Origin of the sequence: Streptomyces sparsogenes subsp. cuspidosporus, assembly GCF_039532705.1 — a bacterium.
GTDB lineage: Bacteria > Actinomycetota > Actinomycetes > Streptomycetales > Streptomycetaceae > Streptomyces > Streptomyces sparsogenes.
In genome coordinates this window covers 1-54,635 of record NZ_BAAASD010000029.1, presented here as the reverse complement: position 1 = coordinate 54,635, position 54,635 = coordinate 1, and the positions used below count along the sequence as shown (strand labels likewise).

Below are 54,635 nucleotides of genomic sequence, written 5' to 3'. Positions count from 1 at the left end.
CCCAGGCCCTGGCCATGCCCGATGAGCAGGAACAGGCAGCTCAGGAGCGCGAGGAAGAGGCCGAGCGCCGCCGCCTGGACGCGGAGACCCGCAGCGAGGTCGCCAAGGCGGAGTCCGAGGCCGCGCGGCTGCGCGCCAAGGGCAAGGTGGAACTGGTCCAGGCGGAGGTCGACGGCCAGACCGGCCAGGCCCGCGCCCACGCCCGAGCCCAGGTCAGCGCCGCAGAGCGGGCCGCCGCACTGGAGCAGGAGGCCCTGGACAACGCCGTGATCGCCGAAGCCCGAGCCCGTGAGGCGGAGGCGGAGCACAAGGAGGCCACGGAGCGCGAGGCGAAGGCGGAGGCGGACCTGCGTGCAGCCGAGCTGGAGCGTCAGGCAGCCGAGAAGCGGAAGGAAGCGGCGGAGGCCGACCGGGTTGCTGCGGCGGAGGCACAGGCGATCGAGACTCAGACGATCGCCGAAGCCCGCAAGGCCGCTGCCGAAGCGGACAAAGCCGCCGCCGAAACGGAGCAGGCCGCCGCCGAAACGCGACGCGCCACTGCCGAAACCGACCGCAAGAAGGCGGAGGAGGAGCGCCGCAAGGCGATCGCTCTCGCCGACATCGCGCGCGCTCAGAAGGAAGCCATCGAAGCCGAGAAGGCCGCTGCCGAAACGCGGCGTGCTGTTGCCGAAATCGAGCGGGCCGCGGTCGAAGCTGAGGACGCCGCACGGCTCAAGCCGCGCGAGCGCGCGGTCCGCAAGGTCGCCCGCATGGCGCTGGCGGCCGGCCTCGTTCCCGACGGCAAGGACCTCGCCGACGTCCAGCGCGAACTGTCGGAGCTGGTGTCCCTCGCCGACGTCCAGGGCGGCCTGAGCATCTCGTCCCCTGGCACTGCTTCCGAGTACCGCCAGGAGGCAGCCGAGCTGCTCGTCGGCGGCTACCGCCCGGGGCAGTGACCTGCACAAACGAGCCGTTCGACGGTTCCACCGGCCCCCGAGACGAAGACAGCGCCTCGGGAGCGCGGTGAAGGCGCCGAAACGCCGAAACCCACCCTTCCACGAACTGGTCTGCCCGTACAGCACGGGCCTGACCTGCCCATTTCCGATTGAGGAGTCCACTTTGAGCACAGTCGCTTACCTGATCGGAACACTCGTGGTGGTCGTTGCCCTGACGGCCTGCCTGCTGACGCCGATCGTCATCGTGCACGCCCGCACCGAGCACGACCACGGCCCGGACTGCTGGTGGTGCCACCCGCGCCTCCCGCGCCGTCGCACCCACCGCTGACCTGCACGAACCCCTGCTTCGACGGTTCCCCCGGTCCCCGAGCTGCTGCTGACAACTCGGGGACGCGGTGAAGGCGCCGAAACGCCACGACAAAGCCTCCCAGATCACCCCCGCCTCGAGAAGGAGAACCCCACTGATGGATATCAACGCCCTGTTCACGGATGAGGGCCTGCGGGCCTTCACCGCCACCGTCCGCGACCAGCACGTTCGTGACGCCCAGCAGTACGGGCAGATCGCGGACATCGTGCGCCGTCGCCTGGAGCAGACGCCGATCGAGGGCGACCGCTGGATGTCCAAGAAGCTCCGCGCCTGGAAGGTGTCGCGGCAGCTCAAGGCCATGCAGAAGGCGTCCGGCGAGGCCGCGAGCAAGGCGGAGGCCCTGTACGCGACCTACGTCAACGAGGTCCTGGAACTCCCGCAGCGCAGGGCCGCGGCGGAGGCCCGGAAGTTGGAGCGCAAGAACGGTCGCCAGGCCGCCGTCGGCGCGGCCGTCGCCAAGTCCCTGGACAAGACGGTGACCGCGCTGGGCGCCCCCCAGGAGCAGGCGCCGGGTGCGGTCCCGCAGGCGAGGCCGGCGGAGTTCGTGACCCCGGACAACCCTTGGAGCCAGTGGCCGATGGCGGCCGGTGAGCAGGCCCCGACCCGCACGATCAACGACTACTTCGCGAAGGGAGAGCAGGGGTGACTACGCCTCGGCAGACGCAAAACCGCGCGAAGTTCTGGAACGCGCGGATCTCTGAAGCCAAGACTGATCAGGAGCGCGCGACCGTCTGGCAGAACGCTTGCCGGACGGTCGCTGCTCAGGCTGAGAAGGATGGCCGGCCGGAAGTGTGGGCGGAGCTGGTGAAGCATCTGCACGCCTTCTACCGGCACCACGCAGGGTGACGAAGTTCTTCTTCTTCACTGCCTCGTCATCGCCGCCCGGAGGGCTCCAATGCGCATGCGCGTTGCGCACGCGCGAGGGTGCCCCGGGCGGTGACCTTCTGTCAACTCCGAGAGGGAGACGTCATGGCCGACGACGACGGCCCGAACAACCTGATCCACTTCCCCCGCGTGGGCTACACCGCCCCTGCTGAACCCCCTGCGGAGACCCCCGCCCCGGCCCCCGCTGACGTGCCGTTCGCCGCACCCGCAGACGCCTCCCCGGCCACGCCCGAAGCGTTTGCACCCGCGACGCGAACCGACCCGATGGGCGTCATCGCGGCCCTGCCCGAGCCCGGTCTCGGGACTCCGTTCACCGCTGACTCGGAGCCCGCCGCAGCCCCCGCCGCAGCCCCCGCCGCAGCCCCCGCCGCGGCCCCCGCGACGGCGGGCGCGATGGTCCCGGCGACCTTCCGTTCGGAGGCCGCGCAGCCCGCCGTGCCGCGCCTGGGATCGCTGTCCCTGGCGGCGATCCTCGCGGTGTCCCTGGCGGCCATGCGCGGCATCCACTCCGCCGTCACGGCGGGCCGGGCGAGCCGGAAGCAGCGCGAGGCGGTCGCGAAGACCGCGAGCACCGCCAAGTACGGCTCTCCCGGGGGCGGTTCGAACAAGCAGGTGCAGCCCAGCCACGAGTACGGCCGCAAGATGCTCCAGCGCGGTTCTGGCGGCCTGGGAGGCCGCTCCAGCGGCTCAGGTCCAGGCAGGTCCGGGCGGGGCGGCAGCGGGCCGCACAGCGGCTCGGGAGGCCGGGGGCGCGGCGGGTCGACGACCAGGTCGCCCAGCGGTTCCGGCGCCGGTTCCGGCGGTGGGCGCGGACGCGGTCCGGGCTCCGGCTCGGGCGGCGGAGGTCGCACCACCTCGCCCAACAAGAACATCTCCGGGATCACCCCGCTCAAGCGGAACTCGCAGGGCGGCGGCCACAGCCTCAAGAAGAACCGCGGCCCCGGATCGTCCGGCGGATCGGGCGGTTCGGGAGGCTCCGGGGGCAGCAAGGGCCCGAGCAACGGCGGCGGGGGCGGTAAGAAGAACCGCGGCCCCGGCAGCGGCGGCGGGCTCGGGCCGGCCGGGGGCGGCACGAGTACGAACCGCAAGCGCGGGCCCGGCAGCATCGGGTCCGGGGCCAGCGGTTCGTCCGGTGGTCCGGGCAAGAAGCGCGGACCGGGCTCCGGAACGGGGACCGGCAAGACTACGGGCCCCGGCACCAAGAGCCCCGGCACGGGCACCGGTTCGGGCGGGAAGACCCCGCCCGGCACGACCAGCTCGAAGGGGCCCGGCACCGGGAAGGGAACGGGGACCGGCCCCAAGAGCGGCACGAAGAAGTCGCCGCGCGGTACGACCGGCCCGTCCGGGATCCTGCGCAAGAAGCCCGGCACCACCACCTCCGGCACCGGCCCGAAGACCAAGCCGAAGGGGAAGGGCAGCACCGGCGCGGGCACCACGGCGCCCGGCAGCAAGCGCGGCGGGAAGAAGGGCAAGACCCGCTCCGGCAAGGGCGGCACCGGCCCGGCCTCGGAACCCAAGGCGCCGGGCGGGAAGTCCCGCAAGGGCAAGAAGCTCAAGCTCACGCCCGGCATCGCGCACGGCACCATGGCGGCGTCGGACACGTATGGCTGCCGCTGCCGCAAGTGCCGGCGCTTCGACCGCGAGTACGGCAAGAAGATGGACGCGGCGAGGAAGTCCGCCGCGCGCGGCCGGACCACCTTCGGCGAGGCCGTGTACGAGACCGCTGAGAAGCGGCTCAAGCGCCGCCGCAAGAAGATGGGCCCGCCACTCGTCACGAAGGTCAAGGTCAAGAAGCCGAAGAAGAAGACCGGCCCGAAGACCAAGACCACCAAGTCCGGCAGCACCAAGCCCGACAGTCCCGCCGCGAAGACGCCGACCGGTCCGGCCGCGAAGACCCCGGCCCGCCGCACGCCCTGGTCCACAGCCAAGGAACGGGCCCGCAAGCGCGCCCGGATGCGCACCACCACGGTCCCCGGGCCCCGCCCGGCACCGACGACCGGCGGCACGAGCACACCGCCCCCGCCCTCGGGCCCGCCCGGTCCTCGGGCAGCTGCACCGGCCCCGGCCGCCGCTGCCGCCGGGGCCGTCACCGCCCCGGCCCCGCCGGGCGGCGGCACGGTGCCCGGCACCGGCACGCCGCGCCTGTCGCCGTTCGAAGCGATGGGCATGGCGACGGCGGTGTCCGCTCCGGCTGGTCCGATCACGGTCGAGCGGGCCGACTCCCCCGGGCCCGGCCCGGCGACGTCCGGCACAGGCCTTCCCGCCGGCACCTCGAGCACGAGCACGAAGGAGAACAGCGTGAGTGACGCCTGGCTGACGAAGTGGGGCAGCGGCAGCGTCGCGGACATGGACGCCCAGCACCAGACCGAGGTCACCCTCGACGACACGCTCGACGTCCTGGAGGAGCTCACCGAGCAGTCGTTCAAGGCGCACGAGACCTGCCGCAAGCTCTCCGAGAAGGCGCGGCAGGTCCGGCACGAGCTGGATGAACTCGCCGCCGACCTGCGCTCCACGCACAACGTCATCGGCCGCATGACCGGTGCCGCGATGGCGAAGCTCGCGGAGTCCATGGAGCTGCTGGCCCGCAAGGCCGACGAGATGTCCACCAAGTCCCTGACGGCGGCGGAACTCTCCGAGAGCGCGGAGAACGCGATGTTCGACGCCTACCGGCCCCTCCAGCAGGCCACCGAGGACGCGGGCCTGGCCGTGCCCGCCGCCCGCATCCACAACGAGAACTGAGAGGAGATCACGTGAGCGACAACCTCCCCGCCATCCCGGGCATGAACAACGGCGTCGCCAGCAGCACCGGCAGCGCCAGCAGCGGCAACGGCTTCCTCGCCCTGGCCGGCCGGACCGCCAAGCTCGCGGCCTCCGCCCTCTTCCTCAAGGAGGGCATGCACCTGCTCCGCTCCCACATGCAGGCCAACGCCAACGCGGCCATGCGCCTGTCGGAGATGTGCGACCAGGCCGAAGTCGAGCCCCGGTTCACCTCGATGATCGAGGACACCTCCGCCGCCCTCACCGCGGTCGCGGAGGCGTCCGGGGAGATGGTGAACGCCGCCGACGCCGTCGACACCGACGCCCGCGGCTTCAACAACGCGCACGACCGGGAGTACCGCCCCGGCTACGAAGCCTCCAACGGCTCCGGCGTGAGGCAGGCCAAGCCCGGCTTCTACCGGCGCACCGGCCGCCGCAGCTAGCGCCCCCCCCCCCCCCCCCCACCAGGGGCCGGGCCCGCACGCCGGGCCCGGCCCCTGCTGCCCCCTGCCCTCGAACGGAGGCTGTGTTGAGCACCATCGACCAGGCGGCGCCGGCCGCCGACACCACCAAGCGCGTCCCGGGCCACGTCATCTACCGGCGTGTCCTGGCCGAACGCACCTCCTACGCCCTCGCGGCCGCGGGCATGGCCGTCGGCCCGCAGCTGGACGACAGCGCCTGGTCCTACCTCGCCTCCGGCGGGATCGGCCTGGGCACGCTCGCCTGGCTGTACGCCAAGACCAAGGACCCCGACCAAGGCCTGAGCGTCCTCACGCGGGCGCAGCGGGCGATCCCGTTCCTGACGGCCGCCGGCACCTACGTGGCGAACCTGATCACCCCCGGCTTCAACTGGTGGGAGGTCGTCGCCCCGGCCGCGTGGGCGTCCCTGATGGGCTGGATGGCGCCGCTCACCCGCAGCGCCGGCCTGGTCCTGGAGTTCACCGAGCACCAGGCGCAGCACGGCGCCGGTCCCGGTGAGCCGCTGACCTACACCGAGTTCCTCGCCGTGAAGTGGCAGCAGGCCACCGGCGACGGCACCCGGCTGGTGTCCATCACCCCGTTCCGCGCCGACCGGCCCGACTTCGAGGCCGTCGTCGTCGCCCAGGCCGGGAAGGCGGTGCCCACCTTCACCGAGGTGCAGCTGGCCGCCGCGTTCGACTTCCCGGTCGGCACCGTGAAGATCCGCCCGATCCAGGGCTCCGGGCCCGGCCGGATGCGGCTGGTCGCCCGCCCCACCACCGAGGACACCGAGGCCACCGCCGAAGGTATCCGCGGCCTGTGGGAGACCGCGGTCGCCGCCCCCGGCAAGGCCGCCCCCGGCGTCGACCTCATCGACTACAGGTCCGAGCCGCACCGCATCGTGCTGCTGGTCGCCTCCCCGCCAGGCAAGGAAATCCACCTGCCCCACACGGCGATCTGCTCCGCCTTCGGCATCGACGACCCCTCCCGCCTCGTCATTGAAACGGATGGAATTCGTATGGGCGTCATCTCCGTCTACAAGACAAACCCGCTGATGAAGGTCCGCAAGGCCACCGTCGAAGACCTGACGATGGACGCCAAGGGCCGCGTCACCATCGGCGTCTGCCACGACGGCAAGCCCGCCCGGATGCGCCTGTGGGATCCCGGGCAGGGCGCCCTGCGCGGCATCACCGCCGGCGTCACCGGCGCGGGCAAGAGTGTGCTGCAGAACCTGATCCTCGCCGCCGAGAAGAGGAGCGGCGTCGTCTCCTGGGTCGGCGACGTCCAGGGCGGCATGAGCCTCCCGGAGGCGGAAGACCGGGTCGACTGGTTCGCCAAGGGCCCGGTGGAGACGCTCCTGATGCTCACGGCCGCGCACGCGGTCATGAAGTACCGCGAGCGGATCTCCAACGAGATGGGCCGCGGCGACTTCGCCCTCAACAAGCCGTGGCCGCTCATCAACATCACGCTGGACGAGATCAACCGGCTGCTCTCCCACCCGGACGAAGCGATGCGCAAGGCCACCGCCTACCTCATCGCCGACATCCAGAAGACCGGCCGCAAGGTCGGCATCGGCATCCGGCTCGCCGTGCAGTCCCTGCACCTCAAGGACCTCGGCGACGACGACGCGATCCGCCAGCAGGGCAAAGTCGGCGCGCTGTTCCTCATGCGCACCGCCTCCTCCTCCACCAAGGAGATGGGCCTGGACGGCATCGCCCCGGCCGGTTTCCAGATGGAGAACATCCCCGCCCGGATCTACGAGAACGGGCAGATCGAGGCGCTGTTCTCCGGCAAGGACGACGAGGACGGCGAGTCCACCGCGGGCATGGCGTACATGTTCCTCGACGGCCGGGCGAAGTTCATGCGCACCTTCTTCGCGGAGAAGGTCGACGGCGTCTACCCCGACCTGATCACCCTGTACGGCGACGAGCCGCCCACCGGGCTGACCGAGGGCGAGGCCAAGGCCGCGCAGGCCGGGGCCGCAATCTACGGCGTGCGGCACACCAACCCCTACGCCGACTGCGACACCCTCGCCCAGGCGTTCTCCGACGCCCCGGGCAGCACCCCGGCGGCCGGCACCCCGGCCCCGGACGCCGACGGCGGAGACGGCGATGAGGCGCCCGCCCCGTTCGAGGCGCCGTTCGGCATTCCGTTCGGCGACGGCGGCCCCGAGATCGGGGAGGAGCCCGGCCTCCAGGACCAGATCCTCGACCTGCTCGCCGACGGGCCCAAGAGCCTCAAGCAGCTGCGCGAGGCCCTGCCCAGCTTCCAGCCCTCCAGCGTCAGCAACGCCTGCACCCAGCTCAAAGCGAAGGGCCTGGCCAAGTCGCTCAAGCGCGGCCACTGGCAGCTCGCCGACAACTGACCCGCACCCACCACCCACTCACCGAAGGAACCGATACCCATGGCCCTGTCGATCTCCCTGGTCCTCCTGCTCGGCATCATCACCGTCATCCTGGTGCGCACCGGCTACCAGCGGGTCATGCCGGGCGTCGCCGTCTGCCTGTTCGGCTTCTTCCTCGCCGGCACCGGCATCGCCCCCACCATCACCAGCGCCGTGTCCTCCCTCACCGGTTGGATCAGCAGCCTCTGACCATCCCGATCACGTCCCACCGAACGAGGAGAACCCGACGATGAACCGCCCCCTGGTCCTGGTGGTCGACGACGCCACCGACGTCCTCGCGGCCAGCCCCGAGGCCCGCGCCCTGGTCGACGAGCTGCTGCGCACCGCCCGCCAGGGCGGCCTGGTGGTCCGCTCCCACAGCCGCCGGCCGCTGCAGTACCCGACGCCGCACGCCCTCGAGGCCGCCGCCGACCAGCAGTAGCCCCCCGCTCCCCCACCTCCCTGCGCCCTCCCCGCCACCACGGCGGGGAGGGCGCCCGCGTCTGCCCCTGAAACGGAGATCACCGTGGACTTCGACCACATCACCCGCCCGCTCACCGACGACGAAGCCAAGGCCGAAGCCGAGCGGATCATCGCTCGGGCCTACCAGCCCGAGATGCCGCCCGTGCGGCACATCCCGACGTCGTTCCGCGACGACACCCCGCTACCCGCGTACGGCGACACCCCGCCCGTCCCTCAGGACGACAAGCGGATCGTCCCGGCCTGGGCGGCAGGGATCGCCGTCGCCTCCATCGGTGTCGGCGCCGGCATCACCGGCGTGGGCTGTGGGGCCTGGCTGGTCCTCCAGGGCCTGGCCTCCGTCACGCTCTACGGCGTCCTCATGGTCACCCTGCCGTTCGCCGGCGCTGCCATGGTCGCCACCGCGATCGGCGGCGCGATCAGCAAGGCCCGCAAGTCCGTGTCGAAGACGTACTACGAGGGCCCGGTCGTGCAGAACACGCAGATCACCAACACCAGCAACCAGCGCGGGATGTTCTCCCGCACCCGCAACGACGTCCGCTGAACCGGGCGCTCTGCCTCGTATCCGAACACCTCGCCCGCGGGCCGGGGCTTCGGGTGCGGGACAGGCCGTCCGGCCTCACGATCAGTCGTAGTTGATCCAGATCCGGCCGTCGCCGTCGACCTCGGCACCCCGGATCTGCCCATCGACGATCGCGCCGTTGATCGTCACCTCGACGTCATAGTCCACGTCGATCCACAGCACGCCGTCGTCGTCGGTGAACGCGGGCCAGATCTGCCCGTCCGTGTCCACGACCTCTTCGAAGACGACTTCCTCCGGCTCATCGCGGGTGAACCACCCCATCGCAGCCGCCTCCCTCTCTCCTGGGCCCGTCGCTCACAGCTTGGCCCACTCGCACGCTCCGTGAACACCACATCGACAACAAGGAGTTGCCCCGTGCAGTCCAACGACAACACTCACCAGGACCGCCAGGAGCTCGCCTACCTCCCCGTGCCTATCCCGAAGGCACCGGCCAAGCAGCGCCGCCTCGCCGCGCTGCGCGAGGGACTGCGCGACTGGTGGAACCGGGCCTGGGACGCCGACGGCGTCCTGCACGAGATGTGGGACGACGTCCTCAGCGCCCCCGAGGACGGCTTCCGGTACATGGCGCCCTGGATCCGCACCGTGCTGATGACGGCCGGACTTGCCTTCGTCGTGCTGATGGCCAAGGCCGCCGGCGAAGTCGTCCTCCAGGCCCTGCGCCAGATCCTCACCGCCGTGCCCAAGGTGCAGGTCGGCGTCGACACCTCCAGCGGCGTGGCGGCCGTCGTCGACCAGCCGGTGCGCACATACATCGCGCAGCACTCCACCGGCCTCCCGGTCGCGGCCTCCACCGTCTACACGCTGTGGCTGCTCACCGGCATCACCGGCCTGGTCCTCGGCTACCTCTTCCGGAACAACGGCGTGCGCGTGATGTGGACCGTGTGGGGCGCGGCCACCGTGGTCATGGTCTGGACGGCCACCCCGCAGGCCAGCCGCCCCGTCGCCGCCGGACTCGCTGTCCTCGCCTGGACGTTCCTGTCCGCGTTCGCGATGCGCGGCCTGACCCTGCGCCGCCGCATCGTCGCCGGGCGCCCGGCCAAGGTCACCGTCAAGCCCGAGATCCACGTTCCCGTGCAGCCCCCGGCCCCGGCCGCCGAACAGCACCCGCACAGCGGCTGCCCGTTCCGGGACTGACCTCCGGTCGCTCCGCCTGGTCCTCGCCCACCCCGCCCCCGGGGTGGGCGAGGGCTGGACAGGCCGACCGGCCGCCTCGCACCGCGCCCCCGCCGACACCAGCACGACGTCGGCGGGGCGCGGTGCCTGCTGTCCACCGACATCAGGAGGAACCGCTCGTGCTCATCCCCCGCCCGCGTCGCCGGATCGGCCGGCCCCGCCCGCAGCGCCCCGGCCCCCGTTACCCGCAGCGCCCCTACCAGTTCCCCGGCGCCTGGAGCAGGTGATGGCCGACCAGGACCAGGACCTGGTCGACGTCGACCCGTACGACCCCGGCGACGGCTCCTTACCGGTCTTCCGGTGGAAGCAGGCCGGGCGCGCCAACCTCGCCACCCGCCGCCAGCTGCGGGAGATGGGACTGCGTCCCGGCGGCCAGGAGCCCGTCGCCCGGATCGAATGCCGTGGCCGCAAGCGCTTCGCGTGGCTGTACCGGATCGACCTGGCGAAGCCGAAGCTCCCGATGACCCTCGCGAAGGAAGCCGCGCTCGACAAGGCGATGGCAGCACGCCAGACGTGCCCTGGCCCCTGCGGCCGGCGCTACTTCCACTGCCTCCCGCTCAAGACCTTGGGGTCCTGTCTGGAGTGCTTCGACGGCACGCCCGCCGACCCCGCCTCCTACATCGCTCCCCCGGCCAAGCACCTGCTGGCCGCCTGATCCGAGAGGACCACCGCCCATGAGCACCGCCCCCCTCGCCGCCTTCACCGAGCCCGACCGCCCGAAGGATCTGCTGATCCGGTTCATCACGGTCGGCGGCAGCTACGTGGACGTCACCGGCCCCGGCGAGCACTCGGACAAGAACCGCTGGAAGTGCCACGGCTGCGGGGACTCCTCCAACCGACCCGAGGAGGAGTTCCTGTTCTGCATCCGGCCGGACGCCAACACTCACGCCGCTAACTGCCGCGCCATCCCGCTGCGGTGACCGCCCGCCACCTGCGCCGTGCCCTGCTGCTCACCGTCGCCGTGCAGGCCGCCGGACGGATCGAGCCGGACCGCGACGGGGAGATGTCGTGCCCGCTGCACGAGGCCGCCACGCTCATCACCGACAACGCCGGCCTGCAGACCTACTACGCCACCCGTGCTCTTGACCCGCAGGGAGAATCCGCATGAAGCCCTTCCGCTTGGACAACGCGCTGCCCGTCGACACGACGATCCCCGACCCGTCGCTGGTGGTCCTGATCGGCGCGGCCGGATCGGGCAAGTCGACGTGGGCGCGGACCTGGGCCGCCACGCAGGTCCTGGAGCTCGACAGGTTCAGGGCCCTGGTCAGTGACGACGCCGGGTGCCAGGAGGCAACCGAGGACGCCGTGTTCGCGCTCCAGGCCGTCCTCGAGGCGCGTCTCGCCCGCCGGAAGATGACGGTGGTCGACGCAACGAATTGCGAGCAGGCCGTGCGCGCCAGCCTGATCAGCACCGCCCGCCACCACGGCGTGCCCACGGTAGCGCTGGTCGTGCCCACCCCGGCCTCCGTGTGCGTCGAACGCCAGAAAGGCCGGCCCGCGAACCGGCGCGTCCCCGAGCGCGCAGTCCTCGCGCAGCACGCCGCCATGGTCGCTGCCTGGCCCGGCCTGCCCGCCGAAGGGTTCGACCACGTTGTCATCGCGGAGAACCTGCACCGCCTTCAGGCGCTGCTCCGGCCGCTCAGCGACGCCCGGCGCGCGGAACTGGGCTGGGACGGCGGCGAGGGTCTGGGCGACCTGCTGCTGGTGCGCCGCTACTTCGGCCCGGAGATCCTGCCGATGTGGCGCTGGCGCGACGGCTCGCAGCTCGCCGGCGGCGACCGCGTCGCGGAGATCCGACTCGGAGCCGACCGCATCGTCCTCGCTCTGCGGACCGACGTCGACGGAGCGGGCGACATCGGCTTCGAGGTCCTGGTGGGCTGCGCGGCCGACGACGAATGCGAGGGCCAGGCTTGGGCGCCGGTCTACAACGTCACCGACCTCCTGCGCGCCCTGACCGGCGAGCTGATGCACGACCCGGACGTGCGCTGCACCGTCCACGGCGGCGCCGACGACATCGACCAGGAGGCCGACGACCACGACGACCTCCAGGACGACGACCCCGAGGGCCGCGCCGACCTGGAAGCGCAGTTCGCGGACGCGGTCCGCGCGTGAGCCGCGCCACCGGCGGGCCACACCCGCACCCGCTCACCCCGGCTGACCTCCCGGCCGGGGCCGAGTGGTGGCACGGGTGCCCGGACTGCCACCTGCCCATCCAGGGCGGGGGCGCCGGCCTCGCCGCCCACCGCCACACCGTCCACAACCCCCGCCGCGACTACGGCGACCGCCGCATCCCCATCACGATCCGGCTCGACTTCTGACAGGAGACCGCTCATGGCCGTCCAGACCAGGAACGACACCTTCGCCGCGCTCCGCGACTGCTTCGCCACCGACCTCGCCGCCCTCATCGGCGACCAGGCGCAGCGCGACGCCACCCCGAACGCCTTCATCGACCTGGTCGAAGAGGTCCGCGACGTCCTGGCCGCGTCGAGCAACGGCGCCTGGCAGGACGCCAGCGAGGAACTGGACCGCGCGGCCTGCTACCTCGCCGACGCGCTGACCGGCGTGGACGGCGACCAGCGCTCGCTGCTGGCCCGGGCGCGCACCCACCTGCGCGACGGCATCGAGACGGCCAGCTGATCCCCGCACCGAGTTGAGCGCACTCTGTGCCGCCCCGGACCCGCACCCGCGGGCCGGGGCGGTCGCAGTGTCCCCTCAACCCACGGAAGCGAGAGGAGATGGACGTCATGCCCCTGCCCTACTTCGAGGTCGACGTCCCGATACACCGCACCGGTCAGCCTGGCCTGAGCGGTGTGCACGTCTTCACCGGCCGCGCCGAAAGCCGCAGCGCCGCCGTACGGATCGCACACGAGGTCTACGACGCGGCACGCGCCGCGCGTGCGGCCGGACTCGAGATCCCCCACGACCGGCCGGACGGCTGGGGAGCCTGCGGCTACCGGCCCGGCTGGGAGCTCGACTGGCCCGCCGCGACCGTCGGTCGCTGGAACGACCCCTACAGCTGGACTCGCGCCGACGACGGCGACTTCGAGCTGTAGCTACGCCCCGGGACAGCCGCTCTGCTTGGCGGCTTCGTCGGCTGCCCCGGGCCCACCCAACCCGTACGAGACGAGAGGGAGATCCCCAGTATGGACTCCGTCCTGCGCGCACAGGCCCACTTCGGGCAGCGTGCACTCTTACTGACCACCGCAGCCGTCCCGCTGACCGGCTGGACCGTCCACGCCATCGCCCTGCACCGGCGCCTGGCGGCCGCGAAGAAGGACCCGCTGACCGGGCTGCTGCGCCGCGACGCGTACACCGCCCGCGCCCGGCAGATCCTGGCCCGCCACGGCGACAACGTGGCCGTGGTCCTGGTCGACGCCGACCACTTCAAGGACATCAACGACACCCTCGGGCACCCGGCCGGGGACGCCGTCCTCGCCGCGTTCGGCACCCGGCTCACCGCCTGGGCAGGCCGCAGCGCGTCCGTCGGCCGGCTGGGCGGTGACGAGTTCGCCGTCGTGCTGCCGATGTCCCCGGGCCGCCGCGAGGCCCGCCTCGCGACGCTGGTGAGGATGCTGCGCACGCCGGTCGTCCTGGACGACGGCCGCACCGTCGACGTCGCCGCCTCGGTCGGCGCCGCGACCCCGGACGTGATCGGCTCCCGCGACTTGTCCCTGCTGCAGAGGGCAGCCGATGCAGCCCTCTACGACGGCAAGCACTCCGGCCGCGCGCACCTCGCCACCAAGGAGCACACCACGGTGGCGTCTATCAACGGCCGACGCGAGGGCCGCCCGGGCACGAGCCTGTGGGGGCGAGCCGCATGAGCCTGGACACCCTGCCCGAGGGCGACTGGATCCGCGGCATCACGATCCGCCAGCCCTGGGCGACCTGCATCCTCGCCGGGAAGAACCCGGAGAACAGGCCCGTGCACTGGCCGTGGCAGGGCTGGATCCTCATCCACGCCGGAAAGAAGAAGCCGGAGCCCGCAGTGCTGCGCGACCCGCTGGTCGCCACCGCGATCCGCGGCCGCGAACTGCACCTGGGCGCGGTCATCGGCGTCGCCCGCCTCACCGGCTGCCACTTGGACCAGGGTCCCAAGAAGTGCACCAGCCCGTGGGCGGAGCGCGGCGCGCACCACCTGGTCCTCGAGGACGTCCAGGAGCTCGCCCTGCCCGTGCCCGCCACGGGCGCGCTTTCGGCCTGGAAGCCGACGCCGGATCTGCTGGCGCAGGTGTTCCAGCAGCTGCCCGACTTCCGGCCGTGACCCGCACCCGAGACAAGAAGCCGCTGTTCGAGCCGGGCTGCGTCCCGGCTCCCGGCGCTCTCCTCGAATGGCGCGACAGCCAGCACTTCGACCACTGGCATGACCGCCCCTGCATGCTGTGCGACAAGCCCACGCCCATGCGCTCCCACTACGGCGAGCCCGTGCACAAGGCGTGCGCTGAGGACTGGATCGCCGCGAACCCCGTTGAGGCCCGCCTCGGCAGGTTCGCCTCCGACATCCAGGCCAAACGCCGGCGCGACGACGACCACGCCTGAACCCTCCACCTGGAGGCCCCATGAGCAACACCCAACGCGACGTCGACCACGCCCTCGCCTACCCCGAGCCGCCCGCCTCCCCGCTGTGGCACCGCCACGGCGCGAAGGCCCGGCCGCTCACGGCGGCCCAGCAGAAGCGCAACCGCGAGCTGCTGGACGTCGCCCTGCGCAAGCCCCGCACCAGGACCGCGTAGGAGGGCCGCTCCACCACCCACATCCGCAACCACTGACTACCGGGCTTCCGCGCTTCACGCCCCCAGCAAGCCAGCTAGCCGGGGCGTGGGGTGCGGTGGCCGGACAGACCGGCGCTCCACCACCGCCATCCCGAGCAGGAGGAATCCCGACCATGACCCCGTCCCGAGCAGCCCGTACCGCTGCCGTCCTGGCCATCACCGACCACGTTCACACCTGGGCCGACTACTGGGGCCAGAAGGACACCGACGCCAAGGCGAAGGGGTTGGCGGGCGCCGAGGGCCGGGCCGCGTGCGCCCGGCACGTCGCCAACCACACCGCCCACCTGGCCGCCGCCCTGGTGGCCGCCAACGGGCTCCTGGGCCTCCGCCTCCGCCCGGCCCGGCTGGCCGCCGGGCTGGCCCTGGCGGCCGCCACCCACTACGTGGCCGACCGGTCCGCCGGCCACTGGGCGGACCCCGAGCCCTCGACCTACCTCGTCCGCCTGGCCCACAAGCGCGGCAAGCAGGGGTGGGTGCAGGCCGACCCGGGCGCCGGGCCGCACCTGGACCAGGCGTGGCACCGCGCCTGGCACCTGCTCGCCGCCGCCGTCATCGCCCGCTGACCACTCACCAACCGACCACGACAGGAGACCGTCATGGAACCCCAGATCAACGCCCGCGAAGCGGCCCGCCAGCAGGCCGAGGACGCCGTCGAGGAGGCGCGGCAGGCAGTCAGGGACACCGAGACCATGGGCGACAGGATCGCCGCCGTCTCCCGGCTGTTCACCGCCAAGCGGGCCGCCGAGCGCGCCGCGAAAGAGAGCTGACATGGGTGTGTGGCGATGGGAGACCCCGCGCGGGACTGAGATCACTGCGCCGGACCCCGGCCCGGTGAACCCGGCCGGTAGCGCCCCCGGGGTGTGGGGACGGCTCGGAAAGCGTCCCCCGGACAACCCGGCCGGAGGTAACAGCCCCCGCCGTATGCGTAAGCCCAAGGCGTCCTGACCTCTCCCGGCCGACCACCCCGCCGACCGCGTCAACGGTGGTGATGGGTGGTGGCTACGCCCACCGCTCCGTCCCGCATCGTCCTGGAGCGGTTCCCTGCCGGAGGCCCCCGCGGCTCTTGGCCGGCGGAAGGGTACGCCCCCGCCCAGCGCACCCAAGGGCGGCCGGACGCCCGGGTCGTGATGGACCTCGGCAGCGACCAGCTCCTCATAACCACCGACCCCACCACTCACTGAGAGGTACAGATGACCGACACCGACATGTCCGAGACCATCCACTACACCGCCGACGTGGTGGCCCTCACGCCCGGCGGCGACGTCCTGCTGATCGAACGCGATTGGCCGCCGTACAAGGGCGCCTGGGCATTGCCCGGTGGGCGTGTCAACCACGGCGAGACGAGCCGCGTCGCGGCTGCCCGCGAGCTGAAGGAGGAGACCGGCGTCCATGTGGCCGCCGCCGACCTGCGCCAGATCGGCGTCTGGGACTCCCCCGAGCGCGACCCGCGTGGCCGGTACGTCACCGTCGCGTACGCGGCTGTCGTCCCCGCAGGCACCCGGGTCATCGCCGGAGACGACGCCCGCACCGCCCGCTGGTGGCCCCTGGACGACCTGCCGGAACACCTGGCGTTTGACCACGCCGACATCCTCAGCGCGGCCACGGCCTCCTGAGACACCACCACGCAACGCCGAAGCGCCGCGCGCCGACCGGAAGGCCGGCGCGCGGCGCTTCGGCGTTCCCTCTCGGCACAGGAGGTCCCCTTCGTGTTAACCACCCTGGTCACCGCCGCCCTCACCATCGTCGCCACCCTGCTGGGCGCGATCGTGTCCGGCCGATTCCAGGAGCGCGCCGCCGAACGGCAGGTGCGCGTCACCCATGGCGAGACGATCCGCCGCGACCGCCTGGAGGCCGTCACCGCGCTGGCGTGCGCCGCCAGCGACCACCGCCGGGCCCTCTGGATGCGCGGCGACGCCGTCCTCAAGGGCGCCAGCGCCGACCGGATTGAGACGCTGCGCGGCGAGAGTCACACGACCCGCAGCGCGGTCACCCGCCCGCTGGTCGCCCTGCACGTCCTCATCGAGGACCCGAACGTCCGCGACGCCGCCGACCGCATGATCACGCTGACCTACGCGATCCGGCAGGCGGTCCCCACCGCCGCGGCCGGCACGGATCGTGAGACGGCCAAGCAGCGGCTCACCGAGGCCCGGGAGGCCGCGAAGGTCGCCCACGACGACTTCGTGAACACCGCCGCCCGCTATCTGAGCCTGGCCATGCCGACGTCCACCCCGCACCCCGCCCCCGAGGAGCCGACCCGATGAAGCTTCCCTTCTTCCGCCGCTGCGGTCACGCCCCCGGCGCCCTCACCCCCGAGGACCAGGCCGTCGTCGACCAGTTCCGCGCGACGCTCACCGCCGTACGCGACCCGCAGCCCTGGACGCCTGGCCACTCCCAGGACATCGCCGTGCGCATCGGCCCGTTCATCGAGCGCGCCCACCCCCGGCCCGGGGACGACCACGGCCCCGAGATGATCGCCGTGGCCCTGGTCCATCCCGACACCCCACACGCTGCGGCCTACCTTCACGGCCGCCAGCTCGGCTACACCGACCGAGGCTGGCTGCGCTGCGAGACGACCGCGATCCTCGGCACCTGGCAGCCCGCCTACCGGATGCTCACCCACGCTGCAGCGGGCCTGGACCTCCCGGACGACGTCGGGCTGCAGCCGGCTCACTACGCCGTTCACGTCAGCCGGCCCGACTGTCCCCTGGTGAGGCTCGGCCCGTACAACCAGTGCACCGCAGCTGAGTCCGCCGCCGTACACATCAACGAGCACTTGAAGAGAGGCGGCCTGCCCGGCGAGGCCACGGTGGCCCCGCTCGACTTCGGTGCCGTGAATGCCTACCACGACCCGAACCACCAGTGCCTCGACGACCTCTTGGTCAGGAACCTGCGAGCTGCATCGCACCGCGACGTCCGCACGCCCTGACTTATGGGTACGAGAAGGCCCTGCCCTTGCGCTTTCGTCGCAAGGGCAGGGCCTTCTTTGCGTTACGAGCGGAAGATGCTCTCGGGATGATGCCGGGTGATCCACGCCAGGCGATCGCACAGTGGTTCCGACGCTGATCCCCGCCGCAAATCGCTAATTCCTGATTGCGATCAATGGAGCTACTGAACTTGAACTCGTGATGTCGGCTGTGTCGCGGAGCCCGTTGGGCGCTGGTCGTTTGGGATCAAGAGCCTGTCCGCAACCAGTGACGCGCGGCGGCCAGTGTCACTTCGATGTCGTCGCTCCATGAACAGACCTCCAGCCAGGACAGGTAGCCGCCCTGGGTGAAGACCAGGACCTCACCAGGGCACTCGCCGGCTTCGGGTGACGAGCTGCACTTCGGCCGCCACGACCGTGCTGGGGCCGGTGGGTGCAGGGTCCACCTTGCTGGTGTCGAGCTCGAAGTAGGTGGTGCCACATCCACATGTGCAGCGCGCTCGCACGCGGAGGTGCGGAATCTGTCTTTGGAGCCTGATATGAACCGGGGTTTCTCTGTTCAGGACTGCCGCAAGCACGTCGGCTACGTCGGCAGGCAGGCTCTCGTTCATCTCGTCACCGTATCTGACCAGCGACTTTAGACTCTGACCGTGCAGGCCCTATAGCCGTTCGGCCGGCTGCGTATTCAGCTTCCAGCGCCAGGCCGGTGCCAGCGAGGCAGCCGTCGATGACCTCCGGTCGGTACTGCAGCATTTTGAGCTTGCGCTTGACGGCTCGGGTGATCTGGCTGAGGTCGGCTGCGGCGAGGTTGCCGATGTCGCGCTTGACCAGAGACCAGATGCCCTCCTGCGGGTTTAAGTCTGGTGAATGGCTCGGAAGTTGGACAACGGTGAGCCAGTCGACGTGGGCGGCGATGAACTCGCACAGTGGCTCGACCAGGTGCATGCGCAGGTTGTCCCACGCGAGCACGATCGGGCCGCCGATCTGGATGTGCGCTCTGACCAGCAGGTTGCGCAGGTCGCGCCAGCCGATGCCCTTCGGCTCGCCCTTGCGGCCCCGGTACTCGCGGACCGAGTGGAACATCCGGCCGAAAGCAGGGAAGCCCTGTTGACTGCGGTCGCCTCAGCCGGCCAACCTCATCCTGAGACGATCATTAGTCGCGAACAGCACACCGGCCGTGGACGACGAGTTTCGGCTCACGCATGCAGGAGGTCGGCGCAGCCGTCTCAGTCACCGCCTCCCCACTGCAGGCAGAACGCGGCATGCTGAGGCACTCGTATCGGCAGCTGATGCTGACCGTGCAACGACCTCGAGGCTCCCGTGGCGCGGGAACTATCACGCCGTGATAGTTCCCGCGACTGAATCCGCGCCGACCGGCGCAGAGACGGGTTTATTGTCCTGTCTCTCTCAATCGAGTCGTTTTCTCAGTGAACCGCGTCGTTCGGGCTTCTGTCTCAGCGAACCTAGTCGCGCGACTGAGGGGGCTGGGGGTGCTGGATGGCTGTACCGACTGGGGTGGATTCTGGAGGGGCTGTCCCAAGTGGGGGCCTCAGTCGCTATGGGCGACTGGCTCGGGGTCGGCGTCGAGCGCATCGAGCACTGCGTCGCCGTTCGCCCTCGCCCACTCGGTCAGCATGTGGATCGGATCGATCAGTGTCGCCCCGAGCGGGGTGAGCTCGTACTCGACGCGGGGCGGCACCTCGGCGTAGGCGTGGCGGCGGATGAGTCCGTGCGCCTCGAGCCGTCGGAGCGTCTGGGTGAGCATCTTGCGGGAGATGCCGCCGATCAGCTCGATCAGCTGGCCATGTCGCACCGGGCCCCTGCTGAGGCCGTAGAGCACGACCACCGTCCACTTGTCGGCGATCAGCTCGACCGCAAGACGCGCCGGACAGTCGGCGAGAAAGGAATCCCCGGGACCGAAACCGCTCATGGCACCAAAGGTACCTGCGCCGAAGGTACCTGCTGGTTCCTATCGGAAACCTAGCCTGGGTTCTCTCCCCCTCCCAAAGCTTAGGAGAGTCATGCGAGTCATCACCCAGCAGACGCTCGGCGGTCCCGAGGTGCTCACCATCGTGGACGCGCCCGAACCCCAGCCCCTCCCGACCGAGGTTCTCGTCCGCGTCAAGGCAATCGGGCTGAACCCGCTGGAGGCGCGCCTGCGCGCCGGCGAGTTCCCGCTGATCGGCCAGCCGCCGTTCATCCTCGGCTGGGACATCAGCGGCGTGGTCGAGGAGGCACCGCAGACGTGGCGGTTCAGGCCCGGCGACGAGGTGTTCGGGATGCCGCTGTTCCCGCGGGCGGCGAGCGCGTACGCCGAGCTCGTGTCGGCGCCCGCGTTGCACCTGGTGCGCAAGCCGGCCTCGCTCTCGCACGTCGAGGCCTCCGCGCTTCCGGCCGTCGGGTTGACAGCGTGGCAGGGCCTCGTCGACCTCGCCGGCGTCGGCAAGGGCGACCGCGTCCTGGTCCACGGCGGTGGCGGCGGGGTCGGCCACGTCGCGATCCAGATCGCGAAAGCCCTCGGCGCGCACGTGATCACGACCGCCAGCGGGAGCAAACGGAAGTTCGTCGAGGGGCTCGGCGCCGATGAAGTGATCGACTACACGGCGGTCGACTTCACCGACGCGGTCCGCGACATCGATGTCGTGCTCGACACGATCGGCGGTGACACCGTCGAGCGGTCCCTTGGGGTGCTCCGCCCTGGCGGTCACCTGGTGACGGCAACCGCCGAGGACGACCTGGAGCTCATCGCCAAGTACGAGGCGGCGGGTATGCGCTTCAGCGGTATCGTGGTCGACCCCGACCGGGTCGCCCTGCGTGGTCTCGTCGGCCTCGTCGAACAGGGAAAGCTCCGGGTCCACGTGCAGGAGACGTTCCCGTTCGAGCGCGTCGCCGACGCGCACCGGCTGCTCGACGGCGGTCACCTCCAGGGCAAGCTCGTCCTCACCGTCTGATCCCGTCATGGGGCCTCACGTAAGCGAGGTCCCACTGAGATGTCCTCTGAGTCCCCCCGGGCCGGCTCCGGCCTTTCGTCTCAACGAACCGAGTCGATCTGTCTCATCCAACTCAGTCCACGCAGGTCACCGTCATGCGGACGCCTAACTTCATTGAGGCAGGACCAATTATCACGGCGTGATAGTCGAAGCACCCGTACCTAGGTAACGTGTCGATGCCTGAACGGATCGCGTTCGTTAGTAAGGTGTCCTTCATGGCTTCCCCCGCTTCTGCTGGCGACCGCGAGAAGGTCGTCTCCAAACTTCCCGGCTGGCTGAGGCAGGACCTCAAAGTCCGCACAGCGCAACTGGGCATCGAAATCCAGGCTGCCGTCACACAAGGCATCACCGACTGGTGCAGCCTCGCCGCCACCCCAACCGCCGTCGACACATCCGGGGCCGACTCCTTCTCCACCTGGCTCCCTCCAGGCCAGTGGGACACCTTCAAGACCACAGCGGCCGACCGCAAGATCTCCCTCACTCAAGGGCTCGCTCAGGCGGTGCAGCTGTGGCTGCAGAAGAACCCCGCGCCCACCGTGCAGCGCCCGGAGAATCCCCGCCGCATCATCGTCTGCAACCAAAAGGGCGGCGTCGGTAAGACCGCCATCACCGCCGGCGCCGGAGAAGCGATGGCCGAGGACGCCAACGCGTTGCATCCGGTGCGTATCTCCAAGCACTTCGCCGCCGCACTGCTCAAGAACAACGACTCCGAATCCGGGGGCGCCGATGCGGCCCCGTTCGCCATAGAGGATCTTCCCGGCCTTGGCCTGCGCGTGCTCCTCGTGGACTTCGACCCGCAGTGTCACCTCACCCAGCAACTCGACCACGCTCCACTGCCCATGGACGGTGACAGCCTCACCAAGCACATGGCGGGGGAGCCAGGGGGCAAGCTGCGCGACCTGATCGTTCCCATCGAGGACGACCGCTTCGGTGACCGGCTGCACCTGCTCCCCAGCTGCAACGACGCCTTTCTCCTCGACGTCAAACTGGCCGGCGTCAGGGCCCGCGAGGCCGCCCTTGAGCGAGCACTGGCCCCGGTCGAATCCGACTTCGACGTCATCCTGGTCGACTGTCCCCCCAGCCTGGGTCTGAGCATGGATGCCGCCGCGTACTACGGACGTCGCCGCGAGAACGAACCAGCCGGTTCCTCCGGCGCTCTGATCGTCGTCCAGGCAGAAGACAGCTCAGCCGATGCCTACGCCCTGCTCACCACGCAGATAGAGGATCTGCGAGCCGACCTGTCCCTGGACATCGACTACCTCGGCATCGTGGTCAACCACTACGACGCCCGCCGCGGGTACATTGCCACATCGTCCCTGGCCGCATGGATGGACATAAGGGATCCGCGCGTGGTCGGCGTCATCGGCGATCTCAAAGAGCAAAAGGAAGCAGTCCGCGTGAAGCAGCCCCTGCTGGCCTACGCCCCCAAGTCAGATCAGGCGGTCGGCATGCGTGCCCTCGCACGGGAGATCTCATGAGCAGCAAAGCCTCACAGCTTGGAGCAGGTGCCTCTTTCGGCCAGGCCCGTCCCGTCAGTGCCCGTCGAGCCGCCATCAGCGCTGCTACTGCAGTACGCACCGAAGGGGTTCCCGACCCCACGGAACTGCCCGTTGATGTGATCAGTCAGAACCCGGACAATCCTCGGGACCACCTTCGTGACCTTGACGGGCTGACACAAAGCATCCAGGAACTGGGCGTCATCAACGCCATCACCGTAGCCAGCGTCGACGCCTACGTCCGTGAGCGCCCCGACCGGGCCGCAGACCTGGATGAGGGCGCCAAGTGGTTGGTGGTGGACGGCCATCGGCGCCTCGAGGGGGCTCGCCGCGCGGGACTGAAGACCATCAAGGTCCACGTTGACGACGCCCGCGTGGCGACCGACCAGTCCCTGCTCGAGGCGGCTTTCGTCGCGAACTTCCACCGCGACGACATGACCGACCTGGAGCAAGCCCATGCTCTCGAGAGCGTGGTCAAGTTCTACGGCAGCCAGACCAAAGCAGCCCAACGACTCGGGATCTCGCAGGCAACGATCTCCTCCAAGCTGTCCCTCCTGAAGCTCTCCCCCGACCTCCAAGCCGAACTGGCCAGCGGAGAGCGGCAAGTCGAGCATGTACGAAACCTCGGCAAGCTCGACCCGGAGCAACAGAGGGCCGCCGCAGACGCCCGAGCCGCGGCCGCCAAGAAGCGGAACGAACGCAGATCGGCCAACGCCAGTGAGACTGGCACCCCTCCGAAGCCATCCGGCGATTATCACGCCGTGATAAGTGAAGACGCGGAACCCACACGCACCCAGGCCTCCGTCAACGACGCGGCCGGCACCGCATCACAACCGACAGCAGCGCCGGAGGCGGTGGCTGCAGAACTACCCTCACAGCCCGGCAGCCACAAGGCGACACCCGAGACCGCGCATACAGACCAAGTGGACGCGATGCCATGGACTGATGTCCAGGCGCTCGCCTTGCTTATCCGCGATCGTATGACTCCCGCAGCTCAGGCACAGTTGCTGCACCTGCTCCAGAGGCACATTCAGGGGCAGGAAACTCACGTGTGAACGGTAGACCAGCGGGTCCCGCTCTCCCCTAGCGGAGGAGAGCGGGACCTCTATCTGTCTACGGCCCTGGAACGCCAGGTCCCCGACCACGCCGCGCATCACTCCTCTCCCTCGCCCCACTCCAAGCAGCAGGACCACGCCCTGCTGCGACGAACCGCAGACCACGGAAGTCCGGCGCACACATCACGAGCTCAGGCGTCGGCGGGGACCACGCTCTCGTGTGTCTCCCCCACGACGATGAGGACTCCGCGTTCCCCACTCACTGGCAGCGACGCCCGCCGGATCAGCGCTTCCCAACCGTCAGGCCACACCGTGGCAGCATCCCAGCGGATGCCTTCCAACAGCACGCCGTCCAGGTGAGCGTCACGCAGATCAGCTCCGACGAAATCACTGCTGATCTTCTCCACCTCGGCAACAGCCCGTGAGAGATCAACCGCCCGTGTGCTGGCATATTCAAGATCATCATGAAGATCTTGGGCGACTGCTCCAGCTCCCGGAAGGAACCCGGACCCAGCACCGCCGACCGGGATGAGCAAAGGAGCGAACTCTTCATCAACCACCTGGCGCGCTCGTTCCACATCGTAGAACAGCCGCTCTGCCGGGCCAGCGAGACGAACCTCGACTGCTGCGAGATAGTCGGTCCCCGTCAGCACTGCGGGGCGCCGTCGGGGCGCAGGCAGCAAAAGCACGTCCGCGAACCTCGCATCGAGCTGCTCAACTACTTCGCGCGCTTGGCCAGCAGGGTGCGGTGATACATCAAGCATCTCGATCAGTTCCTGCACAAGGCACAACATGGTCTGCAGCGCGTCCACCAGATCCCTGGGCCAGTACTCACGGGCGATACGCATCGCATCGCGGCGATACTTCAGCCTCACCGGCGCCGGGCAGTCGCCCAGCGACCCGCTGTCAGCACGCGGAGCTCCCTGACCGCTCTTCTCCGCCGGCTCGCCATGCCTCTCGGACACCAGCCGGGCAGAGACCGCACGCCCCGCAGCACGGTGGGCAGATGCCAGCAGCCGGTCCAGCGCCAAGTCGGGGTCACGCAGCTCGGGCACGCCTCCCTGCGCCATAAGCCGGTCGTGCACGGCGATGCCGAGCTGCGCATGCGCGGAAGCCAGCAGTGCATCGAGCGTATTGAAGGCGCTCCCATCCGCCGCGTGCACGGGCCAGTTGTCCCTCATCATTCTCCCCTCCGCTCTGTGTGGGCGTGGCCACCCTCCAGGGCGAGCCCCGCCTTCAACGCGGCTCGCGCCCTGGAGAGGTTCTGGCGGACTGCAGCCTGCGAGGTCCCCATCGCACGAGCGCTCTCCTCGGTGGTGAACCCGTCGAGGTGCCAGGCCAAAGCCGCCCGCTGCTTGGCCGGCAACTGCAGCAGCAGAGCGATGACCTGGCGCTCTTCCTCACCGACTTCCACCGCATGGGCGGGCGTCTGCCAGCGCAAAACCCCTGAGGGCTCGGGCGGCTCTGCGCACGCATCCTCCGGTTTGACCTGCTGACGCAGCCACGATCGCGTTGCCACCGTCCGCAGCCACGCCTTTGGGTAGGAGATTGACAAACCGGGGGCGCACATCTGGGTGAAGGCATCCTGCGCAGCATCTTGTGCCTCTGGCCAGGACGCTCCCTGCAGCAGAAGGAAGCGAACCAGAGCGGGGAACTGGTCCTCGTGCAGCTCTTCCGCGAGGACTTTGCCCGGGAGAGCAACCGCGCGGGTATCCAGCGGTTCAGCCACGCTCACCTCAGCGTTGACAGCATCCTCCACCGCAGCCACCCCCGATCTGGGAAGACGCCGCGGCAGCCCACACGGTGCGGCCTTCTGCGGACTCATGTATCGCTCCGCCGAGCGTCGCAGAGCGAACCCGCTCCGTCAGCCCCGCATCCGCGATACGCGCCAGCTCCACCTGTTTCTCCAGCCACCGATGAGCGAACTTCACCGCACCGCTCACCAAGCTGACGAGAACGGACGCCACCGCCCCCACCAACACCGGATCCACTAAGAGTCCCCTCTCATGCCACCCGACCGCGCCTGACGAGCGGTCATCACTACGCCGCAACAGTGGCTTGGAGGGCCTAAGTTGTGACATCTCCCAGGTCAGACAGGACGCAAGCACGTCCTCGAGACTCTGGAAGAGGGGGCTGGCTCCCGGACGGGAACGTGTGCATCACCGAGCGCCTGGTGACGGACGGAGACGAGGCGTCGTCGACAGGAGCGAAGGAGCGCAGCTTCAGTTCACACCAAACATTCGGGACCAACTTGATCGCCGTACCGGCGGGCCGAGCTTCATGTGAAAGGACCGCCTGATCCATCGTTCGGGGCCTTGACCGCTGGCCTCGGTGCGCGGGACGGTCGTCTGCAACTGTGCGCAATCGACTCGGCAGGGGAGGCCGCGATGACGTTACGGTTCGTCGGGATGGACCCGAACACCGGTGGCGAGGGATCACCGACCGTATGGGTGGAGGAGGAGACCGCCGATCTGATCCTGCAGGGTGAGGAGGCCACCGACCTCCTCAACGCTGTCGCTACCACTGAGTGGGTGCCCGGGCACCGGCCAGGGATTCCCGCACATGAGCGGGTGATCCGTATCCCGGCCCACATGGTGCCGATCCTGAGGGAGGCGTGCAATGTCGCTGAACACCGCCACCTTCGCTGAACTGCTGGCCGCAACCCGGCACAGCGCCGTCCATCTGGAGATGCGCGACTCCTACGCGGTGGGCGACGAGCAGGAAGACTTCGAGGAATTCCTGCGCACCGGCGTCGCCGACACCGATCCGTCCCGCTCGTTCTGGCCGCAGTGGGTGCCACTGGTCACCGACGCGGTCACCCGCGGGGTGGTGATGCGCCGCGCGAGGATCGTCTCCGAGCCGGTCACCGATTACATCCGCTACGAGCACGCCATCACCCCCGTGAACCTCCAGGCCGGCGAGGACGTCCGCTGGCTTCCCCGCCGACACGCATCCGACATCGCCCTGCCTGGCAACGACTTCTGGCTCCTGGACGGGCGGATCGTGCAGTTCCACCACTTCACCGGCACAGGCGACTGGGCACACCCGGGCAAGGAACGCACCGACGACCCGGCCGTCGCTGCCCTGTGTGCAGCCGCGTTCGAGAAGGTGTGGGAGCGCGCTATCCCCCACGAGAAATACACCGTCTGACCACGGCACCGACAGCTCATGCCCGCTTCCCCCTCATCCAGCGCCCAGGCCGCCCGCCAAGCACTCGCCCTTCGCCTGGCCCATCTGATCCGGGACGCCCACATCAACGGGCGTGAGCTGTCCACCCGCTGCGGCTGGAACCCCGCCAAGACCTCCCGCATCCTGCACGCGAAAGCCGCGCCCTCCGACGCCGACATCCGCGCCTGGTGTACCGCGTGCGGGGCCGAGGACCAGGCCGACGACCTCATCGCCACCAACCGCGCCGTCGACTCGATGTACATGGAGTGGAGGCGCCTGCACCAGGCGGGCATGCGCCGCGTCCAGCAGGATGTCTTCGCCCGGAACGCCGCGGCCAAGTTGTGCAGGGCCTACACCTCCAACGTGATCCCCGGCTTCTTCCAGACCGTCGCCTATGCCGAGGCCCTGATGCGCGCCATCACCGACTTCCAGGGCACCCCCGACGACATCACCGAGGCGGTCGCCGCCCGCCTGGCCCGCAGCCGCTTCCTCTACGAAGGCGGGCACCACTTCGTCGTCCTGATCGAAGAGTGGGTCCTGCGCTCCCGGATCGGAACCATCCAGACGATGGCCGGCCAGCTGAACCACCTGCTCACCGTCATGCCGCTGCCGTCGGTGTCCCTGGGCGTTATCCCCCTTGGCGCCCCGCGGACCGTGTGGCCGCTGGAGGCCTTCTACCTCTACGACAACCAGCACACCGTGGTCGAAACCCTCACCGCAGTTATCAACGTCCGCCAGCCCCGCGAGATCTCCGACTACGTACGGGCGTTCACGGGTCTGGCGAAGCTGGCCGTCCGCGGCGATGCCGCCCGCGCCCTGATCCGGTCCGCGATTGACGCGCTGGAGTGAACCCGCGCAATCATCCGCAATTTCATTGAGAGCCCTCCCGCGGCCTCCGTAGTGTCGAAAGACACCGACGCCACCCACCACCAGCAGCGGAAGAGGCGGCCCCATGCGTACGCGCACGAGCAACACCGCCGACCCCGCACCGGATAGTCACGGCCGACGGCCCCAGGACGACACGGCGAGCAGCGACGATCACACACCGAAGCCCCCCGCGACCAACACGCATACGGTCCTGTACGACCCCGACGGGATGATCGAGGCGGAGCTTCCCTTCGACCGCGCCCCCCACGAGGCACTCATCATGGCCGTGCTCGCTCGGCGGGACCCGCGCCTCGCACCGCGCGACTACGAGCAGATCGCGCTCCAGCTGACCGGGCACGCCCGGGCGGTCGCAGCCGACGTCCAGCGTCATGCCCACCGGCTGCCGGAAGACGACGGCCGGCGGGTCCTCGCCGAGGTCGTCCTTGCCGAGGCCGAGCAGCTGCTGTCCGCCCCGCAGGAGGGAACAGCCGGGTGTGTGCAGGGCCGTGCCCGGATGGTGCGCGCGCTGTACGAGCGACTCGACCGCCTCGCAGAGGCCTCACCGGCCTCCGCCTGAACTGCCGCACACCCGGGCGTGAACACGGCCCCCGGGTGCACGGCCCGGCACATCCCGGCTCACTGGGCCGGGCGGCACGCGATCCGATACGAGAGAAGGGGCACCACCATGAGCACGGTCATCGAGCCCGCCGCCGTGGCGACCCGGGCCCGGCAGATCCTCGACACCTGGAAGGCCGACCCGGAATTCGGGCGGCTGTGGGAGGGATGCGCGAAGTACAGCAGCGACTGGGACGACTTCTACGGCTACCCGATCATCCTCGACTACGACGCCGTCGCCGACGCGCCCGCGCTGTTCACCGAGACCATGCGCGCCATGGCACTGAAGTCCGCCATGTATGAGCTCACAGGCTTTGACGAGAAACGCGCCGAGCTCCCGCTCCCAGTCCCCGTCGACGTCATGAGCCACGCCCTGTGCGCCCAGTTCACGCTCATGTCACGCATCCAGGCCCGCACCGGCATCCTCTTCGTCCACGCGACGGACATGGAGGACGGTATGGCCGGCGGCACCTGGACCCACGGCGACTTCACCCACCAGTGCTACCGCGCGGCCTTCGGCCCGGTAGCCGACCGGTTCTGGATCGACGCCGAAGAGACCGAGCGGCGCCGCCAGGTCCTCGATGTCGTCTACGCCGGGATCGGCGTCACCGAGCGAGGAAGGAAGGCAGCCATCCTCTCCGCCGCCGCGGCGTAACCGTCGGCTCAGGGGCTGGGGTCTCTTTCGGCGGGGGCGCGATCCTGTCCGGCTCCAGCCCCACCTTGTGCGGATGCACGCAGGCCGGAGTTCCGTCGGCGGTGTACCGGAAGCCGTCAGCCGAATCGAACGGGCACTCCCAAGACGGCCGGTCGTAGACCACGAACGCCTCTCGCGGCAGCCGCTTCGACGGGCAGATCCCGCACGCCGGATGGTCCTCGCCCCGGGCGAAAGGCTCGCTCATAACCGGCACGGTAGCCCAGCAGCCGGCCACACCGGGCCGCCATCACACGAACGAGTACGGCGCTCATCCGGCTGCGTCGCCGGGGAAGGCGACAGATGCTGGGACCGACGCTCTGAAGAAGCGAGAACCTTTTTGCGGGAACGAGGCAGCGTTTCCAGGGGGCCGTTCGACTCATAGGCGTGAAGGTCTTCTGGCGAAGCTTGATGGGCTTGGGTAGTTGGGTGTGGCCGGTGGCGCTGCAGCCCGCGTCCTGGGCCGTGATGTGTCTGGTCGCCGTCCTTGTAGCGGCGGGCGGCCTGCTGGCTGAATGGCAGCGCAGGGCCACCTTGGTGGCGCTGGTGGTGAAAGCGCCGCCGGGCACGGTGCTCGTACAAGACGAAGGCCGGGGAGGCCCCGCGATGCAGGTGCACGTCGGTATGCGGCCTCACCATGACGAGGAGAGGCCAGCCACCATGCCCTCCGCATCACGCGAGGACGGGGGAGGCGAGTGAAACAACGTCGTATCTCAAAGAACATAGCTGATCAGGTGGCCGAACTGTTCGACAACGAGGAGCCACCCCTCCTGAACTTTGCCGTGATGATGACCGGGGGCCGTGAACAAGCCGCCAAGGACCTGGTGCAGCAGACGTTCATGGCCGCAGCCCTCGATTGGGAAACCGTCGGCCAGCGCCCGCCCGCAGGACAGCGAGCCTGGCTGCGCACCACATGCCGCAACAAGTGGATTGACGAAATCCGGCGGGAGCGTCGGCTGCGCGACCTGCAAGGCCAACTCTTACGCCACCATGAGCGCACGGAGGCCGATCCTGCGGACGTCGTCGTGTCGCGCGACGCTCTTGCCCGTTGCTGGGAAGTGCTGCGCGCGCTACCGCCCGTGCGGCACCAGGTCGCCTGGCTGTACTGGATTGATGGGCACACGTCGTCGCAGATCGCCGTGATTCTCGGTATCAGCCCATCCGGTGTACGCAAGCATCTGAGCCTCGCACGCGAGATCATTCACCGACAGGTAGGTCCCTACCTGAACGCTCGGCTGGACGACGACTCTCCTGACGCACACGAGGGGGTAGGCGCATGAACCGCAACGACGACGGACCTACGGCCGCACAGCCGATCACTGTGGGATCCCTTTTGCAGCAGACAGAGAGCTACGTCACGGCCGACGACGCAGCCGACCGAGCGGACCGCCGACAGCAACTGCTGGACTGGATGGCAGAGGAAGTTGAGCAAGAGGCTGCCGAATCCGTTCCGGAGGCACCGTCCCCCTCACCGGCTTCAAGCCTCCAGGCGGCGCGCACGAGCGAACGGCCGCTGGCCGATGTTGCGTTCCTCACCGTGGCAGAGACCGCGTCCATGCTGCGCGTGTCGAAGATGACGGTCTACCGGCTAGTACACAGTGGCCACCTTCCGGCGATCCGGGTCGGACGATCCTTCCGAGTGCCACAACAAGCAGTGCACGAGTACCTTCGCGAGGTCTACGCCTGCGAGAAGACGTCTTAACAGAGCGCGTCGACGGACTGCCGCGCGAACCCGGAGAAGAATGCTCAGCTCAAGCGGTGACGGCCGACGCAGTGTGCGTGAGGTGTCGTGGGCGCCCCCTGGCACACCTACGCGCCCTGGCAGGGCACGTAGGTCAAACCGGGGCTGGCCAACGCTGACTGGACGGTTGACCACAGCAGGCCAAGCCGACGGTGATGAGAACGTCTTTCCTCATCGAAGGTGGCTCTCCACTGGCTGGCCGCTCAGAGTTCCTGCGTGTGGAAGACGGCGTGCGTGAGCTCGGTGAGGGCGGCGAGGAGGTCTTCGAGGACCTGGACGTGAGCGCGGAGTGGGCGGGGGAAGTGCTGGCGCTCCCAAGCGGCGATGCTCTGCTCGTTCGGTCGGCGTGCCCATTGCCATTCGAGATCGTGGGCGGGTGTCCCGATGTCGCGCAGCGCCACGTCGGTGGCCTGGAGGGCCCAGCCGTAGGGGCGCGCGTCCGAGCGGAGATGGAGTGTGTCGGGGTGCTCGTCCTGGACCGTGCGGATGGTGGTGGAGACATCGATGAGGTGGCGGGCGCGCTGGACCCACAGCAAGGCGGCGGCCTCCACGGGCGCGCGCAGGTCGGGCATGTCGGGGAGTGCGGTGAGGGTCTGGTGCAGGGTGCGCGCGGCCCAGCGTTCCTCCGGCCGGGGCGCCCATCGGCGGCCGAGGCCACGGTTGGCCTCGCGGATGCGGGTGTGGGCGTAGTCGACCGACAGCTTCCAGGGCGGAGCCCCCTCCGGCAGACCGGTCGTCTCCAGCGCCCGCACCCGGTCACCGAACAGCACCGGTGGCCGCCCGGTGCCGTCCCAGGTCTCGCCCAGGAGCCGATCATCTGCCACGGCCGCCAGGACCTGAGCCTGGACGACATCGCGGGCGGGATCCAGCAGCACGCCCTCACGCTGGGCCAGCTGCGACCAGTTGACGACGCCGGCGGTCTCATCGGCCGGATACGGGGCCGTGTGGAGCTCGCCGTGACGGGCGCCTCCGAGCCACCACAACGCGCGGTCGAGGGGAACATCGTCCACCAACGCGTCGGCGTCCCGGCCGGCCCGCCACAGCGCCAGCGCCAGCAGTTTCGCAGCAGGCAGCCACGTGCGCTCCCGCGCGATCTGCGCGGCGCTGCCACGGTCTTGCGGCGGCATGCTGCGGTCGTAGCCAATCCTCCAGGCCGTCAGCACCCACGTACCCCGCAGGACCCGACGCCACGCGCTTTCTCCATACAACGCCCGGTGCCGCTGCTCCCAGTCCTCCACAGCCGCACGCTACCGAAACCCGGTCCATCAGCCCGCAAGACGGCCGGCCGTCGCTCAGGGGCTGGTGAGGATGGCGTGAGTGCCGATCCGGCGCCACACGACGTGACGGGAACCGGGGATCCGCTCCTGGCCGTAGGACCATGTCGCGCGCCCGTCCGGTGCCCAGGTGAGCTCGTAGACGCCGGGTGAGGAGCGGACGCCCTTGATACGGAGCCCGGTGCGGAAGGTCCCGGTGCGCAGGTCGTCGACGAAGGCGGTGACGGCCTGCCGGAAGCGGTGGCGCTGCTCGGGGGTGAGGCGGTGGTGGTCGGCGGTGAAGCGGGGTGTGGCCTCGTAGGTTGGCACGTCGGTCCTCCAGGAAGCACGAAGCCCCCGGCGTTGCCGGGGGCGGTGGCGTCTTGCTCGGGTTGAAGGGAGTGGGTGACGTGGTGCAGGGGGCGGCGTCTTGGGCCGTCGGGTAGGGGAGCGGTACGTAGATGTGCACTGGTTGACCGTGGAGTCGTCTGCTGACGGCTTTCGGGGCGTGTGAGGCGTGTGTGACTGGGTGCCGCGCAGTATTTGCATGGCCTCGGTGGTGTCCGCCGGGCGGGCACGGCGTCGCCGCAGGCGCCCGCCGCGCGGGATCGACCGTGAAGTTCCGGTGAACCCTCCCGCCTCGCGGGATCGCGCTTTTCCCCAGGTCAGAACCGGTGTCCTGTGGGGGGATGCTCAGTGTCGCGAAGGTTCAGAGACGTAATGCGTGGCGGTACTACGTGCGCGGAGTCGCGTTCGGGGACGGCCGCCGTCCGGTCGGCCAGTCACTGAAGGAAGCCCAGGAGATGGCCGGCCTCCCGCCCGGGAGGTGGTTGGGGCGCGGCCTGGCCGCGCTCGGGCTCACCGAGGGAACGGAGGTCTCCGAGCGGCAGATGGAGCTGCTGTTCGGGCAGGGCCGGCACCCGGACGCCGACCGCATCGAGCGCGACCTCCTCGACGACGGCGCCGACCCGGCCACGGCACGACTGGCCACCGTGCTCGGGCAGCCGATCGAAGAGATCGAGGCACGCGGGCAGACTCCGCTGCTCGCACTCGACTTCACCTTCCGGCCGCAGGCGTCCCTGATCGTGCTGTGGGCGCTGGGAGACAAGAAGACGCGCCGGATCATCGAGCGGGCGCACGAGCGGGCCATCGCCAAGGCGCTGCGCTGGCTTGAGGATGAGGTCGCGGAGACCCGGTGGTCCTCGGGACGCGGCCGCGCGAAGACCCCAGCCTTGGTCGTCGCGGCGTTCCGGCACTTCGACAACCGGGACGGCTTCCCGCTCCTGCATGACCACTGCCTAGTTGCCAACCGCGTGCAGCGCGTGGACGACACCGGCGAGCCGGTGTGGGGCGCTCTGGACACGGTCCGCCTCTACCAGCATGTGGTGGCCACCGGGACGCTCTACACCCTCGCGATGACGACCGAGGTGTGTGAGGAACTGGGGCTGGCGACGGTGCCGAGGGAGGTGACGCCGGGCCTGCGTCCCGTGATGGAGGTAGCCGGTGTCGACTCCGAGCTCATCGACTGGTCCTCCACCCGCCGTCAGCGGATCGAGGACGTCCTGGAGGGCCTCACCTACAAGTACGCGCAAGAGCACGGGCGGCTGCCCGGCGAGCGCGCCCGCCACGGGCTCGGGTGGCAGGCGGCGCAGGACACCCGCCCTGAGAAGAAGACCCCGCGCCCGTTGAAGCAGCTGCTCGCATGGTGGCGGGCGTCCGCGCTGTTGAAGTTCGGCAAGCAGATGGTCGACGGGCTCGTTCAGCGCTGCCGCGCGGCGGGGGCGGCGATCCGGGCCCGGGTGGATCCGCACGTCGATGCCGTAATCGCCGCCGTCGACGTCGCCGCGGTCGTCTCCACCGTCCGCGGGAAATTCGCCCGCCGCCATGTCCTGGCCGAAGCCCGCCGGCACCTGCTGGAGACTCTGCGCGGCCAGGAGTTCACGTGCGGCCTGGACGACTACATCGCCGACCGTGCCCTGTCCGCCCACAGCCGTCAGTCCACCGTTCCGAAGCCCGGCCGTCGGATCCCGGATGCCGACCAGCTCTTCTATACTGCCGACTTCGATGAGCCCGATCGCTGGTGGATCGCTGGCACCGACGGCAAGCCTCCCCGCGAGTCGAGCCGGTATGAGCGGGCCCGGGTCGCCAGCCTCGCCGTGCAGAACGCGATCCGTGCCGCCCGCACTCCGCCCGCTGCCACACAGGACGACGCGCCGGCCGCGACCGCGTCGGCCGCCGCGCACACGGAAGACCACCACGATCAGGCGTCAGACCCGCCGCACGCCGTCGACCATCCGGGTCGGGATGCCGTGCTCACCTCGACGCAGCGGGCCGCCGCCGTTCAGGCCCATCAGCAGGCCGCGATGCCCGAGGAGTACCTGGAGGGCCGCACGACCGATCCGGCGACGTGGCTGCGCACACCGGAGAACCTGGAGCGGCTCGCCGCCTTCACCCGCACGGCCAATGCCCGCCGCCGCGCCTTCGAGGGCCGGCCGAAGCCCGAGCAGCCGGCCGATGTGGTCAAGCCCGCCGACCAGCAGCCCCACACGAACCGGCCCGACCACGGCAGGGGAGCGGGCCGTGACCGGTGAGGGATGGCAACCGGCCAGGGCGTGGCCGATCTGCGACTTCCCCCGCGAGCCTCGGGGAGCCGGATTGAGAATCGGGGGCGTTGGCACCCGGCATGGGAGGACCCTTGACCGACCTGCACGAACCGCTGGAACCGCTGGACAGCTACCCCGACGGACTGCCCCCGCCCCGCCAACGCGGCGACGTGAACCTCGTGAGCCTGCTCAGCATGGCTGACGACCTCGCCAAGGAGCTGTCGGCGCTCCACATCCGGGCGAAGTGCTCCGACCCCGAGGTCGCGATCAGGCCCCGAGAGATGGTCCAGGAGAACCTGGAAAAGCACGCCGTAGAAGTTCTGGAGAAGGTCGTCTACCTCCAGCGCCGCGCCCACGCCGCGATGCTCGGGCGGTGCGTCCTGGGGGCCGACTCCAAGGAGGACTGCTCCACCGAGGGAGCCAACCTCCAGCTGAACGTCTGGGACGACACCACACGCCGGGACATCGTCGAAGACGGCACCACCGGCTACGTCGCCCACACCGTCGAACCGCCCGCCGCACCATGACCGACCCTGCCAGCCGCAAGATCCTGCTCGCCTTCAACCGTGACGACGAAAGGCTCGCCGTCTGCCGCGCCCTCGGACTCGGCCCGGACGACGCCGAGCAGTTCCTGCAGGACGGTCTGACTCTGCGTCCGCAACACCGCGTCGGCTGACCCTCACCGTTCCCGCGGCCGCGCCCCGGCCGCCAGGCACCCGCATTGGAGCGCCACGTTGCCCTACGAGGCCCGCGATCTGAACCTGACCGATCCGACGAAGGGCTACCTGAACTTCGTCCTCTACACCGAGCCCCAGCGCGGCGTCGCCTCGTCGTCGCTGAACGCAGTGCTGGACATCGAGGCATCCCAGACCGTAACGCCTCACTTCCAGGAGTGGCTGGGCAGGCTGGTGCGCTGCGAGCCGAACGCGATGCACTGCACCCTCGTGGAACCGGCGAAGATCCCGGCCCTGTTCCATCCGTGCGTCACGGAGGACAAGGCCAGCCCCTCGGCCATCGACGGATCGGGCTGCATGTGCCGCCGGACCTTCTACGACGCCGAGTTCGGGCTGCCCGTCGTGGGCAAGCACTTCAAGCACGCGGGCACCGGCGGCATCGACCAGTGGAGCTACACGACGTACGCCCCGCTCGAACTGCGCCCGGACGACGTCTTCAGCCACTTCTACACCGGCCGCGGTCTGTTCTGGGCCCGGACGGACAAGGGCGTTCTGTCATTCCTCCCGCAGAGGAACGCCCTGGGCTACGGGTTCGGGTACAACGGCGGCGGCCCGCACGCCCTGGCCGCCTACCTCACCCAGGTCGCCACCACCGACGGGCAGCACACGACCGCCGGCGCCCCGTACGAGGATGCGCACCGGGCGCTCGTTGCCTGGACGCAGAGCAAGGCGGCGGCCTGTGGCACGAACGAGCTGTCGCTCAGTGACCTCAAGGCCATGATGGCGAGCTGACCGCCGACCGCTGACCGCGTCGGCGCCCACGGACCAGATGTCCGTGGGCGCCGGCGCGTTCCCATCCTCAAGGGCACTGGAGCCCTCGTGCCCGTCTCCCGGGACGACGGGCGAAGTCGCTGGAGCGCCTGTTGGGACGTGGCCGCGCGAGCGCCCCCGCAGGCGACGCAGCAAGCGAGGGTGTAAGGGAGCGAACCCACCGAAGCACGGAGGCCCCGATGGTCCACCCGACCCCGCCGCACCTCTCGCCGGAGCAACGCGAGCGCCTGGAGCAGCTCGCCGACGCGTCCCGGCTGCGCGCGGCGCTGTACCGGTCGTCGAAGCCGCCGCCCGTCCGGCGCCGCTCCCGCTCATGGCAGTACCCCGGCGGCCGGCCGAACCTGTGGCGCTCCGTGCGGGGCCGCCGCTGTGGATGAGTGGGCACGGTGGATTCCACCGCGCGCCCGGGCGCGGGCCGGCGGCTGGGTGGGGAGTGGTCTCCACGCGGAGAGTGGAGACCACGATGGTGCCCATCGGGTGGACTCCGCTGCGGGTGCACTGGTGCGGTGGGGGAGTGCAGGGCATCCCGGCATCCGGTGCGCTCGGTGCGGTGCATCGGGCGCACCAGTTCGCGCGCAGACGATGCCGCGCACTCGATGCCGCGCACTTTCGCCCACCGCCCCGGTGCGCGCACGATGCGGGCGGGAGTGGCCGCCACTCTCGCCCGCTGCACCGGTTGTGCATACGGAGGGTGACGGCGAATCGGATGCGGTGCACTCGATGCACCCCCTTGACCAGGCGTGCCGCCGCGGATTCCACCCAGTCCATCGGGCGGAAAGCAACCCTTGTCCAGCCACGAGTTTCCCGCGATCTTTCGACGTTTCCCCTTGACCACGTCCGCTACCACTGCGGAGACGGCCCGCGCCGGGCACCCGATGCACGGGGCGGAGGGAAAGATCTCTCACTCCCGGTGCACCGTGCATCATCACCGTGCGTAGGGGCGATGCGTGGTGCGGACGATGCCGCGAACTCTGGCATCGCGGTGCGTTCCACCGGGTGGGAGTGGACACCAGCCGAGTGGGAGTTCGCACGTAACAAGGCCCGGATCGACAGCGGCGAGGCGTTCCGTTCCCGCAAGCCCTCGGACTGGCAGCGTGGCGCCTCGGTTTCCAGCACCCGCCCCGCCTGCTGAACTCCCCGCGCGGCGGTGTGGCATCGGCCACGGACAAATCGTCCGGTCAAGGGGTGGTCAAGGGTCATAACGGACATCGCGCCTCTAGGCGAACAGGCCGCGGACAAGGGGTGCTTCCTCACGGTGGGCCCGGCTCGCACGTCCTTGTGTGTGCGGGCCAGACCTGTCACCGATCCGGCCCCATGCGGCCGGGGAGATCCGAGGACGCGATGACCACCGCCCCCGTTCCGCCGACCCAGCCGACGCCGCCGACCCCGGCGGGCACCGATGCGACAGCCGGCCCCGCGGCGAGCCACACGGCGAGCCCCGCTCCCAGCCCTGTAGCTTCCAGCCGCCGCCTGGCGGTTGTCGCTGATCAGACCCCTTCTCGAGCGACCCCGGCCGGTTGCAACTCCTCTATCTCCTCTATCAGTAACTCCCAGGAGATAGCGTCCCGGCCGCAAAAGCGTGCTGCCCGGGCCGGCGCCGAGATCCGCGGTGAGGTCCTCCTGGCTCTCGCCCAGCTGCGCCTGGCCACGCCCCACCAGCTCAAGGCACTGCTGCTGCCGGACCAGCAGGGCACCGACTACGTACGCCGCGCGCTGCGTAACCTGCGCGCCGATGCCCTGGTCGGCCGGGCCCACCGCGCCCAGCACAGTTACTGGTACTGCACCCCCGCCGGTCTCGCTGAAGCCGCCGCATCCGGTGCCCTCCCGCCGACGTCCGGACGGACCACCGGGCAGCGCGCGGCCGCGAAGACGGGCCTGCGCGAGCACGGCCTCGCCCTGGTCGACACCGTCGTCGCCTTCCACCAGGCGCAGGCGGCCGAACACAAGGACTGGCGCCTCGAGGTCGCCCACCCCACCCCGGCCGGCTCTCTGGTCCCTGACGCCGTCGTCCTCCTGGCGAACGGCCAGAGCGCGTTCGTTGAGATCGACCGCACGATGTCCTACGCCCGCCTGGTCGCCAAGCTGGAGCGCTACGACGCCTACCGCAACGCACCGGCGACCGGACGCGGCAACGCCGCCCGCCCCCCGCGCCCCCATTGGCAGGAGACCTACAGCGGTCCGTCCCTCGATCGTCCCTTCGACTTCGCCCCCGCCCCGCGCCGCGCGGCCCCGGCCACCAGGGAAGCGGCCTTCCATCAGCGCGCCCGGCACGCCCTCAGCGTGCGCGTCGACCGGATCACTGTGGCAACCACGACGCTGGCGCAGCTGACCCAGCACGGGCCCGATGAGCCGGTGTGGCGCGTGGCCGGCCGCCACGCGGGCGAGGAACGCTGCCCTCTGGACGCGTTGCCGAAGGCATGGTGAGCGCGGCGGGTCCGGGCCGGCGCGGTCCACCGGGCAGAGCAGCTGCCAGGCGACCCAGAAGAGTGAGACCCCGCTCCGGACATCCCGGGGTTACAGGTCGGTCGGCTTCGGTTTGCGAGGGGCCCGCACAACCGGCAGCCCACCGGTGCTGTCCGTGGCGCGCGGCGCGCGTCGTTGTACGGGCTGCGCCGTACGAAGGGCGCTGTTGCTTCTGCGCTTCTTGCTGTCAGCGGGGCCGCGCAGCGGAGGAAGGTCCTTCGGATCGATGCCGTTGGCCTTGAGTCGCTCCGGATGGACGCCGTTGCGCGGCCTGTCGAAGCAGCGTTCGCCCTGCATCGCCTGACACTTGGGACAGCGGCCCTTGCGGCGTGGATCCGGTCGGCGCCGCGGGGCGCGGAATGTGGTCATCGGAGTGCCGTAGGTGCCACGTGCCATCAGGAGCCGCCCCTCTCGTTGCTGTGGGTACTGGTGAATCCTGACAGATCAGCCGAGGCTGCTTCGACGTTCCGGCAGAAGGACGGCCTCAAGAAATCCCCGGCCATCGCCGCCCTCGAGGACGTCCTGTACGAGGGACGCGCGGCCCGACGCCCCCGGCGCCCGCGAGCAGTTCGCCACCGCCATCCTCGCCCGGTTCAGCGCCGGTATGTGGCAGCGGCTCGCCCTGATAGACGGCCCCGCCCCCGATAGCAGCCCGCTCCCGGGCCGCGTCCACGTCGTCCAGGACGGCGACGCCCACCCGGCTCAGGTGTGATGACCGACGCCGAAGCCGCCGACTGGCTCACCACCACAGCAGTCGGAGAGATCTGAACCAGCCTGGACACGCCACGGGTCCAGGGAACCACACACCCGGGCCCGGCTCGGGCGCGCGGGACAGCACGGACACACCACTGTCAGTGGTCCCTGGGAGGATAGAAGCGGGGCGAAACCACCCTCACGGGACAGCAGTTGACGATGGAGACAAGGCGCACATGAGACTGGCACTGAACAAGGAGTGGGCCGTCGGCGCCCGCATCGGGGGTGGTGGCTTCGGCGCCGTGTTCGAGGCGGAGGACACCGCCGGCGAGAGGGCGGCGGTGAAGCTCGTACCCAAAGCGCCGGGCACCGAGCGCGAGATGCTCTTCATTGATTTGGACGGCGTCCGCAACGTGGTGCCGGTCATCGACAGCGGCGAGCACGAAGGCCAGTGGGTACTGGTGATGCCCCGTGCCGAGAAGTCGCTGCGCGACCACATCCAGGAGCACAACCAGCTGCCACTCAACGAGGCGGTCGCCATCCTGTTCGACGTCGCTGAAGCACTCGCCGACCTCAAAGACTGCAAGATCGTCCACCGCGACCTCAAGCCGGAGAACATCCTGCTGCTCGGTGGCCGCTGGTGCCTGGCCGACTTCGGAATCGCCCGCTACGCCGAAGCCACCACCGTGAAGCACACCTTCAAGCTCCACGGCACCTTCGCGTACATGGCCCCCGAACGCTTGGAACAACCAGCGGGCCACCAGCGCCAGCGACATCTACGCCCTGGGCGTTCTGGCATACGAGCTCTTGGAGGGCACACCGCCCTTCATGGGGCCGTACGAGCACGACTACCACGACCAGCACCTGCACGGAGTCCTGCCGCCCCTCACCACCGCTCCGCCGCTTCTGGCGGCGCTGATCACCGAGTGCCTCTTCCGGGCCCCGCAGGGCCGCCCGGCCGCTGGCAACGTGCTCGCCCGGCTGGGGCAGATCCCCACGGCCCCGCTCTCCGGCGGGCTGGCCGCACTCGCGCAGGCCAACCAGGGCGCGGTCGCGCGCCAAGCCGAAGCTGACCGCCGGGCTTCGGCACACGCCACCGAGGCCGACCGTCGCAAGGCCCTGCTCGATGCCGCCACGACCTCCTTCTCCTTCATCGCCGACGCCGTCCTCACGACCCTCACCACCGCCGCCCCGAGCGCGGAGGTCCGCAAGGGCAACCAGGGAGGATGGACCGTCCGGATCAACGATGCCCAGCTGACCCTGTCCGGACCGAGGGAAACTGCCCCCGAGGTCTGGAGCACCACCTCGACACCGGCGCCGTTCGACGTCATCGCGTCCGCGACTCTCTCCTTGAAGGTCCCCGCCAACTACCACGGGTACGAGGGGCGCAGCCACTCCCTCTGGTACGCCGACGCGCAGACGAAGAACCAGTACCAGTGGTTCGAGACCGCCTTCATGGACACCCCGCTGCGCGCCACCAGCAGAACCATGGAGCCCTTCGCGTTCGACCCTCACCATGAATCCCGCGCCGCCGTCAGCCCGGGGATGATGATGCACCAGGTGGCTTGGCCCTTCACCCCGCTTGTCATCGGGGACCTGGACGAGTTCATCAGCCGGTGGGCCGACTGGCTCGCCCAGGCGGCGACCGGCCGACTCGCCCACCCCAGCCGCATGCCCGAACGCGACCCCCAGGGCTCCTGGAGGCGATGACCCCACGGGGCCGCCTGACGGCGGCCCCGATCGACGCGGACGTGGTTGTACAGAGCGAGTGTGAGCCGGGATGTGAGGGCGACTCAGCAGGGGGGTGGGGGGAAGCCGCTTGGGCTCTTCGCCGACGGTGGTCGGTGAGGAGCCCTTCCTTACACTGCGTGTGATCTTCGCGTCGCGCTGAGGGCGTCTTGCCGTGCCGGTGCGGGGCAGGCGTACTGGGTACCTCGCACCTCCATGGAGACCAGTCATGACGACCTCCCGCGGATAGCGGCCCCAGGCCGATGGAACGCGTGCCGGGTTCGGTGATTCATCGGACGCGTTCGGGTGATGCCGTCAGAATCGGATCAGCAGGCGGCGCGGCCCCCTACCAGCGGCATTCCGACAATACGAGTGGTGCTGAGGGCGGAGGTCGATGCCGCGGGGTGGAGCAGGCGTGCCAGGGTGCGATCCGCCCTGGTGGCCCGAGAACCGCAGAAGGAAGGCACTTTCATGAGCGTGATCCAACCGGTTGCCAACGGGTTACACACCGATCACCCGGTTCCCGGCTTGCCGTTCATCAACGACGAGCGGCTGCTCCTGGACAATCCTGACGCGATCGAGCGGACGGGCCGTAATCAGGGTGAGGGGCTGTGGGGGCGCACGGACCGACTGCCCGGTGGGGGATGGGTGGCGTTCACCACCGAGACGAAGAACCGTGACTACGCCTGGGCGGTCCATCAGCACCCCGACCATGGGCGGACCGTTCTCCTGATCCGCGACAAAGACATGAGCGGCCTGCACCACGAGTGGATGCACGGGAACAACGGGTTCCTGTACCGGCATGGCGGCTACTGGTGGGACGGAACCCGCTGGTACCGGCCCCAGCAGGTCGTGGACCACGCCTACGAGGGGTACGATGCGCGGCCGGTGGCGGACGCCGTCACCGTCACGGCCATCGACGTCCTGGCCCGCCCGGCGACGTCACACGCCGCGCGGGTTGTGAAGATCGCCGACTTCAAGGCCCCGGAGGGACCGCTGCCGCACTGGCGTGAGCATCTCGCCCTGTGGGCCTCCCACCGCGAACCCGGTTCCCTGCCGCTCGATCAGTGCACCGTCGATCTCCAGGCACCGGAACTCGACCCGGCCAGTTTCGTCGACCGCGCCGGCCTGGCGCAGATCGCCGAACTGGAGCTGGAGGACCTGCCGCATCCTAAGCACGGGCGGAAGGACCTGCCCCCGCCCCAGGCCGAGACGGCCGAGGGGCCGCGGTGGTCCCGACCGGTCGCCCGTGACTGGGCCGAGCAGTACCGCCGGACTCACGGCCCGGAGAAGCTGTTGTCCGCCACGACGGCATTCGGCACCGAGCAGCCCCGTGGATTAGTCGAGGACCACAACCGCCTCACGAAGATCATCGCCGACAGCCTCGAGGACGCTGAGGAATCCAAGAAGAACCGCCTCTTCACCCGGGGCAGCAGTACGAGGCGCGAGGAGCAGGCAGCGCACCTGGCCTGGTGGCCCGCAGTCGCCATCAACGACGGTACCGACGGCTTTATCCCCCTCGCCGCCGTGCGCACCACCATCGTCGAAGCGGTCCTCGGGGGACTCGCCCGTGATGCCGAAGACCTCGACGATTCCAAGGATGTCCTCCTGGGCGACATCCTGGGCGATGTCGTGCACCTCATCGACTGGTACATCCTGCGAGAGCCCCGACTCGCCTCCGCACTCTTCGGCGAGATCTGCCTGGACGCTCGTGTGCGCTTCGGACTCGACCCCAAGGACGTCGGAGACCTTCTACGACGCTCCCTCCACCTCGACAGCGGCCTCGACCGCCAAACCCTCAAAGCCCTCCTCGACCTGGCGCTCCCGCCCTCCGCGCAATCCCCCGACGCACAATGACCATTCCAGTGATGACCGACGCCGAAGCCGCCGACTGGGTCACCACCACGGCGGCAGGGGAGATCTGACCCACGTCCGGACACACCACGGGCCCCGGGGAGTGAAGACATCCCCGGGGCCCGGTGTATGGAGTCGTGCTGTTCAACGACGGCGGGACGACGCCGTCACGCCTCGGGCTGCAAGGGCTCCACCTGGCGCAGGCAGTACACGCACCTGGACTCCGAATCGACGCGGCCCATGCACCGCCGACAGTCCCCGCGTTCACGCACCGGCCCCCGGCCGTCCGCGCAGCCAGGGCAGGTCATCACCGGCTGCCGGAAACCGAAGTCAACGGTCTCCACCGCCAGATAGACGGCGAAGCAGTTGTCGGTGTCGCACACGACAGCCACTCCAGTAGACATCTGCTTCCTCCCCAACTCGGCACCCATGGCGATGACGTCAGCCACGCTGTGCCCTCCGGGCGTGCCCTGCATGACCATCCTGTGGCAGAGCAGCGCCTGCGAACCGAGAATCCGCACAGGCACATCGAAAGAGCTCAGCCCCGCACCCCTTGCAGTGCGACCCTCTTGACGCTGATCGACAGGCGGGCGGATCGTGGCCGTTCGCGTCACGCTCCACCCCGAAAGGGGGACTTGCATGTCATTCACCTGGCGCTACCTCGTACGCCCCGACGGCTCCTTCTGCCGCATCGGCAACCTCAACGGCAGCCTCGACAACGTTTCCGACGAAGAACTCGCCCGTCTTCACCCCGAGCGGGATGAAGACGAACAGCCGGCCCGGCCTTGCTCCCGCTGCGGCACCGAACTCCTGCTGCACTGGCACGGCCCGCTGATGACCGGCGTCTGGATGGAACTCTGCCCAGCCTGCGACGCCCACCGCCCCGCCGCCCGCGCGTTCATCCAGTGGCACCGCGACCCCGACCGCGACCCGAAGGCGCTCGCCAAGCTCTTTGAGGACTGGGAGATCGAGACCATGCACGCCCACGGCTGGGCCCGCGCCCCGCAACCCGAAGCACCACCCAGCCCACCGGCCCACCTGCGCCTTGTTCCCCGCGGACACGGCTGACGCCAGGCGCGTCTACACAGCCCGGACGGTGCTGCACGTCCTATCGCACGGCTGCCTCGTTGGGCTGGCATGACGACGTACGACATCGCTCCCCGGCCAGCTCCGAAGGCGGAAGGCGCCATCCCGACGACAGTCTCGACCCGAGCGAGTCCCACGAGATTGACCAATGGCTCCTGGATCTGAGGGTCCAGACCGGCGTCCGCTGGGACAAGGCCGAGGTGATCCGTGAACTGCTGCGCATGGCGCGCGCGTCCGACGGCATCCTGCGCGACGCGCTGATCGCCCGCTCGAAGAGGGCCGGGCCGGCGCCTGACACAGCGCGAGGGGCCACGCCGACTCCGGCATGGCCCCTCGCGCGGTCCCTGACGGCCGCTATGCCGTCGCCCACTCCAGCCCGAGGTCAGCCAGCGCCTGGAGCTTGTGCACGAGTATCTGCGGGAGAGCCTGCGCAGCGTGAGCTGAGCCACCAGCCGCGCCCGCGGCGCCTACCGCAGCACCCGCCAGGCGCCCTACCGGCCCCCCTGCCATCTCCCCTACCGGCACCGGCATCCTGCTGCGCACTGTTTTCGCAGCTCACGCCCCTTGACCAGGCCCGACCACCGGCCCCGACAACCCTCTTCTCTCTCCGTACCTCTCCCGCTTGGTTGTCTGTGGTGGGTGGTAGAGGTGAGGGAGACGTCGAGATCATCGGGTGAGGCTTGGCGCGGCCTGGTGGCGGGCCCCGCGCCACCGGGCCCGCCACGCGCGGCCACGGGCCGCGCCGGGAGAAGAGGGAGGGTGCGGCCCGTGGGCGGCTCGAAGACCTACCCGAACGGATCGACAGCGGCGATCCGCAGCCACGTCCTGGCCGCGCTCGGCGTCCTCAAGGTCGCCAGCGCCAACCAGATCTGGCGCCTGATGTGCCCGGGCCACAAGGACAACAAGGCGGTACGCAACGCCTGCCTCGACCTCGCCCGGCACGGCCTGACCCACTCCGAGGGCCACAGCGTCGACGGCCACAAACTGTGGGGGCTGACCCCGCTGGGCCTGGACGCGGCCGCCGAAGTCCTCGACCGCCCCGTCGGCGAGATGGGCGGCACCGCCCGCGGCTCAGCCCGCTCCGGCGCCAAGCACGCGATGACAGTCAACGAGACCGTCATCGCCTTCACCCGGACCCCGCCCGAACCCACCCGCCCGCTCAGCCGCACACCCGCCGTCGAAGCCACGCCGCCGGCGCAGCTGGCGCCCGGCATCGGCACCATCCGCTCCTGGTCCACCGAAGTTGCACACAACCTGCCCAGCACCGGCCGGAACAAAAGCAGCGTGCAGGCCGACGCCGTGCTGCACGCCCCGGAGGCCGGCCTGCCCGTCCTCATCGTCGAAGTCGACAACGGCACCGAAGCCCCGGGGCTCCTCGCTGCGAAATTCGACCGCTACCGGCGCTTCTTCCGTCTGAAGACCAAAGACCATCAGGGCCGCGACTTCCCTGTCTGGCGCACCCTCTACCCGAACACCGGCCGCGAGGGGTACCCGCCCGTCGCGGTCGTGTTCAACGGCGGCAACCGCTTGGGCGAGCAGGCACTGAAGAACCGCATGAACCGGGTCCTGGACCTGACCCGCGAGACCTGGAGCGGCAGGTACGAACGCATGGGCGGCTTCCACGGCGAACCTGCTGACGGCTACTACGACTACACTGACGCCATCCCCATCGTGTTCACCACCCTCCAACGCCTGAAGAACCATGGCCCCCTCGATGCAGTGTGGTGGCGCTGCGGACACCGTCAGTGGGAAACCCTCGCCGACGCCCTCGCCAACCCAGGCGACGAGACCGCCTGGCACCAACGCGACGAAGAACGCCGCCGCCAGCGCGACGAGCAACGGGAACAACAACGCCGGCAGAAAGAAGCCGAGCGTCAGCTGGCCCTCCAACGCCTGCAGCAGATGAGCCCTGTCGCCCCGCCCGAGCCGCCGGCCGCTCCCTGCGAGCGCTGCGGCCAGCCCATCACCGGCGATCCCGGCACCCGCTACGACGACGCCCCACCCCAGGACGGCCGCCACTGCCCTGCCTGCCGCGACGACATCGCCCACCAGCCCCCAGGACTCTTCAAAGCCCTCTTCAGCCGCCGCAACTGAGGGAAACGCAGAACCGAAACGAGAAGGCGGGGCGCCGGCACCAGGCGCCCCGCCCCTGAACCGATCGGCTCATGCCCAGTCGAGCCCGAGTTCGGCGAGCTGCTGTCCAGGAGCGGTTTTTGTGATCGGTGGCCGGTGGGCTGACCTGTTCTGATCACTTTGGTGTGTGCCTCGGTCGAGGGGTACGAGCGCAGACAGGGGTGAGCAAGGGGTGTGGTGCCGGACCTCGGGTGTGATCTGCAGGTTTGCCAGATGGCGCGTTGATTTGTCAGGTCGGCTGTCCTCTACGGGGCTGGAGCAGTGCGGCAGGCGGGGAGCCTGGGGGCACCGACGAAACGGTCGCTGACGTTCTGGTGAGGTCGTCGGCGATGAGCGCGTCATCTGGGTGGGGGTGGCTCAGGCGGGGAGGGGCTGGTCGAGGTCTTCTCCGATCTGGTCAAGGAGGTGGTCGAGGATGCGCTGTGCCTGGGTGAGGCGTTGTGTGGCGCTGTCGAGGGTGTCGAGGGCGTCGTCGAGGAGCACGGCGTGGGGGTCTGCGGCGGGGCTTTCCAGTGTCTGCGCGACGGTGGACCAGGCCGTGTTGACGCAATCGTGGATGTCGTTGAATGCCGCGGTGTTCTGCGTCCTCGTGAGTGTCCGGCCTTGTGCTTTGGTGATGAGCCGGGAGATCACCAGCTGAGCGTCGGTCAGCTTGGACCGTGCGGTCTCCAGGGAGGACGGGCCGTTGTCCGTCATGCTCACAAGGCCGTGGAACTGGTCGCCGGTGTGCTGCAGGAGATCGAGGGCATCCTGTAGCTGCGGGTTGTCGTCGATGTGGGCGCGTCCGCCGGGGCGCCCGGTGATGTGCAGGCTCGAACAGTGCAGGGCATCCTCGTCCAAGCCGCCTACCGGTCGCGGCGGAGCGGGGCAGGCAGGAAGGGAAGCGAGCTGCTGAAGACCGCCCGTGAGATCGAGGGCGTCGTCAAGGCACTGGGACAGTTCTTCGTCGGCAGCCGCAAGCAGCTGATCCAGACGTGTATCAGCAGCCGTGGGGCGGCCGTCTCCCGGGACGGTGTCAGCCTCGGGAACCGTTGTCTCCCGGGACATGGTGTGTTCACTCATCGCGGCCCCCTGCCTCCTCAACGAGAGTCTGCTGCAGTCGAAGCCGGGCGCGGCTTCGGTTCTTCCTGACGGCGGCTTCCTGCATATCAAGCGCTTGGGCGATCTCCCGGTCGGTGAAGCCGTCCTGGGCCCACGCCATGACGTGCCGCTGCAGCGGCGGCAGCTGGGCCAGTGCGTTCAGGACTCGCTGATTGCCCTCTTTGAGGGTCACATGGGCGATGGGACAGGTACCGCCCGGGCGATCGGGCAACGGGTCGTACGGGGCGTCCCGTTGGCCTGTCTGACGTAGATAGCAGCGGTGAGCGACCTTGCGCAGCCATGCCCGCGGATTCCGGATACTGTCCCATTTCTCGATGGCTACGGTGAACGCTTCATGAGCGGCATCGGCAGCCTCGTAGGGGGTCGCGCCGACACGGACCAGGAACCGCGTCAGCTGCGGCATCTCGACGCGGTAGAGGTCCTCGAGACTGCTGGTCGTTAACGCGGGCGAGGCCCCCTTGATGTGTGAAGGCGCCTGTACCGTCTTCCTCGCCACGGGCGAGACCGACTCAGCCACGGCGGAGCTCCGCCGGCTGCGTTCCCGTCACAACCTCGACTCTGCCGGGCCGTTCCAGCAGACGGCTGCCGGGCGGCAGGTGCCGCACGCGTTCGCTGAGACCTTGCTGCTGCATCTCGGTTCTGCGCAGTTCGGTACGGCTGGACACCCATAAGTGCAGCAGCCGACACAACCAGCCGCACAGCATCAGCAGCCCTCCCCCGAGCACCGGATCCATCACAGTCCGCCTTCCCCGGCGGTGACCCGTTCACCTGCCGACACTATGTAGTGCACGCACCGCCGCCTTTTGTGACCCCGCCGTCTGTGACGTACGCCTCACAGACCCGTCAGCCGAACATTCTCAGGGCAGACCGGAGGGCCCGGCCCCGATCCCCGGCACCAATCGTGCGCCGCGGGTGCAGTGGCAGCGGGTCCTGACGGAGCCCACCACCTCCCCTCCGAGCTGTGCGATGCCCAGCAGGCCGTCATGAACCAGGCCGTGCGCGCGATTATGTCCGCTCACCGGGTCCGGATCGAGGACGGGCCGCTGGGCGAGGCCCCGGTCGTCCTTGATGTCGTCCGACCGCGTTGGCCGGGGTGATCACTTCGGCCAGAGTCTGCGGCCCCGATCGGGGCGTCAGCGCCGATAGCGCCAGCGCTGGTCCACCTTAAAAACCTGGCAGAGCCGAAGAAAGCCAGTAGGCCGACGTAAGCATCCATCCTCACCGCCACCTGCGCGACGCTCAGGCCATCGCCCAGTCGAGACACCACGCGGTGGGGAGGCGCCGTGACTACTCCGCTGAGTCGCGTTGTGCGATGGCGCGTCCGATGCTGTACCAGCTGGATTCGACGGTGCCTTCGGGGAGGGGGCGGCCGAGCAGGCCGGCGAGGTGGGCCAGGGCATCGCGGGTGATGTAGCGGTCGGGGCTGGGGGATTGCAGGTGCCGTCGGATGAGGTCGTCCTCGACGCCCTGCTGCTGGAGAAAGGCGGCGATGGTGCCGATCAGCAGCTGGCTGTGGGCGTGAGCGTCGGTGAGGGCGTACGACACCAGACGTTGCCACTCCCGCAGGCAGTCGCGGTACTCGCGGCCTACCTGTACCGCCCGGTGGCAGTAGCTCGAGGTCCGGTGGCAGTGCTGCTCGACCGCCACCAGCAGCTCCTGGGGCACGGTGTCGGCTGTCCAGCTCGGCGCCAGGGCGGCTCTCGTCGCGCCTTGGGCAGGGGGAAGGCAGTCGCGGATCTGTTGCAGTCCTGCTGTGTAGGTGACCTTGTGCTGGTCGCGGTACTGGCGTGCTTGGTTCTTACGGGCGTGTGAACTCATGGCTGGTTCCTTGTACGCCCTCCCGTGAGGTGGGCGCTGTCGGTGGCCAGGCCACGTGAGCGTACGTCGCGATGATGCGGTGCATCTGGGGCTTACGGTGTCGCCGGTCACGGGTCCGGTCGCTCTTCAGCCGAGGCACCGTCGCGGGGGGCTTGGGGCGGCACCGTCATGCCCAACGAGCCTCCGCGGCAGGGAGTCACGCCGCCACGGCTAGCTGCTGCATGTGGGCACCGCGGGCGGGAGCGGTATGTCGTAGCGCTCGAAGAGCTCTCGGAAGAAGCCAGCGACTGCCCGAGGGCCGGCACTGCGGTCGAGCTCGTGGCCACCGAAGCGGTAGACCTCGTATCCGGAGAGCTTCAGCTGCCGGTCTTCCGACACCATCTGGGCATACAGTTCGGGGCTCGCCTTGCCGTTGATCGAGTAGTGCTGTTGGCCGTCGACCTCCAGGACCACCCGAACCCTGTTGGGCAGCAGCAGGAGGAAGTCCATACGCTGCCTCGCCAAAGGGCCAGGCTCGGCCCGGGTCTTCGCGGTGTAGGGGTCGTAGTGGAGATACACCTGGGGAATCAGGGCGGGCAGGGCAGGCCCTCCCTCCCGGAAGTACAGGGCCGCGTACGTGTGGAACAGGACTTCTTCCGGCGGGGAGGCGAGCGAGTCCGCGAGCCGGGCGCACAGAGTCCTGGAGGCGGCTTCCTGGTCACCTGCCACGGCGGGGTTCGTCTGCTGCCACCAACTGACGAGCTCCGCCCATGACAGGCCGGCGGCGACGAGAGGCCGGGTGTACGTCAGGCAATGATGGGCGTTGCGGACGATGTCAAGGCGGTTGTTGACCGCGTCGCGCAAAATGATCTCAGGCTTGGGGCCGTTAGCGGCAAAGATCAGGTTCTTGAACTCTCCGTCGACGCCGGTCATGCCCAAGGAAGCGAGGAGCTGCTCAAGCTCCGGCGCTTCGTACTCGTCGAGGACCTTGCGAGCGACTGCGGTCAGCTCTGGCACCGCCAGCGGCCGCAGCCGCTTCATGACGTAGCGGTACTTGCCCGCGAAGGCCTCCCCCTCTTCCCCCGGAGCAAGCCCCAGACGTACGCATTCGTCCGGGACCTCGTACGACTTCAACTCAGCAACAGCGCTGGCTATGGCGGAACGCAGCGCTTCGGGCTTCACCGCATCTCCCATCCCCCGAGGCTACTGGCCCGCACCGAAAACCGGGCAACGGCCAACTGCTCCGCTTTGTGCCACTCACCCCTCGGGAACATGCTGGCAGGTCTCACGCTGTTGATAGCCCCCAGGCACGCCCGCGCCCACAGATGCCCAGAAGGCCAGGGAGTCCTGGAAGTGGCCGCCGAGGGTGTGCCAGGACAGGCCGGGGTGCTCGAGGCGCAGCGCCTCCAGTCCTGCAGTGGCCAGCCCGCACCGCTGGTACTTCTTCGGGGTGTACGGCCACTCGACCCACCCGAGCTGGCAGCGGGCGCAAACGGTGTAGTCGACGGCGAAAGCGACATCGTCGGCGAGGTTCGCGGCGCGCTCCCTCCAGCCAGGCCGTTCCGAGGAAGGAGTGTCCTGCCAGGGTGCATCAAGCCGGATCACGGTCCAGCCCGTCCGCCGTCGGCCCCATTTGCCACCGCTGATCGCGCGTAGGGCCCGCTGCCACGGCGTGCTGTCCGCCGCCCACCCCACGTCATGGGCCTGCGCGGCGAGCGCCAGGGCCTCTTCCCGTTCTTCAATGCTCCCCATGCCATCTACGATGCCCCGGCAGCTGAGGGCATCAACAGCGGCTATGGCCTGTCGTCGGTCAGATGGCTCGCAGCGTTCTCGCTCCACAGCAGTGTCCTCACCGTCACGCAGCCTCCCGGAGTGCGAGGTCAGAGAGAAAAGTCGTTGCTGTGGTGCTGCGCGGATCACGGTTACTGGGGAGGCTTGACGAGGAAGGTAGCCCGCGGGTCCACGTCGGAGGCGTGAGCAAGGATCGGAAGGTCGTGATCGGGAAGTCCTGCGAGTTCGACGGCAGCTTGTCCGGACGCATGCGCCGACCCGACGGACTGACCGTTGGCGACGGCGGCGTAGAACTGAGCGGCGTAGTAGATCGCGTCTGTGTCGCCAATCTCATCGGACATGCCGATGGCGAAGTCGACCGTGCCAATCAGATCGTCGATCTGGGCAGCGGAGTGACAGGAGTTGAGCAGAACCAGCAGGGGCGGTTCATCGGTGGCAGCGATGGCACGCGAGAAGGCCCTCGCGGTGACGATGTCCCCCTCGTGAGGCTGATCGATATCCTTCTCGAAGACGAACAAGTCTTCATCACTGTGACCAGAGAAGTGCACTACGTGGGGGCGGAACCTCGTTATGCCGTCCAAGAGGTCGGCTGCTGTCGCGGCAGGCCGGACATCGAGCTCCACCAAGTCGCGGTGCAGGGCCCGTTCCACACCGGCTCGAATGCGCGACTGCTCTCGGCCGACCCGAAGATCTCCCGCAGAGGACGCGCCTAGCATCAGCACGCGCAGCTTCTCCGGCTTCGGCGCCCGCAGCTCCCGCAGAACCATGCCCACCTGCTGCTCCGTGGTGCTGAGACGTCGCTGGATCTTCTTCTGCTCGGCAGCAGCGCGCCGGTCGGCCGCCAACTGCTCACGCTGACGCGCCTTCTCAGCGGCCTCTCGCTCCGACTGCTCCGCCCTGGCCAGCTTGACCTGTGCCTCCCCCGCCTCCTTCGCCAGCCCGGCGGCCTTCGTACTCCACTTGGCTGCGTCACGAGAGGCGGCATTCGCCTGATCTTCGTATCGATCCGCATCGCGGAGCTTGCTCTTGACGGTGCTGGCGTTCTTCGACTTCCCCGCCGCAGCCCGTGCTTTCGCAGCGTCGGCCCGCTTACCGGCCGCCTTGGCCTGGAGATCACCAGCCTTTTTCTCCGCAGCGGCGCGCTCTTTATTCTTCCGCTCCATCAGGCTGCGGTAGTAGCTCGAGTTCATCTCAGGTCTCCAAGGGCGGATCTGCGTCTACCGCCACACTAAGAGCCACCTCTGACATCGCACGCGGCATGAGCACTTGATGCCAGGGTCAGCCGACAACTCGGCAAAGGTACGGAGTCGCGAGGGCTTCTACGCAGCCGCCCAGTCGAGCCCGAGGTCGGCCAGCGCCTGGAGCTTGTCAGCGGTGAGCTTCCCCCGGCGGCTCTTGGCGTTCGACAGGAACACCCCCAGCTTCACAGCGTGCTCCTGGCCGTCGACCAGAACGGTCTCTACATGCGCCCTAGGGACCGTCACAGAGCCCGTGCGGGCCTTGTACTGCGCCAGGGCCGCAATGCCCCGCTCGAAGGCTCCAGAGGCCGCCCTGGGGGCCTTGGCGGGCGCCTCCTTCTCCGGCGGCAGCGGCACGACGCCGATGGCCTCCAGGAGCTCACGCTGCCCGTCCATCAATCCAGTCCAGGCCGCGTGCCGACGCTGCCGGGCCAGCCACTTTCCCACGTCCATCCCGTGGACGGTGACGCCCGGCGGGACGTCGACCTGGTCCTCGTCGCGCACCAGCTCGCGCAGGGCGGCGTAGTGCCGCTGCCAGTCGGCCGGCCACGCCGGGTTCCAGTGCTCGTCGACGTCGCGCAGCGCCGTCTCCCACTCGGGGTGTCCGTCCAGGGCACCGGGGCGGCGGAGGTTGGACAACCATTGCCCCACCGGCCTGTCCAGCGCCGTCGCCGTTCGAGGCGCGCACAGCGTCCAGTGCTCCTCGTAGTACGCGCGGGCGGCCTCGAGGTTCTCCTGGAATCGTGCGTCCGCGAGGCTCCAGACCATGCCGAGCTTCTCCAGCCGCTTGGCCCGCAGCCCGCTCATCTGCCCGGCCCCGTAGGCGCGCCGCTGTTCCGCGATCCACTGCCCCAGGGGGTAGGCGCCCTCCTTGTGCCCGTACGGGACCCGGGCGTGGCCCTCACGCTCCGTGAACGTCTTGAGTTTCGCCCAGCCGCGCGCCCAGTCCTGCCGCTCGGTGTCGATCACGTTGAAGCTGACCCAGTCCGCGACCATCACCGGGTCCCGCGGAGCCGCGAAACGAAGCAGCAGACGAGATTCTTCCTCACCATCGTCCGGGGCCGCGCCGATGTTCACGGACGGCTGCGCCACGTCCTTTTGCGGCTCCTGGGGAATGGCGAGCAATTCGATCGCCTCTTCATCGTGAGCCCGCAGACCCTCAAGCACTTTCACCAGCGGCCGGTACGACCCCGAGGTGAACATGTCCTCCGGTTTCTCTCCGGGCTGGAGGAATACCGGCACGATCAAAGAAGCAAGCTTCCCCTCACCGGGCTTCTGCCGCAAAGCGCGCCCGATGGCCTGCACGATGTCGTGCGGCGCGCCCTTCGGGTCCAGCAGTGCCACAGAGTCCACGGCCCGGATGTCCACCCCCTCCCCGAGAACGCGGCAGTTCGAGAGCACCGCCCGCAGCGCGGTGGACCCGAACCCGCCCAGCACCTCCCGCCGGCGCTCCGGAACGTGCTCACCACACAGCCAGTCCGCCCACATCCGAGCCGGGTACGTCTCCGGCTGGTCCGCATGCAGCTTCCCGGCCACCGCCTCCAGGCCCTCCGCGTACGCCTGCGCCTCAATCGTCCGGTGATGGAAGGTGATGCACGTCTGCAGCCCGTGCTGCGCCATGGCGTGCAGCAGGGCCGCCTGGAGCGCCCCCAGCCGCTGCCCGCGGACCTCCTCGCTGTGCCGCTCCTCGCCCCTCAGCCGCTCCGGGGTGACGACCGGGTCCTGGAGCTCCAGGACGATGATCTGGTACCGGGCGAGCAGACCGCGGGTGACCGCCGACGCCAGCGACAGCTTGTAGAGCACCGGCCCGAACACGGCCTCATCGTCCATGGAGGCCGCCATCTCCCTCGGCAACGCGTCCCGGACGCCCTCCGCGACCTCCCAGTGCGGGGGCCGCTCCTGCCAGATCCGCGGCGTCGCCGTCAGATACAGCCGCCGCGCCGCCGGGATGATGCTCTGGTCGTGGATATCCGCCCACGCCTTCCCCGTCGAGCCCGAAGTCCGGTGGGCCTCATCGACCACCGCGAGGTCCATCGGGGCCAACTGCCGGCCATAGACGCCCTCGAACGCCTCCGCCAGCACGCCCAGAGAGGCGTACGTCGCGTAGATGGTCACCGGCCCCGAGCCGTGCCACAGCGCCAACCGCACCGGGTTCGTCGTCGCGCGGACCTTCAGGTCCCACAGCTCCGGGTCATCCTGCAGCGAGCAGACAGCAACCGCCGGCCCCCGGTGCCCGACCCGATGCCACTCCCTGACCGTCTGCGCCAGAAGATCCAGCGTCGGCACCAGCACCAGAATCCGGCCCTTCGGCAGCATCTCCCGAGCAGCGAAAGCCGCCGTGATGGTCTTACCGGTACCGCACGCCGAAATCACCTGACCACGCAGACCGTTAGCCGGAATACCTCCGGGAGGCACGTCAAGGCCACGCTTAATGGCGTCGACAGTTTCAATCTGGTGAGGGCGCAGATCGCTTCTCTTCATGACCACGGGGAAAACTCCTCCTCGCGAAATATGGCGAGCAATCAGAAAGGGATTCCCGGTGCGATGGCTGAGGCCCGGGGATGTGGCGTCTGACCCCAGACACTACACAGTGCATCAGCATGATGCATCGCTTGTGCGCCAACTTCGCTCGCCAGGGTGATACATGACCCAACCTGACCCCCGAGTGGCCGGTTGTGGTGTATGGTAGCGAGTGGCAGTGAACACGTCCGGGGTGGTTTTGACTACGGGGGAGGGACTCGGGTGGAGCGTAGCGGAACCCGTCACTGCGGTGGGGCGGCGTCCATCGAGCCGACGGCGCGTCAGGCTCCTTGCGGGGGTAGTAGCAGGGATCCCCAGACCCTACACAGTCCCACGCGTGATGCACTCCCCCTTGCCGCCAGCCTTGGCACCCCCGCTTGCGCGGGTGCTCCCAATTCGCGCTTGCGCGAATTGAACCGCTTTTAGAATTCCGCTTGCGGAATTCAATTCCCCCGCTTGCGGGGGAATTTGGCGGAGCGTCAGCGGAGCCGCAACTACCGCGCGGCTTGCCGCGCGGTATCCCGCTCCGCGGG

General features: G+C 69.6%; 65 protein-coding genes and 2 pseudogenes (1 of these 67 running past the window's edge). 50 read left to right on the top strand and 17 right to left on the bottom strand.

All coding sequences use genetic code 11. From position 1 onward, the window contains the following. The 10 genes from ABFY07_RS28235 to ABFY07_RS28190 all read left to right on the top strand — a co-directional run. Positions 1-935: the 3' portion of a DUF2637 domain-containing protein gene (locus tag ABFY07_RS28235; protein ID WP_346177195.1), read on the top strand. The gene continues 832 nt to the left of window position 1, outside the view; the window shows 935 of its 1,767 coding nt (coding positions 833-1,767); its start codon lies beyond the left edge, outside the window; its stop codon occupies positions 933-935. A gap of 163 nt (positions 936-1,098) precedes the next feature. Further along, positions 1,099-1,263 carry a hypothetical protein gene (locus tag ABFY07_RS28230; RefSeq protein WP_346177194.1) on the top strand — a complete coding sequence of 55 codons (165 nt, stop codon included), beginning with the start codon at positions 1,099-1,101 and terminating at the stop codon, positions 1,261-1,263. A 136-nt stretch (positions 1,264-1,399) separates the two neighbouring features. Further along, complete coding sequence (locus ABFY07_RS28225; RefSeq protein ID WP_346177193.1) at positions 1,400-1,948, top strand: hypothetical protein; 549 nt, start codon at positions 1,400-1,402, stop codon at positions 1,946-1,948. Further along, a complete protein-coding gene (locus ABFY07_RS28220) occupies positions 1,945-2,148 on the top strand; it encodes a hypothetical protein (RefSeq protein WP_346177192.1) in 204 nt (67 codons plus the stop codon). Before ABFY07_RS28225 ends, ABFY07_RS28220 begins: the two co-directional genes overlap by 4 nt. Positions 2,149-2,271: 123 nt before the next feature. Continuing rightward, positions 2,272-4,926: a hypothetical protein gene (locus ABFY07_RS28215; RefSeq protein WP_346177191.1), complete on the top strand. Its 2,655-nt coding sequence runs from the start codon at positions 2,272-2,274 to the stop codon at positions 4,924-4,926. A gap of 11 nt (positions 4,927-4,937) precedes the next feature. After that, on the top strand, positions 4,938-5,387 hold the full coding sequence (locus ABFY07_RS28210) for a conjugal transfer protein TraB (RefSeq protein ID WP_346177190.1): 450 nt from the start codon (positions 4,938-4,940) through the stop codon (positions 5,385-5,387). Between the two features lie 86 nt (positions 5,388-5,473). Continuing rightward, positions 5,474-7,768 carry a hypothetical protein gene (locus ABFY07_RS28205; RefSeq protein WP_346177189.1) on the top strand — a complete coding sequence of 765 codons (2,295 nt, stop codon included), beginning with the start codon at positions 5,474-5,476 and terminating at the stop codon, positions 7,766-7,768. Between the two features lie 39 nt (positions 7,769-7,807). Continuing rightward, the gene (locus ABFY07_RS28200) at positions 7,808-7,996 is read left to right on the top strand and encodes a hypothetical protein (RefSeq protein WP_346177188.1); all 189 of its coding nucleotides are present in this window, start codon (positions 7,808-7,810) and stop codon (positions 7,994-7,996) included. 40 nt (positions 7,997-8,036) lie between these two features. After that, positions 8,037-8,228, top strand: a complete 192-nt coding sequence (locus ABFY07_RS28195) for a hypothetical protein (RefSeq protein WP_346177187.1) — start codon at positions 8,037-8,039, stop codon at positions 8,226-8,228. An 84-nt stretch (positions 8,229-8,312) separates the two neighbouring features. After that, a complete protein-coding gene (locus ABFY07_RS28190; protein WP_346177186.1) occupies positions 8,313-8,810 on the top strand; it encodes a hypothetical protein in 498 nt (165 codons plus the stop codon). Between the two features lie 81 nt (positions 8,811-8,891). Here ABFY07_RS28190 and ABFY07_RS28185 read toward each other — a convergent pair whose 3' ends face one another. Beyond that, positions 8,892-9,110 carry a hypothetical protein gene (locus tag ABFY07_RS28185; RefSeq protein WP_346177185.1) on the bottom strand — a complete coding sequence of 73 codons (219 nt, stop codon included), beginning with the start codon at positions 9,108-9,110 and terminating at the stop codon, positions 8,892-8,894. 93 nt (positions 9,111-9,203) lie between these two features. Between ABFY07_RS28185 and ABFY07_RS28180 the strand changes: the two genes are divergently transcribed. The 18 genes from ABFY07_RS28180 (at position 9,204) to ABFY07_RS28095 (ending at position 17,717) form a co-directional block, all read left to right on the top strand. Continuing rightward, positions 9,204-9,983, top strand: a complete 780-nt coding sequence (locus tag ABFY07_RS28180) for a hypothetical protein (protein ID WP_346177184.1) — start codon at positions 9,204-9,206, stop codon at positions 9,981-9,983. 265 nt (positions 9,984-10,248) lie between these two features. Further along, complete coding sequence (locus ABFY07_RS28175) at positions 10,249-10,677, top strand: RRQRL motif-containing zinc-binding protein (RefSeq protein WP_346177183.1); 429 nt, start codon at positions 10,249-10,251, stop codon at positions 10,675-10,677. A gap of 19 nt (positions 10,678-10,696) precedes the next feature. Further along, positions 10,697-10,942 carry a hypothetical protein gene (locus tag ABFY07_RS28170; protein WP_346177182.1) on the top strand — a complete coding sequence of 82 codons (246 nt, stop codon included), beginning with the start codon at positions 10,697-10,699 and terminating at the stop codon, positions 10,940-10,942. Continuing rightward, the gene (locus ABFY07_RS28165) at positions 10,939-11,130 is read left to right on the top strand and encodes a hypothetical protein (protein ID WP_346177181.1); all 192 of its coding nucleotides are present in this window, start codon (positions 10,939-10,941) and stop codon (positions 11,128-11,130) included. The genes ABFY07_RS28170 and ABFY07_RS28165 overlap by 4 nt, the downstream gene beginning before the upstream one ends. Continuing rightward, a complete protein-coding gene (locus tag ABFY07_RS28160; RefSeq protein ID WP_346177180.1) occupies positions 11,127-12,134 on the top strand; it encodes an AAA family ATPase in 1,008 nt (335 codons plus the stop codon). The genes ABFY07_RS28165 and ABFY07_RS28160 overlap by 4 nt, the downstream gene beginning before the upstream one ends. After that, positions 12,131-12,340 (top strand): hypothetical protein, encoded by a 210-nt coding sequence (locus ABFY07_RS28155; protein WP_346177179.1) that lies wholly within the window; start codon positions 12,131-12,133, stop codon positions 12,338-12,340. Before ABFY07_RS28160 ends, ABFY07_RS28155 begins: the two co-directional genes overlap by 4 nt. Positions 12,341-12,353: 13 nt before the next feature. Then, positions 12,354-12,659 (top strand): hypothetical protein, encoded by a 306-nt coding sequence (locus tag ABFY07_RS28150; RefSeq protein ID WP_346177178.1) that lies wholly within the window; start codon positions 12,354-12,356, stop codon positions 12,657-12,659. Between the two features lie 107 nt (positions 12,660-12,766). Beyond that, on the top strand, positions 12,767-13,075 hold the full coding sequence (locus ABFY07_RS28145; protein ID WP_346177177.1) for a hypothetical protein: 309 nt from the start codon (positions 12,767-12,769) through the stop codon (positions 13,073-13,075). 90 nt (positions 13,076-13,165) lie between these two features. Then, positions 13,166-13,843 carry a GGDEF domain-containing protein gene (locus ABFY07_RS28140; protein WP_346177176.1) on the top strand — a complete coding sequence of 226 codons (678 nt, stop codon included), beginning with the start codon at positions 13,166-13,168 and terminating at the stop codon, positions 13,841-13,843. Further along, entirely contained in the window at positions 13,840-14,283 is a 444-nt protein-coding gene (locus tag ABFY07_RS28135) for an ASCH domain-containing protein (RefSeq protein ID WP_346177175.1), read from the top strand. The genes ABFY07_RS28140 and ABFY07_RS28135 overlap by 4 nt, the downstream gene beginning before the upstream one ends. Further along, entirely contained in the window at positions 14,280-14,558 is a 279-nt protein-coding gene (locus ABFY07_RS28130; RefSeq protein WP_346177174.1) for a hypothetical protein, read from the top strand. The genes ABFY07_RS28135 and ABFY07_RS28130 overlap by 4 nt, the downstream gene beginning before the upstream one ends. Before the next feature lie 20 nt (positions 14,559-14,578). Beyond that, positions 14,579-14,752 carry a hypothetical protein gene (locus ABFY07_RS28125; protein WP_346177173.1) on the top strand — a complete coding sequence of 58 codons (174 nt, stop codon included), beginning with the start codon at positions 14,579-14,581 and terminating at the stop codon, positions 14,750-14,752. A 152-nt stretch (positions 14,753-14,904) separates the two neighbouring features. Continuing rightward, positions 14,905-15,354, top strand: coding sequence for a hypothetical protein (locus ABFY07_RS28120; RefSeq protein WP_346177172.1), 450 nt, complete (start codon positions 14,905-14,907; stop codon positions 15,352-15,354). 33 nt (positions 15,355-15,387) lie between these two features. Continuing rightward, positions 15,388-15,558, top strand: coding sequence for a hypothetical protein (locus ABFY07_RS28115; RefSeq protein WP_346177171.1), 171 nt, complete (start codon positions 15,388-15,390; stop codon positions 15,556-15,558). Positions 15,559-15,786: 228 nt separating this feature from the next. Next, positions 15,787-15,972 (top strand): hypothetical protein, encoded by a 186-nt coding sequence (locus ABFY07_RS28110; protein WP_346177170.1) that lies wholly within the window; start codon positions 15,787-15,789, stop codon positions 15,970-15,972. Between the two features lie 9 nt (positions 15,973-15,981). Continuing rightward, positions 15,982-16,404: an NUDIX domain-containing protein gene (locus ABFY07_RS28105; protein WP_346177169.1), complete on the top strand. Its 423-nt coding sequence runs from the start codon at positions 15,982-15,984 to the stop codon at positions 16,402-16,404. 93 nt (positions 16,405-16,497) lie between these two features. Next, the gene (locus ABFY07_RS28100) at positions 16,498-17,052 is read left to right on the top strand and encodes a hypothetical protein (protein ID WP_346177168.1); all 555 of its coding nucleotides are present in this window, start codon (positions 16,498-16,500) and stop codon (positions 17,050-17,052) included. Next, complete coding sequence (locus ABFY07_RS28095) at positions 17,049-17,717, top strand: hypothetical protein (protein WP_346177167.1); 669 nt, start codon at positions 17,049-17,051, stop codon at positions 17,715-17,717. The genes ABFY07_RS28100 and ABFY07_RS28095 overlap by 4 nt, the downstream gene beginning before the upstream one ends. A gap of 687 nt (positions 17,718-18,404) precedes the next feature. Here ABFY07_RS28095 and ABFY07_RS28090 read toward each other — a convergent pair. After that, positions 18,405-18,800, bottom strand: a pseudogene (locus tag ABFY07_RS28090) (transposase); the annotation flags it as partial. Positions 18,801-19,263: 463 nt separating this feature from the next. Then, complete coding sequence (locus ABFY07_RS28085; RefSeq protein WP_346177165.1) at positions 19,264-19,644, bottom strand: winged helix-turn-helix transcriptional regulator; 381 nt, start codon at positions 19,642-19,644, stop codon at positions 19,264-19,266. A 91-nt stretch (positions 19,645-19,735) separates the two neighbouring features. On the opposite strand from ABFY07_RS28085, the gene ABFY07_RS28080 reads away from it, so the two are divergent. The 3 genes from ABFY07_RS28080 to ABFY07_RS28070 all read left to right on the top strand — a co-directional run bounded on the left by ABFY07_RS28080 (position 19,736) and on the right by ABFY07_RS28070 (position 23,255). Then, positions 19,736-20,665, top strand: a complete 930-nt coding sequence (locus tag ABFY07_RS28080; protein ID WP_346177164.1) for an NADP-dependent oxidoreductase — start codon at positions 19,736-19,738, stop codon at positions 20,663-20,665. 254 nt (positions 20,666-20,919) lie between these two features. After that, positions 20,920-22,182 carry a ParA family protein gene (locus tag ABFY07_RS28075; RefSeq protein WP_346177163.1) on the top strand — a complete coding sequence of 421 codons (1,263 nt, stop codon included), beginning with the start codon at positions 20,920-20,922 and terminating at the stop codon, positions 22,180-22,182. Beyond that, positions 22,179-23,255 (top strand): ParB/RepB/Spo0J family partition protein, encoded by a 1,077-nt coding sequence (locus ABFY07_RS28070; RefSeq protein WP_346177162.1) that lies wholly within the window; start codon positions 22,179-22,181, stop codon positions 23,253-23,255. The genes ABFY07_RS28075 and ABFY07_RS28070 overlap by 4 nt, the downstream gene beginning before the upstream one ends. Positions 23,256-23,446: 191 nt before the next feature. Here ABFY07_RS28070 and ABFY07_RS28065 read toward each other — a convergent pair whose 3' ends face one another. Next, positions 23,447-24,439 (bottom strand): hypothetical protein, encoded by a 993-nt coding sequence (locus tag ABFY07_RS28065; RefSeq protein WP_346177161.1) that lies wholly within the window; start codon positions 24,437-24,439, stop codon positions 23,447-23,449. Beyond that, on the bottom strand, positions 24,436-24,984 hold the full coding sequence (locus ABFY07_RS28060; RefSeq protein WP_346177160.1) for an RNA polymerase sigma factor: 549 nt from the start codon (positions 24,982-24,984) through the stop codon (positions 24,436-24,438). The genes ABFY07_RS28065 and ABFY07_RS28060 overlap by 4 nt, the downstream gene beginning before the upstream one ends. 658 nt (positions 24,985-25,642) lie before the next feature. Between ABFY07_RS28060 and ABFY07_RS28055 the strand changes: the two genes are divergently transcribed. The 8 genes from ABFY07_RS28055 (at position 25,643) to ABFY07_RS28020 (ending at position 30,298) form a co-directional block, all read left to right on the top strand. Next, on the top strand, positions 25,643-25,903 hold the full coding sequence (locus ABFY07_RS28055; protein ID WP_346177262.1) for a hypothetical protein: 261 nt from the start codon (positions 25,643-25,645) through the stop codon (positions 25,901-25,903). Next, positions 25,875-26,405, top strand: coding sequence for a DUF6879 family protein (locus tag ABFY07_RS28050; protein ID WP_346177159.1), 531 nt, complete (start codon positions 25,875-25,877; stop codon positions 26,403-26,405). The genes ABFY07_RS28055 and ABFY07_RS28050 overlap by 29 nt, the downstream gene beginning before the upstream one ends. An 18-nt stretch (positions 26,406-26,423) precedes the next feature. Then, the gene (locus ABFY07_RS28045) at positions 26,424-27,272 is read left to right on the top strand and encodes a DUF5753 domain-containing protein (protein ID WP_346177158.1); all 849 of its coding nucleotides are present in this window, start codon (positions 26,424-26,426) and stop codon (positions 27,270-27,272) included. Between the two features lie 247 nt (positions 27,273-27,519). Continuing rightward, complete coding sequence (locus ABFY07_RS28040; RefSeq protein ID WP_346177261.1) at positions 27,520-27,867, top strand: DUF6415 family natural product biosynthesis protein; 348 nt, start codon at positions 27,520-27,522, stop codon at positions 27,865-27,867. A 108-nt stretch (positions 27,868-27,975) separates the two neighbouring features. Then, positions 27,976-28,560 carry a hypothetical protein gene (locus ABFY07_RS28035; RefSeq protein WP_346177157.1) on the top strand — a complete coding sequence of 195 codons (585 nt, stop codon included), beginning with the start codon at positions 27,976-27,978 and terminating at the stop codon, positions 28,558-28,560. 423 nt (positions 28,561-28,983) lie between these two features. Continuing rightward, positions 28,984-29,295 carry a hypothetical protein gene (locus ABFY07_RS28030; protein WP_346177156.1) on the top strand — a complete coding sequence of 104 codons (312 nt, stop codon included), beginning with the start codon at positions 28,984-28,986 and terminating at the stop codon, positions 29,293-29,295. Positions 29,296-29,330: 35 nt separating this feature from the next. Then, complete coding sequence (locus ABFY07_RS28025; RefSeq protein ID WP_346177155.1) at positions 29,331-29,876, top strand: RNA polymerase sigma factor; 546 nt, start codon at positions 29,331-29,333, stop codon at positions 29,874-29,876. Positions 29,877-30,109: 233 nt separating this feature from the next. After that, positions 30,110-30,298 (top strand): helix-turn-helix domain-containing protein, encoded by a 189-nt coding sequence (locus tag ABFY07_RS28020; RefSeq protein ID WP_346177260.1) that lies wholly within the window; start codon positions 30,110-30,112, stop codon positions 30,296-30,298. Between the two features lie 242 nt (positions 30,299-30,540). Here ABFY07_RS28020 and ABFY07_RS28015 read toward each other — a convergent pair whose 3' ends face one another. Then, the gene (locus tag ABFY07_RS28015) at positions 30,541-31,464 is read right to left on the bottom strand and encodes a hypothetical protein (protein ID WP_346177154.1); all 924 of its coding nucleotides are present in this window, start codon (positions 31,462-31,464) and stop codon (positions 30,541-30,543) included. Positions 31,465-31,629: 165 nt separating this feature from the next. Then, on the bottom strand, positions 31,630-31,920 hold the full coding sequence (locus ABFY07_RS28010; RefSeq protein WP_346177153.1) for a hypothetical protein: 291 nt from the start codon (positions 31,918-31,920) through the stop codon (positions 31,630-31,632). A gap of 359 nt (positions 31,921-32,279) precedes the next feature. Between ABFY07_RS28010 and mobF the strand changes: the two genes are divergently transcribed. The 6 genes from mobF (at position 32,280) to ABFY07_RS27980 (ending at position 38,122) form a co-directional block, all read left to right on the top strand. Next, a complete protein-coding gene (gene mobF / locus ABFY07_RS28005) occupies positions 32,280-34,181 on the top strand; it encodes a MobF family relaxase (RefSeq protein WP_346177152.1) in 1,902 nt (633 codons plus the stop codon). A 104-nt stretch (positions 34,182-34,285) separates the two neighbouring features. Next, complete coding sequence (locus ABFY07_RS28000; RefSeq protein ID WP_346177151.1) at positions 34,286-34,720, top strand: hypothetical protein; 435 nt, start codon at positions 34,286-34,288, stop codon at positions 34,718-34,720. Then, positions 34,717-34,869 carry a hypothetical protein gene (locus ABFY07_RS27995; protein ID WP_346177150.1) on the top strand — a complete coding sequence of 51 codons (153 nt, stop codon included), beginning with the start codon at positions 34,717-34,719 and terminating at the stop codon, positions 34,867-34,869. The genes ABFY07_RS28000 and ABFY07_RS27995 overlap by 4 nt, the downstream gene beginning before the upstream one ends. A gap of 58 nt (positions 34,870-34,927) precedes the next feature. Then, a complete protein-coding gene (locus ABFY07_RS27990; RefSeq protein ID WP_346177149.1) occupies positions 34,928-35,659 on the top strand; it encodes a hypothetical protein in 732 nt (243 codons plus the stop codon). A gap of 218 nt (positions 35,660-35,877) precedes the next feature. After that, positions 35,878-36,075 (top strand): hypothetical protein, encoded by a 198-nt coding sequence (locus ABFY07_RS27985; RefSeq protein ID WP_346177148.1) that lies wholly within the window; start codon positions 35,878-35,880, stop codon positions 36,073-36,075. Between the two features lie 964 nt (positions 36,076-37,039). Beyond that, complete coding sequence (locus tag ABFY07_RS27980; protein ID WP_346177147.1) at positions 37,040-38,122, top strand: replication-relaxation family protein; 1,083 nt, start codon at positions 37,040-37,042, stop codon at positions 38,120-38,122. Between the two features lie 90 nt (positions 38,123-38,212). On the opposite strand, the gene ABFY07_RS27975 is transcribed toward ABFY07_RS27980, so the two are convergent. Next, the gene (locus ABFY07_RS27975) at positions 38,213-38,458 is read right to left on the bottom strand and encodes a hypothetical protein (RefSeq protein ID WP_346177146.1); all 246 of its coding nucleotides are present in this window, start codon (positions 38,456-38,458) and stop codon (positions 38,213-38,215) included. Positions 38,459-39,090: 632 nt separating this feature from the next. Between ABFY07_RS27975 and ABFY07_RS43215 the strand changes: the two are divergent. The 3 genes and pseudogenes from ABFY07_RS43215 to ABFY07_RS27960 all read left to right on the top strand — a co-directional run. After that, positions 39,091-39,564: pseudogene (locus ABFY07_RS43215) on the top strand (protein kinase domain-containing protein); the annotation flags it as partial. 97 nt (positions 39,565-39,661) lie between these two features. After that, positions 39,662-40,564, top strand: a complete 903-nt coding sequence (locus ABFY07_RS27965; RefSeq protein ID WP_428837018.1) for a serine/threonine-protein kinase — start codon at positions 39,662-39,664, stop codon at positions 40,562-40,564. 489 nt (positions 40,565-41,053) lie between these two features. Further along, positions 41,054-42,439, top strand: a complete 1,386-nt coding sequence (locus tag ABFY07_RS27960) for a hypothetical protein (RefSeq protein WP_346177144.1) — start codon at positions 41,054-41,056, stop codon at positions 42,437-42,439. Positions 42,440-42,603: 164 nt separating this feature from the next. Here ABFY07_RS27960 and ABFY07_RS27955 read toward each other — a convergent pair whose 3' ends face one another. Beyond that, positions 42,604-42,885, bottom strand: a complete 282-nt coding sequence (locus ABFY07_RS27955; protein ID WP_346177143.1) for a hypothetical protein — start codon at positions 42,883-42,885, stop codon at positions 42,604-42,606. 190 nt (positions 42,886-43,075) lie between these two features. Between ABFY07_RS27955 and ABFY07_RS27950 the strand changes: the two genes are divergently transcribed. Further along, entirely contained in the window at positions 43,076-43,504 is a 429-nt protein-coding gene (locus ABFY07_RS27950) for a DUF6300 family protein (RefSeq protein WP_346177142.1), read from the top strand. A 786-nt stretch (positions 43,505-44,290) separates the two neighbouring features. Next, positions 44,291-45,616 carry a replication-relaxation family protein gene (locus tag ABFY07_RS27945; protein WP_346177141.1) on the top strand — a complete coding sequence of 442 codons (1,326 nt, stop codon included), beginning with the start codon at positions 44,291-44,293 and terminating at the stop codon, positions 45,614-45,616. Between the two features lie 396 nt (positions 45,617-46,012). On the opposite strand, the gene ABFY07_RS27940 is transcribed toward ABFY07_RS27945, so the two are convergent. The 8 genes from ABFY07_RS27940 to ABFY07_RS27905 form a co-directional block, all read right to left on the bottom strand. Continuing rightward, positions 46,013-46,717, bottom strand: coding sequence for a hypothetical protein (locus tag ABFY07_RS27940; protein WP_346177140.1), 705 nt, complete (start codon positions 46,715-46,717; stop codon positions 46,013-46,015). Then, the gene (locus ABFY07_RS27935; protein ID WP_346177139.1) at positions 46,710-47,273 is read right to left on the bottom strand and encodes an RNA polymerase sigma factor; all 564 of its coding nucleotides are present in this window, start codon (positions 47,271-47,273) and stop codon (positions 46,710-46,712) included. Before ABFY07_RS27935 ends, ABFY07_RS27940 begins: the two co-directional genes overlap by 8 nt. Then, positions 47,266-47,490, bottom strand: coding sequence for a hypothetical protein (locus ABFY07_RS27930; RefSeq protein ID WP_346177138.1), 225 nt, complete (start codon positions 47,488-47,490; stop codon positions 47,266-47,268). The genes ABFY07_RS27935 and ABFY07_RS27930 overlap by 8 nt, the downstream gene beginning before the upstream one ends. Before the next feature lie 553 nt (positions 47,491-48,043). Continuing rightward, positions 48,044-48,574, bottom strand: a complete 531-nt coding sequence (locus ABFY07_RS27925; protein WP_346177137.1) for a hypothetical protein — start codon at positions 48,572-48,574, stop codon at positions 48,044-48,046. A gap of 210 nt (positions 48,575-48,784) precedes the next feature. Beyond that, positions 48,785-49,747 carry a hypothetical protein gene (locus ABFY07_RS27920; protein WP_346177136.1) on the bottom strand — a complete coding sequence of 321 codons (963 nt, stop codon included), beginning with the start codon at positions 49,745-49,747 and terminating at the stop codon, positions 48,785-48,787. A gap of 63 nt (positions 49,748-49,810) precedes the next feature. Continuing rightward, on the bottom strand, positions 49,811-50,305 hold the full coding sequence (locus ABFY07_RS27915) for a hypothetical protein (protein WP_346177135.1): 495 nt from the start codon (positions 50,303-50,305) through the stop codon (positions 49,811-49,813). Between the two features lie 170 nt (positions 50,306-50,475). Further along, positions 50,476-51,534: a hypothetical protein gene (locus ABFY07_RS27910; protein WP_346177134.1), complete on the bottom strand. Its 1,059-nt coding sequence runs from the start codon at positions 51,532-51,534 to the stop codon at positions 50,476-50,478. 129 nt (positions 51,535-51,663) lie between these two features. Beyond that, positions 51,664-54,063 (bottom strand): DEAD/DEAH box helicase, encoded by a 2,400-nt coding sequence (locus ABFY07_RS27905; RefSeq protein ID WP_346177259.1) that lies wholly within the window; start codon positions 54,061-54,063, stop codon positions 51,664-51,666. Positions 54,064-54,635: the final 572 nt, after the last annotated feature.

Bases quoted from the DNA above. Each gene is read 5' to 3' on its own strand.
- ABFY07_RS27920 (WP_346177136.1), bottom strand. From the start codon at position 49,747: ATGGGAGATGCGGTGAAGCCCGAAGCGCTGCGTTCCGCCATAGCCAGC.
- ABFY07_RS28175 (WP_346177183.1), top strand. From the start codon at position 10,249: ATGGCCGACCAGGACCAGGACCTGGTCGACGTCGACCCGTACGACCCC.
- ABFY07_RS27985 (WP_346177148.1), top strand. From the start codon at position 35,878: ATGGTCCACCCGACCCCGCCGCACCTCTCGCCGGAGCAACGCGAGCGC.
- ABFY07_RS28120 (WP_346177172.1), top strand. From the start codon at position 14,905: ATGACCCCGTCCCGAGCAGCCCGTACCGCTGCCGTCCTGGCCATCACC.
- ABFY07_RS28055 (WP_346177262.1), top strand. From the start codon at position 25,643: ATGACGTTACGGTTCGTCGGGATGGACCCGAACACCGGTGGCGAGGGA.
- ABFY07_RS28070 (WP_346177162.1), top strand. From the start codon at position 22,179: ATGAGCAGCAAAGCCTCACAGCTTGGAGCAGGTGCCTCTTTCGGCCAG.
- ABFY07_RS28170 (WP_346177182.1), top strand. From the start codon at position 10,697: ATGAGCACCGCCCCCCTCGCCGCCTTCACCGAGCCCGACCGCCCGAAG.
- ABFY07_RS27975 (WP_346177146.1), bottom strand. From the start codon at position 38,458: ATGCAGGGCGAACGCTGCTTCGACAGGCCGCGCAACGGCGTCCATCCG.
- ABFY07_RS28150 (WP_346177178.1), top strand. From the start codon at position 12,354: ATGGCCGTCCAGACCAGGAACGACACCTTCGCCGCGCTCCGCGACTGC.
- ABFY07_RS28045 (WP_346177158.1), top strand. From the start codon at position 26,424: ATGCCCGCTTCCCCCTCATCCAGCGCCCAGGCCGCCCGCCAAGCACTC.
- ABFY07_RS28135 (WP_346177175.1), top strand. From the start codon at position 13,840: ATGAGCCTGGACACCCTGCCCGAGGGCGACTGGATCCGCGGCATCACG.
- ABFY07_RS28195 (WP_346177187.1), top strand. From the start codon at position 8,037: ATGAACCGCCCCCTGGTCCTGGTGGTCGACGACGCCACCGACGTCCTC.
- ABFY07_RS27980 (WP_346177147.1), top strand. From the start codon at position 37,040: ATGACCACCGCCCCCGTTCCGCCGACCCAGCCGACGCCGCCGACCCCG.
- mobF (WP_346177152.1), top strand. From the start codon at position 32,280: ATGCTCAGTGTCGCGAAGGTTCAGAGACGTAATGCGTGGCGGTACTAC.
- ABFY07_RS27925 (WP_346177137.1), bottom strand. From the start codon at position 48,574: ATGAGTTCACACGCCCGTAAGAACCAAGCACGCCAGTACCGCGACCAG.
- ABFY07_RS27915 (WP_346177135.1), bottom strand. From the start codon at position 50,305: ATGGGGAGCATTGAAGAACGGGAAGAGGCCCTGGCGCTCGCCGCGCAG.
- ABFY07_RS28145 (WP_346177177.1), top strand. From the start codon at position 12,767: ATGCCCCTGCCCTACTTCGAGGTCGACGTCCCGATACACCGCACCGGT.
- ABFY07_RS27940 (WP_346177140.1), bottom strand. From the start codon at position 46,717: ATGAGTGAACACACCATGTCCCGGGAGACAACGGTTCCCGAGGCTGAC.
- ABFY07_RS28140 (WP_346177176.1), top strand. From the start codon at position 13,166: ATGGACTCCGTCCTGCGCGCACAGGCCCACTTCGGGCAGCGTGCACTC.
- ABFY07_RS27930 (WP_346177138.1), bottom strand. From the start codon at position 47,490: ATGGATCCGGTGCTCGGGGGAGGGCTGCTGATGCTGTGCGGCTGGTTG.
- ABFY07_RS27905 (WP_346177259.1), bottom strand. From the start codon at position 54,063: ATGAAGAGAAGCGATCTGCGCCCTCACCAGATTGAAACTGTCGACGCC.
- ABFY07_RS27910 (WP_346177134.1), bottom strand. From the start codon at position 51,534: ATGAACTCGAGCTACTACCGCAGCCTGATGGAGCGGAAGAATAAAGAG.
- ABFY07_RS27950 (WP_346177142.1), top strand. From the start codon at position 43,076: ATGTCATTCACCTGGCGCTACCTCGTACGCCCCGACGGCTCCTTCTGC.
- ABFY07_RS28185 (WP_346177185.1), bottom strand. From the start codon at position 9,110: ATGGGGTGGTTCACCCGCGATGAGCCGGAGGAAGTCGTCTTCGAAGAG.
- ABFY07_RS28160 (WP_346177180.1), top strand. From the start codon at position 11,127: ATGAAGCCCTTCCGCTTGGACAACGCGCTGCCCGTCGACACGACGATC.
- ABFY07_RS27960 (WP_346177144.1), top strand. From the start codon at position 41,054: ATGAGCGTGATCCAACCGGTTGCCAACGGGTTACACACCGATCACCCG.
- ABFY07_RS28085 (WP_346177165.1), bottom strand. From the start codon at position 19,644: ATGAGCGGTTTCGGTCCCGGGGATTCCTTTCTCGCCGACTGTCCGGCG.
- ABFY07_RS28065 (WP_346177161.1), bottom strand. From the start codon at position 24,439: ATGATGAGGGACAACTGGCCCGTGCACGCGGCGGATGGGAGCGCCTTC.
- ABFY07_RS28225 (WP_346177193.1), top strand. From the start codon at position 1,400: ATGGATATCAACGCCCTGTTCACGGATGAGGGCCTGCGGGCCTTCACC.
- ABFY07_RS28105 (WP_346177169.1), top strand. From the start codon at position 15,982: ATGACCGACACCGACATGTCCGAGACCATCCACTACACCGCCGACGTG.
- ABFY07_RS28200 (WP_346177188.1), top strand. From the start codon at position 7,808: ATGGCCCTGTCGATCTCCCTGGTCCTCCTGCTCGGCATCATCACCGTC.
- ABFY07_RS28015 (WP_346177154.1), bottom strand. From the start codon at position 31,464: ATGCCGCCGCAAGACCGTGGCAGCGCCGCGCAGATCGCGCGGGAGCGC.
- ABFY07_RS28050 (WP_346177159.1), top strand. From the start codon at position 25,875: ATGTCGCTGAACACCGCCACCTTCGCTGAACTGCTGGCCGCAACCCGG.
- ABFY07_RS28080 (WP_346177164.1), top strand. From the start codon at position 19,736: ATGCGAGTCATCACCCAGCAGACGCTCGGCGGTCCCGAGGTGCTCACC.
- ABFY07_RS27995 (WP_346177150.1), top strand. From the start codon at position 34,717: ATGACCGACCCTGCCAGCCGCAAGATCCTGCTCGCCTTCAACCGTGAC.
- ABFY07_RS28115 (WP_346177171.1), top strand. From the start codon at position 15,388: ATGGAACCCCAGATCAACGCCCGCGAAGCGGCCCGCCAGCAGGCCGAG.
- ABFY07_RS28095 (WP_346177167.1), top strand. From the start codon at position 17,049: ATGAAGCTTCCCTTCTTCCGCCGCTGCGGTCACGCCCCCGGCGCCCTC.
- ABFY07_RS28035 (WP_346177157.1), top strand. From the start codon at position 27,976: ATGAGCACGGTCATCGAGCCCGCCGCCGTGGCGACCCGGGCCCGGCAG.
- ABFY07_RS28075 (WP_346177163.1), top strand. From the start codon at position 20,920: ATGGCTTCCCCCGCTTCTGCTGGCGACCGCGAGAAGGTCGTCTCCAAA.
- ABFY07_RS28125 (WP_346177173.1), top strand. From the start codon at position 14,579: ATGAGCAACACCCAACGCGACGTCGACCACGCCCTCGCCTACCCCGAG.
- ABFY07_RS28040 (WP_346177261.1), top strand. From the start codon at position 27,520: ATGATCGAGGCGGAGCTTCCCTTCGACCGCGCCCCCCACGAGGCACTC.
- ABFY07_RS28215 (WP_346177191.1), top strand. From the start codon at position 2,272: ATGGCCGACGACGACGGCCCGAACAACCTGATCCACTTCCCCCGCGTG.